Source organism: Kitasatospora sp. NPDC017646 (genome assembly GCF_044329365.1).
Taxonomy (GTDB): domain Bacteria; phylum Actinomycetota; class Actinomycetes; order Streptomycetales; family Streptomycetaceae; genus Kitasatospora.
Genome location: NZ_JBIRJC010000006.1, coordinates 114,833 through 170,705 on the forward strand (window position 1 = coordinate 114,833; position 55,873 = coordinate 170,705).

General features: G+C 72.8%; 48 protein-coding genes and 2 pseudogenes (2 of these 50 cut by a window edge). 28 read left to right on the top strand and 22 right to left on the bottom strand.

Annotated elements, in window-relative coordinates; genetic code table 11:
• From ACH4J0_RS12635 to ACH4J0_RS12650, 4 genes are all read right to left on the bottom strand, one after another.
• Positions 1 to 48, bottom strand: the beginning of a protein-coding gene (locus ACH4J0_RS12635; protein WP_396239141.1) for a hypothetical protein. The gene continues 360 nt to the left of window position 1, outside the view; only the first 48 of its 408 coding nucleotides appear in the window; its start codon is at positions 46 to 48; its stop codon lies beyond the left edge, outside the window.
• Between the two features lie 158 nt (positions 49 to 206).
• Complete coding sequence (locus ACH4J0_RS12640) at positions 207 to 734, bottom strand: hypothetical protein (protein ID WP_396239143.1); 528 nt, start codon at positions 732 to 734, stop codon at positions 207 to 209.
• 1 nt (position 735) lies between these two features.
• Positions 736 to 2,442 carry an alpha/beta hydrolase gene (locus ACH4J0_RS12645; protein WP_396239145.1) on the bottom strand — a complete coding sequence of 569 codons (1,707 nt, stop codon included), beginning with the start codon at positions 2,440 to 2,442 and terminating at the stop codon, positions 736 to 738.
• A 3-nt stretch (positions 2,443 to 2,445) separates the two neighbouring features.
• Positions 2,446 to 2,853 carry a hypothetical protein gene (locus tag ACH4J0_RS12650; RefSeq protein ID WP_396239147.1) on the bottom strand — a complete coding sequence of 136 codons (408 nt, stop codon included), beginning with the start codon at positions 2,851 to 2,853 and terminating at the stop codon, positions 2,446 to 2,448.
• A gap of 260 nt (positions 2,854 to 3,113) precedes the next feature.
• Here ACH4J0_RS12650 and ACH4J0_RS12655 point away from each other — a divergent pair, with 260 nt between their 5' ends.
• From ACH4J0_RS12655 to ACH4J0_RS12665, 3 genes are all read left to right on the top strand, one after another.
• Positions 3,114 to 3,524, top strand: a complete 411-nt coding sequence (locus tag ACH4J0_RS12655; RefSeq protein ID WP_396239149.1) for a hypothetical protein — start codon at positions 3,114 to 3,116, stop codon at positions 3,522 to 3,524.
• A gap of 87 nt (positions 3,525 to 3,611) precedes the next feature.
• Positions 3,612 to 5,201, top strand: a complete 1,590-nt coding sequence (locus tag ACH4J0_RS12660) for a multicopper oxidase family protein (protein WP_396239151.1) — start codon at positions 3,612 to 3,614, stop codon at positions 5,199 to 5,201.
• Positions 5,202 to 5,495: 294 nt separating this feature from the next.
• On the top strand, positions 5,496 to 7,436 hold the full coding sequence (locus ACH4J0_RS12665) for an amino acid transporter (protein ID WP_396239153.1): 1,941 nt from the start codon (positions 5,496 to 5,498) through the stop codon (positions 7,434 to 7,436).
• Positions 7,437 to 7,521: 85 nt separating this feature from the next.
• On the opposite strand, the gene ACH4J0_RS12670 is transcribed toward ACH4J0_RS12665, so the two are convergent.
• Entirely contained in the window at positions 7,522 to 8,190 is a 669-nt protein-coding gene (locus tag ACH4J0_RS12670; RefSeq protein WP_396239156.1) for a transglycosylase family protein, read from the bottom strand.
• Between the two features lie 223 nt (positions 8,191 to 8,413).
• Between ACH4J0_RS12670 and ACH4J0_RS12675 the strand changes: the two genes are divergently transcribed.
• Positions 8,414 to 9,268, top strand: a complete 855-nt coding sequence (locus ACH4J0_RS12675) for an S-methyl-5'-thioadenosine phosphorylase (RefSeq protein WP_396239158.1) — start codon at positions 8,414 to 8,416, stop codon at positions 9,266 to 9,268.
• 210 nt (positions 9,269 to 9,478) lie between these two features.
• On the opposite strand, the gene ACH4J0_RS12680 is transcribed toward ACH4J0_RS12675, so the two are convergent.
• Positions 9,479 to 9,898: a hypothetical protein gene (locus tag ACH4J0_RS12680; RefSeq protein ID WP_396239160.1), complete on the bottom strand. Its 420-nt coding sequence runs from the start codon at positions 9,896 to 9,898 to the stop codon at positions 9,479 to 9,481.
• A 344-nt stretch (positions 9,899 to 10,242) separates the two neighbouring features.
• Here ACH4J0_RS12680 and ACH4J0_RS12685 point away from each other — a divergent pair, with 344 nt between their 5' ends.
• Entirely contained in the window at positions 10,243 to 10,440 is a 198-nt protein-coding gene (locus tag ACH4J0_RS12685) for a DUF397 domain-containing protein (protein ID WP_396239162.1), read from the top strand.
• Here the strand turns inward: ACH4J0_RS12685 and ACH4J0_RS12690 are convergent.
• Entirely contained in the window at positions 10,372 to 11,640 is a 1,269-nt protein-coding gene (locus ACH4J0_RS12690) for an MFS transporter (RefSeq protein WP_396239487.1), read from the bottom strand. The genes ACH4J0_RS12685 and ACH4J0_RS12690 overlap by 69 nt on opposite strands.
• A 29-nt stretch (positions 11,641 to 11,669) precedes the next feature.
• Here ACH4J0_RS12690 and ACH4J0_RS12695 point away from each other — a divergent pair, with 29 nt between their 5' ends.
• Complete coding sequence (locus ACH4J0_RS12695) at positions 11,670 to 12,581, top strand: phosphorothioated DNA-binding restriction endonuclease (RefSeq protein WP_396239164.1); 912 nt, start codon at positions 11,670 to 11,672, stop codon at positions 12,579 to 12,581.
• Between the two features lie 672 nt (positions 12,582 to 13,253).
• On the opposite strand, the gene ACH4J0_RS12700 is transcribed toward ACH4J0_RS12695, so the two are convergent.
• The gene (locus ACH4J0_RS12700; protein WP_396239166.1) at positions 13,254 to 13,478 is read right to left on the bottom strand and encodes a hypothetical protein; all 225 of its coding nucleotides are present in this window, start codon (positions 13,476 to 13,478) and stop codon (positions 13,254 to 13,256) included.
• A gap of 52 nt (positions 13,479 to 13,530) precedes the next feature.
• Complete coding sequence (locus ACH4J0_RS12705) at positions 13,531 to 14,295, bottom strand: MerR family transcriptional regulator (RefSeq protein ID WP_396239168.1); 765 nt, start codon at positions 14,293 to 14,295, stop codon at positions 13,531 to 13,533.
• A 125-nt stretch (positions 14,296 to 14,420) separates the two neighbouring features.
• Between ACH4J0_RS12705 and ACH4J0_RS12710 the strand changes: the two are divergent.
• Positions 14,421 to 14,732, top strand: a pseudogene (locus ACH4J0_RS12710) (nuclear transport factor 2 family protein); the annotation flags it as partial.
• A gap of 21 nt (positions 14,733 to 14,753) precedes the next feature.
• Here the strand turns inward: ACH4J0_RS12710 and ACH4J0_RS12715 are convergent.
• The gene (locus tag ACH4J0_RS12715) at positions 14,754 to 15,056 is read right to left on the bottom strand and encodes a hypothetical protein (RefSeq protein WP_396239170.1); all 303 of its coding nucleotides are present in this window, start codon (positions 15,054 to 15,056) and stop codon (positions 14,754 to 14,756) included.
• Entirely contained in the window at positions 15,053 to 15,199 is a 147-nt protein-coding gene (locus ACH4J0_RS12720) for a hypothetical protein (RefSeq protein ID WP_396239172.1), read from the bottom strand. Before ACH4J0_RS12720 ends, ACH4J0_RS12715 begins: the two co-directional genes overlap by 4 nt.
• 282 nt (positions 15,200 to 15,481) lie before the next feature.
• Here ACH4J0_RS12720 and ACH4J0_RS12725 point away from each other — a divergent pair, with 282 nt between their 5' ends.
• Complete coding sequence (locus ACH4J0_RS12725; protein WP_396239174.1) at positions 15,482 to 16,114, top strand: ATP-dependent Clp protease proteolytic subunit; 633 nt, start codon at positions 15,482 to 15,484, stop codon at positions 16,112 to 16,114.
• A gap of 1 nt (position 16,115) precedes the next feature.
• A complete protein-coding gene (locus ACH4J0_RS12730) occupies positions 16,116 to 16,718 on the top strand; it encodes a ClpP family protease (RefSeq protein ID WP_396239176.1) in 603 nt (200 codons plus the stop codon).
• 58 nt (positions 16,719 to 16,776) lie between these two features.
• Here ACH4J0_RS12730 and ACH4J0_RS12735 read toward each other — a convergent pair whose 3' ends face one another.
• The 3 genes from ACH4J0_RS12735 to ACH4J0_RS12745 form a co-directional block, all read right to left on the bottom strand.
• Positions 16,777 to 17,190, bottom strand: coding sequence for a helix-turn-helix domain-containing protein (locus ACH4J0_RS12735; RefSeq protein ID WP_396239178.1), 414 nt, complete (start codon positions 17,188 to 17,190; stop codon positions 16,777 to 16,779).
• Between the two features lie 91 nt (positions 17,191 to 17,281).
• Entirely contained in the window at positions 17,282 to 18,109 is an 828-nt protein-coding gene (locus tag ACH4J0_RS12740; protein ID WP_396239180.1) for a hypothetical protein, read from the bottom strand.
• Positions 18,110 to 18,189: 80 nt separating this feature from the next.
• Positions 18,190 to 20,445, bottom strand: a complete 2,256-nt coding sequence (locus ACH4J0_RS12745) for an MMPL family transporter (protein WP_396239182.1) — start codon at positions 20,443 to 20,445, stop codon at positions 18,190 to 18,192.
• Positions 20,446 to 20,575: 130 nt separating this feature from the next.
• On the opposite strand from ACH4J0_RS12745, the gene ACH4J0_RS12750 reads away from it, so the two are divergent.
• Complete coding sequence (locus ACH4J0_RS12750; RefSeq protein ID WP_396239185.1) at positions 20,576 to 21,217, top strand: TetR/AcrR family transcriptional regulator; 642 nt, start codon at positions 20,576 to 20,578, stop codon at positions 21,215 to 21,217.
• 162 nt (positions 21,218 to 21,379) lie between these two features.
• Here ACH4J0_RS12750 and ACH4J0_RS12755 read toward each other — a convergent pair whose 3' ends face one another.
• The gene (locus tag ACH4J0_RS12755) at positions 21,380 to 21,982 is read right to left on the bottom strand and encodes a TetR/AcrR family transcriptional regulator (RefSeq protein WP_396239187.1); all 603 of its coding nucleotides are present in this window, start codon (positions 21,980 to 21,982) and stop codon (positions 21,380 to 21,382) included.
• Positions 21,983 to 22,038: 56 nt separating this feature from the next.
• Between ACH4J0_RS12755 and ACH4J0_RS12760 the strand changes: the two genes are divergently transcribed.
• Both ACH4J0_RS12760 and ACH4J0_RS12765 read left to right on the top strand, forming a co-directional pair.
• Positions 22,039 to 22,956 (top strand): alpha/beta fold hydrolase, encoded by a 918-nt coding sequence (locus ACH4J0_RS12760; RefSeq protein WP_396239189.1) that lies wholly within the window; start codon positions 22,039 to 22,041, stop codon positions 22,954 to 22,956.
• A 140-nt stretch (positions 22,957 to 23,096) separates the two neighbouring features.
• Entirely contained in the window at positions 23,097 to 25,163 is a 2,067-nt protein-coding gene (locus ACH4J0_RS12765) for a phosphocholine-specific phospholipase C (protein WP_396239191.1), read from the top strand.
• A 96-nt stretch (positions 25,164 to 25,259) separates the two neighbouring features.
• Here ACH4J0_RS12765 and ACH4J0_RS12770 read toward each other — a convergent pair whose 3' ends face one another.
• The 3 genes from ACH4J0_RS12770 to ACH4J0_RS12780 form a co-directional block, all read right to left on the bottom strand.
• Complete coding sequence (locus tag ACH4J0_RS12770; protein WP_396239193.1) at positions 25,260 to 25,733, bottom strand: SLATT domain-containing protein; 474 nt, start codon at positions 25,731 to 25,733, stop codon at positions 25,260 to 25,262.
• A gap of 97 nt (positions 25,734 to 25,830) precedes the next feature.
• Positions 25,831 to 26,535 (bottom strand): sirohydrochlorin chelatase, encoded by a 705-nt coding sequence (locus ACH4J0_RS12775; protein WP_396239195.1) that lies wholly within the window; start codon positions 26,533 to 26,535, stop codon positions 25,831 to 25,833.
• Positions 26,535 to 27,659, bottom strand: coding sequence for a uroporphyrinogen-III synthase (locus ACH4J0_RS12780; protein WP_396239197.1), 1,125 nt, complete (start codon positions 27,657 to 27,659; stop codon positions 26,535 to 26,537). Before ACH4J0_RS12780 ends, ACH4J0_RS12775 begins: the two co-directional genes overlap by 1 nt.
• A gap of 192 nt (positions 27,660 to 27,851) precedes the next feature.
• Here ACH4J0_RS12780 and ACH4J0_RS12785 point away from each other — a divergent pair, with 192 nt between their 5' ends.
• The 8 genes from ACH4J0_RS12785 (at position 27,852) to ACH4J0_RS12820 (ending at position 42,322) form a co-directional block, all read left to right on the top strand.
• Positions 27,852 to 30,029: a molybdopterin oxidoreductase family protein gene (locus tag ACH4J0_RS12785; RefSeq protein WP_396239489.1), complete on the top strand. Its 2,178-nt coding sequence runs from the start codon at positions 27,852 to 27,854 to the stop codon at positions 30,027 to 30,029.
• Positions 30,026 to 31,228 carry an NAD(P)/FAD-dependent oxidoreductase gene (locus tag ACH4J0_RS12790; protein WP_396239199.1) on the top strand — a complete coding sequence of 401 codons (1,203 nt, stop codon included), beginning with the start codon at positions 30,026 to 30,028 and terminating at the stop codon, positions 31,226 to 31,228. The genes ACH4J0_RS12785 and ACH4J0_RS12790 overlap by 4 nt, the downstream gene beginning before the upstream one ends.
• Entirely contained in the window at positions 31,225 to 33,834 is a 2,610-nt protein-coding gene (nirB, locus tag ACH4J0_RS12795) for a nitrite reductase large subunit NirB (RefSeq protein WP_396239201.1), read from the top strand. Before ACH4J0_RS12790 ends, nirB begins: the two co-directional genes overlap by 4 nt.
• The gene (gene nirD, locus ACH4J0_RS12800) at positions 33,831 to 34,190 is read left to right on the top strand and encodes a nitrite reductase small subunit NirD (RefSeq protein ID WP_396239203.1); all 360 of its coding nucleotides are present in this window, start codon (positions 33,831 to 33,833) and stop codon (positions 34,188 to 34,190) included. The genes nirB and nirD overlap by 4 nt, the downstream gene beginning before the upstream one ends.
• The gene (locus ACH4J0_RS12805) at positions 34,187 to 35,518 is read left to right on the top strand and encodes a nitrate/nitrite transporter (protein ID WP_396239205.1); all 1,332 of its coding nucleotides are present in this window, start codon (positions 34,187 to 34,189) and stop codon (positions 35,516 to 35,518) included. The genes nirD and ACH4J0_RS12805 overlap by 4 nt, the downstream gene beginning before the upstream one ends.
• A 109-nt stretch (positions 35,519 to 35,627) precedes the next feature.
• Positions 35,628 to 39,383, top strand: coding sequence for an ATP-binding protein (locus tag ACH4J0_RS12810; protein ID WP_396239207.1), 3,756 nt, complete (start codon positions 35,628 to 35,630; stop codon positions 39,381 to 39,383).
• Positions 39,384 to 39,484: 101 nt separating this feature from the next.
• The gene (locus tag ACH4J0_RS12815; RefSeq protein WP_396239209.1) at positions 39,485 to 40,099 is read left to right on the top strand and encodes a hypothetical protein; all 615 of its coding nucleotides are present in this window, start codon (positions 39,485 to 39,487) and stop codon (positions 40,097 to 40,099) included.
• Positions 40,100 to 40,336: 237 nt separating this feature from the next.
• A complete protein-coding gene (locus ACH4J0_RS12820) occupies positions 40,337 to 42,322 on the top strand; it encodes a putative Ig domain-containing protein (protein ID WP_396239211.1) in 1,986 nt (661 codons plus the stop codon).
• Positions 42,323 to 42,418: 96 nt separating this feature from the next.
• Here ACH4J0_RS12820 and ACH4J0_RS12825 read toward each other — a convergent pair whose 3' ends face one another.
• Entirely contained in the window at positions 42,419 to 42,877 is a 459-nt protein-coding gene (locus ACH4J0_RS12825) for a hypothetical protein (protein ID WP_396239213.1), read from the bottom strand.
• Positions 42,878 to 43,193: 316 nt separating this feature from the next.
• On the opposite strand from ACH4J0_RS12825, the pseudogene ACH4J0_RS12830 reads away from it, so the two are divergent.
• Together ACH4J0_RS12830 and ACH4J0_RS12835 are read left to right on the top strand one after the other, a co-directional pair.
• Positions 43,194 to 43,415, top strand: a pseudogene (locus ACH4J0_RS12830) (hypoxanthine oxidase); the annotation flags it as partial.
• A 308-nt stretch (positions 43,416 to 43,723) separates the two neighbouring features.
• Positions 43,724 to 44,905, top strand: coding sequence for an alpha/beta hydrolase (locus ACH4J0_RS12835; RefSeq protein ID WP_396239215.1), 1,182 nt, complete (start codon positions 43,724 to 43,726; stop codon positions 44,903 to 44,905).
• A gap of 20 nt (positions 44,906 to 44,925) precedes the next feature.
• On the opposite strand, the gene ACH4J0_RS12840 is transcribed toward ACH4J0_RS12835, so the two are convergent.
• Positions 44,926 to 45,447, bottom strand: coding sequence for a universal stress protein (locus ACH4J0_RS12840; protein WP_396239217.1), 522 nt, complete (start codon positions 45,445 to 45,447; stop codon positions 44,926 to 44,928).
• A gap of 591 nt (positions 45,448 to 46,038) precedes the next feature.
• On the opposite strand from ACH4J0_RS12840, the gene lysA reads away from it, so the two are divergent.
• Positions 46,039 to 47,382 carry a diaminopimelate decarboxylase gene (gene lysA / locus ACH4J0_RS12845; protein ID WP_396239219.1) on the top strand — a complete coding sequence of 448 codons (1,344 nt, stop codon included), beginning with the start codon at positions 46,039 to 46,041 and terminating at the stop codon, positions 47,380 to 47,382.
• A 231-nt stretch (positions 47,383 to 47,613) separates the two neighbouring features.
• On the opposite strand, the gene ACH4J0_RS12850 is transcribed toward lysA, so the two are convergent.
• On the bottom strand, positions 47,614 to 49,113 hold the full coding sequence (locus ACH4J0_RS12850; RefSeq protein ID WP_396239221.1) for a protease: 1,500 nt from the start codon (positions 49,111 to 49,113) through the stop codon (positions 47,614 to 47,616).
• Between the two features lie 488 nt (positions 49,114 to 49,601).
• On the opposite strand from ACH4J0_RS12850, the gene ACH4J0_RS12855 reads away from it, so the two are divergent.
• From ACH4J0_RS12855 to ACH4J0_RS12875, 5 genes are read left to right on the top strand one after another with little or no spacing between them, the layout of a single operon-like run.
• On the top strand, positions 49,602 to 50,948 hold the full coding sequence (locus tag ACH4J0_RS12855) for an ABC transporter substrate-binding protein (RefSeq protein WP_396239223.1): 1,347 nt from the start codon (positions 49,602 to 49,604) through the stop codon (positions 50,946 to 50,948).
• Positions 50,945 to 51,880 (top strand): carbohydrate ABC transporter permease, encoded by a 936-nt coding sequence (locus tag ACH4J0_RS12860; RefSeq protein ID WP_396239225.1) that lies wholly within the window; start codon positions 50,945 to 50,947, stop codon positions 51,878 to 51,880. Before ACH4J0_RS12855 ends, ACH4J0_RS12860 begins: the two co-directional genes overlap by 4 nt.
• Positions 51,877 to 52,704, top strand: a complete 828-nt coding sequence (locus ACH4J0_RS12865; protein WP_396239227.1) for a carbohydrate ABC transporter permease — start codon at positions 51,877 to 51,879, stop codon at positions 52,702 to 52,704. The genes ACH4J0_RS12860 and ACH4J0_RS12865 overlap by 4 nt, the downstream gene beginning before the upstream one ends.
• A gap of 5 nt (positions 52,705 to 52,709) precedes the next feature.
• Positions 52,710 to 54,422, top strand: coding sequence for a glycoside hydrolase family 36 protein (locus tag ACH4J0_RS12870; RefSeq protein WP_396239229.1), 1,713 nt, complete (start codon positions 52,710 to 52,712; stop codon positions 54,420 to 54,422).
• A 42-nt stretch (positions 54,423 to 54,464) separates the two neighbouring features.
• Positions 54,465 to 55,502 carry a LacI family DNA-binding transcriptional regulator gene (locus ACH4J0_RS12875; RefSeq protein ID WP_396239231.1) on the top strand — a complete coding sequence of 346 codons (1,038 nt, stop codon included), beginning with the start codon at positions 54,465 to 54,467 and terminating at the stop codon, positions 55,500 to 55,502.
• Positions 55,503 to 55,648: 146 nt separating this feature from the next.
• Here the strand turns inward: ACH4J0_RS12875 and ACH4J0_RS12880 are convergent, their stop codons facing one another.
• Positions 55,649 to 55,873, bottom strand: partial view of an NADPH-dependent F420 reductase gene (locus ACH4J0_RS12880; RefSeq protein WP_396239233.1) — the 3' end only. The gene runs 438 nt beyond the window's last position; 225 of the gene's 663 nt are visible here — the last part of the coding sequence; the start codon falls outside the window, past its right edge — the gene reads right to left on this strand; its stop codon occupies positions 55,649 to 55,651.

A 55,873-nucleotide genomic window follows, 5' to 3' on the forward strand; every position in this document is an offset into this window, starting at 1 on the left:
CTCGTCCGGCTTGACCTTGAAGTCCAAGGGCGCGTCAGGGTCTGCCATGTGTCCCCCCGTCAGTGACGGGCCGGTTGCTGGGGCGGCCCGTGCGGTAACCGACGTCGCATGCTAGCGGATCGGGAAGGCCGGGCAAGGGGGATTGCGGGGTGCGCATGCGAAGGGGCCGCACCTTCGCAAAGGTGCGGCCCCGAACGGGAGTTGGGCTAGGCCGGTGGAGTGCCGTCCGGCCAGACGCAGGGCGAGCTGACCTGGAGGGTGAGGTCGTGACTGGAGTCGGCGGTACCGTCCAGGACGGCCAGGAAGTCGTTCTGGGCGTTCTTCAGTTTGACCCAGTCGCGGTGGAAGCCGGGCGGGTCCTGAACGGGCTGGAACCCCTGCCCGGCCAGGTAGGTTCGGTAGTCGGTCACCGCCTGTGCCTTGATGTCTGACGACACGTCACCGAAGTCGTAGCCCCGGCTGGTCTGCTTGCGGCCGTGCGGGCCGACGTCGTTGGCGTCGCATTCCAGGTCGCTGAACGCGGCTGGCGTGGAGACGGGTTGGACTGGCAGCTTGGCCAGGATGCCGGCGAGGTATCCGTCGATCCGCGTCTTGGCCTGCTCCAGGCTGATCGTGGGCTTCGCCCGCTCGTGCAGGGTGGACGCGCCGCAGCCGCTGGCGGCCAGGGCGGTGACCGCCAGCACGGCGGCGGCGGTGACCCGCCGGATCGGGGAGGGGCGCTCGGTGGAGCTCATCTCAGTACTTCCCGGCCATGATCTGGCCCATGGAGACCAGGGTGGGCGAATCGGCGTTCCAGTAGTCGGAGTGCCCGGCGTTGGGGTCGACGGGCAGGACGTTCGCGCCGAACTGGGGGGCGGTGGTCTGGCGGCCGTACATCAGGTGGTGGTCGCCGTCGCCGAAACCGAAGTCGGTCTTGAGGTTGTCCCAGAGGTTGTCCCCGAGCCCGCTGGGGTCGGTGGCGGCGGCCCAGCCGATCGCGTCGGCCGGGCTCTGCGCCGCGTACACGTGGTTCGGGTCGATGCGCAGGTCCTTGGCGTTGTCGACACCGGCGCCGGGGCTGGCGATGAGGACGGCGTTGTCGACCGGGAGGCCGTGGTCGCGCATGGCGTATCCCACCGTCGTGGTGCCGTAGCTGTGGGCGAGGATGGTGTTGTTGCCGATCTTCCCGTCGTGGGTGGCGTGCAGGCCGTTCTCGAAGCTGACCAGCTTGTCCTCCGCGTTCTTCGCGTACGTGTCGTCCGCGGCCTCCGGGATGATGTTCTGCGGGGCGTCGTAGCCGACCCAGGTGATGGACGAGGTGGTGCTCTTGTCCCCCGCCTGCTTGTTGGCGTTGTTGGCCGAGGCGACCATGACGTCCGAGCGGTTGATGTCGCTGCCGATGCTGCCGAGGCGTGCGCCGGTGCCGGGGACGTAGGTCGACACGTTGTTCGCGGTGTCGGGGTTGTTCACGGCGACGATGGCGTGCCCGTGGCCGTTGGTGTCGAAGCCCAGCAGGAAGGTCGGCGGGTGGGTGGCGTCGACCTTGGTGTTCAGCCGGGCCTCGATGGCCTTGATGCCGTTCATCTTGTCGGTGAGGTCGTCGTGCTTCTGCTTCCACGTCGTGTAGTCGGGGTTCTCGACCGGGAAGCCGTTGCTGTCGGCGACGTTCAGGAACTGGTTGGGCTCGGGGCCGAGGCCGTCCAGCTGGTGCTGGATGTCCTGGTGGGCGCGCTGGAGGTTGATCTGGTTCGCCTGGTTGCGGTCGACGGCGGGGATGCCGTCCATGTTGCCGATCTGGTCGGGGTGGTTGAGGATCATCCGGCGCTGCTGCTCGTCGGTCAGGCCGTTCCACCAGGCCTTGACGCTGTTCGGGTCGGTGCCGGCGGCGGGTACCTGTTCGAGCGCGTTGGCGGCGTCGGTGTCGGCCTTGGCGGTCGCGGAGTCGAGGCCGGTGCCGTTGCCGGCGTTGGTGGCGAGGTGGCCGAGCCGGCTGTTGATGGTCTGGTCGGCGTGGTCGGCCTCGTTGAGGGCGGCGGTGATCCGGGCCTGGATCTGCTGGGCCTGGGTCTCCGCGTCCTTGCCGGCGAAGTTGGGGGAGTTGGGGTCCTTGTCCCAGGTGATCCCGCCGTCGTCGGCGACGGTGAGCTTCTGGTTCTTGGCGTCGTCGAGGGCGCTGATCAGGTGGGCCTGGGCGGCGGCGAAGCCGTCGTAGGCGTCCTGGAGGGCGCGGCTGACCAGGCCCAGTTCCTGCTTGGCGGACTGGAGTTCGGTGCCCAGGGTCGAGATCCGGGTGTTGGCGTGGCCGGCGGCCGTGCCGGTCCACTCGGAGTGGCTCAGCCGGTCGACGACGTCGTGCTGCCAGGACTCGATGTGCTGGCCGAAGGCGGTGGCCAGGGTGTCGAAGGCGCTCTTCGCGGTGGAGATGCTGATGACGTCGGCATCGTGGAGGGTCTTGATGTCCAACGCCTACTCGCCCGCCTTCGCGCTGCGGGGCTTCACCGGGCCGGGCGTGAAGTTGGTGTCGAAGGGATCCGGCTCCGGCCCGTTCGAGGCGGGCGCGTTCGGGTTCCGCATGCTGTTGTGGGCGTTCTGCTCGGCCTGCCGGTAGTAGGTGGCCGAGGTGCCGAGCTTGGTGCCCACGTCGCCCATGTCGGTTCCGAGCTTGTCCAGCAGGGTCTTCCAGTTGGTCCCGCAGTTCTGGATGGCGCCGGCCGTGAGCCAGCCCTTCAGCCCTCCGGCGGCCTGGTTGCACGGGTCGGTGATCTTCGAGGTCTCGCCCGGTATCAGACCGCCTATGTGCTGGGCGCTCTGCCCGCAGCCGTCCAGCTCGGCCGGCTTGACCTTGAACTCCAAGCCCGCGTCAGGATCTGCCATTTTCTTTCGTTCCCCCGTCAGTTCCGGCCGGAGTGTCCTCCGTGTCCGGGATCGTGCGTGACTGCCGGGCATGTTAACGGATCTTGTACGGGGAGCAGTCGCCGGATACGTGAGGGCGCGGTACGGATCCCCACCATCTCTACCGTGCTCTGTCCCACCGTGGGCGGCCGGGGTGAGGTCGGCCCCGGCTCGGTGGCGGGTCGAGGTTCGGGATACCCTAAGGGGGTAACTGGAGGCGGAGACGGCCGGGAGGGCGGACCATGGCGCAGCAGCGGCCGTGTGGTTCGTCGGTGTCGCGGCTGCTGCTGCTCGCGGCCCTGTTGTTCGGGATCCTGACCATGCACACGCTCGGCCATCCGAGCGGTGGGCACGGCGGTCACGGCCCGCGGCTGACGGCCGCGCAGCCGACGGCGGAGCACCATGCGGTGGCTGCCGGGTCGACCCACGTGACCGCGGACCTCGCCACTGCCGACGGCATGGATCCGATGGCGGTGTGCCTCGCCGTGCTGGCCGGCTGGACGTTGCTGCTCCTGGTGGTCGGCCCCCTGCTGCGCCGCAGTGGGGACGCCGCCGCCGAGGTGCGGGCCCGGCTGCTGCGGGCCGTCCGTGCGCTGCCGCCGCCCGGGGGCGGGCGGACACTCCTCAGCAGACTCGCGGTGCTGCGTCAGTAGGCGCGCGCCCGCCGTCCCGTGCCCGGGTACGGAACGGCCGACGCGACGTCCTGCACGCCCACACCACCGCACGAGGTGCACTCCGTCATGCGCACACCCACCCGTCGTACCGTCCTGGCCTCCGCGCTCGCCGCCGCCGGGACCGGACTGCTCGCCGCCTGCTCCTCCGGCTCGGACTCGATGAACGGCATGGACCACTCGGCCATGAACCACGGGCCGACCAACCCGGCCGCCGCGCCCGCCGGCTTCGTCGCCCCGAACGGCCCCGAGGTCGCCGCCGCCGAGGCGAAGCGCAAGCCCGGCCCCGAGCGCAAGGTCGCGCTCACCGCCACCGAGACCACCCTGGACCTCGGCGGACGCACCGTCCGCAGCTGGGCGTACGGCGACCGCCTGCCCGGCCAGGAGGTCCGCGCCACCCTCGGCGACACGCTCGCCGTCACCCTCGCCAACCACCTGCCGCAGCCCACCTCGTTGCACTGGCACGGCCTCGCCCTGCGCAACGACATGGACGGCGTGCCGGGCGTGACCCAGGAGGCGGTCAGGGCCGGCGCCTCCTTCGACTACCGCTTCGCGCTCTCCCGCCCGGGCACCTACTGGTTCCACCCGCACTCCGGCGTTCAGCAGGACCGGGGCCTGTACGCGCCGCTGATCGTCGAGGACCCGGAGGAGCCGCTGCGCTACGACAAGGAGTGGGTCGTCGTCCTGGACGACTGGGTGGACGGGGTCGACGGCAGCACCCCCGACGCCGTCCTCGCCGAACTCGCCAAGGGCATGGGCGGGATGGACCACTCGTCGCACGGTATGCCCGGGATGGACACGGGCGGCGGCACGGCCAGCCGGGACGCCGGCCCTTCCAGGATGCTGATGGGCGCCACGAGCCCGCTGCTCGGCGGCGACGCGGGCGACGTCGCCCACCCCTTCCACCTGGTCAACGGCCGCCTGCCGAGTGCCCCCGAGACCTTCGCCGCCAAGCCCGGCGACCGGATCCGGATCCGGCTGATCAACGCGGGCGGCGACACCGCCTACCGGGTCGCCCTCGGCGGCCACGAGCTGACCGTCACCCACGCCGACGGCTTCCCGGTCGAACAGGCCACCGCCCAGGCGCTGTTGCTCGGCATGGGGGAGCGCTACGACGTGCTGGTGACCGTCAAGGACGGCGTCTTCCCGCTGACCGCCCTCGCCGAGGGCAAGAACGCCACCGCGCTGGCCGTGCTGCGCACCGGCGGCGGCGCCGCGCCCGACGCCTCGGTGCGCCCGGCCGAGCTGGACGGCCGGCTGCTCACCGCAGGGCAGTTGAGGGCCGACGCTAGCGTCCGGCTGCCCGCAAAGGCGCCGGACCGCACCGTCAGGCTGGAGCTCACCGGCGGCATGGCGAAGGCCGACTGGGCGTTCAACGGCCGCCCGTACGACCCGGCGCAGCGCTACCCGGTGGCGGCGGGCGAGCGGGTGCGGCTGGAGTTCCGCAACAGCACGAGCATGTGGCACCCGGTCCACCTGCACGGGCACAGCTTCGCGCTGGGCGCCGACGGCCCGCGCAAGGACACCGCGATCGTGCTGCCGGGCGCGACCCTGGCGGTCGACTTCGACGCCGACAACCCGGGGCTGTGGATGGTGCACTGCCACAACGTGTACCACTCCGAGACCGGCATGATGACCGTCCTCGGTTACCAGGCGTAACCCCGTCCAGGATCCGAGACGCCGGGGCGGCGGACTTCCTCCCCCGCCCCGGCCCCGGGCCCGCCGCACCACGCCACCCTTCCCCACCTGCGGATCCATGACGCTTTCTTAACGCGGGCCGATGACGTCTCCTTAACGACCGTCGCATAGCCTGGCGCACTGCCGTCGCCCGACGGCGCTTTTACGGGGTCTTTAAACAAGAGGTGCAAGGTGGTTTCGTCGGGTTCGACGGAGACGACGACGGAGGACCCGTCGTCGGCGCGAATACGGCTCCGCAGCTGGCTCCTGGAGGACATGTCCCCGGAGAAGGCCGCAGCCAAGAAGGCCGAGGCGGAGCGGGCGCAGCAGGGCGGTGAGGAGCCGGGGGACTCCGCCGCCGACGGCGGTCACGCTGCGCACACGGGCCAGCCGTGGTGGCGCGTGATGTGCCTGACCGGCCTGGACTACTTCTCGACGCTCGGCTACCAGCCGGGCATCGCCGCCCTCGCGGCCGGCCTGCTGTCGCCGATCGCCACGATCGTGCTGGTGCTCGTCACCCTGCTGGGCGCGCTGCCGGTCTACCGGCGGGTGGCCCAGGAGAGCCCGCGCGGCGAGGGCTCGATCGCGATGCTGGAGCGGCTGTTGTCGTTCTGGAAGGGCAAGCTGTTCGTCCTCGCCCTGCTCGGCTTCGCGGCGACGGACTTCATCATCACGATCACGCTCTCGGCCGCCGACGCCAGCGCCCACCTGGTCGAGAACCCGCACCTGACCAGCGTCCTCGGCGGCAAGCAGATGCTGATCACGCTGATCCTGGTCGCCCTGCTCGGCGCGGTCTTCCTCAAGGGCTTCAGCGAGGCGATCGGTCTGGCCGTGGGGCTGGTCGGGGTCTACCTGGCGCTCAACGTGGTGGTCGTCGTGGTCGGTATCTGGAAGATCATCCAGGCGCCGCACGTCGTCACCGACTGGTCCAACGCCCTGACCGCCCAGCACGGCAACATCTTCGTGATGATCGGCGTCTCGCTCGTCGTCTTCCCCAAGCTCGCGCTCGGCATGTCCGGCTTCGAGACCGGCGTCGCCGTGATGCCGCACATCAAGGGCGACGCCGACGACACCGAGGCGAACCCGGTCGGCCGGATCCGCGGCACTCGCAAGCTGCTCACCACCGCCGCCGTGATCATGAGCACCTTCCTGATCGCGACCAGCTTCATCTGCACCCTGCTCATCCCGGCCAAGGAGTTCGAGAGCGGTGGCCAGGCCAACGGCCGCGCCCTGGCCTACCTGGCGCACGAGTACCTGGGCGGCGGCTTCGGCAGCGTCTACGACCTGTCGACCATCGCCATCCTGTGGTTCGCCGGCGCCTCCGCCATGGCGGGCATGCTCAACCTGCTGCCCCGCTACCTGCCCCGCTACGGCATGGCCCCGCACTGGGCCCGCGCCGTGCGCCCGATGGTGATCGTCCTGACCGTCGTCGGCTTCCTGATCACCTGGCTGTTCGACGCCAACGTCGACGCCCAGGGCGGGGCCTACGCCACCGGCGTACTGGTCCTGATCAGCTCGGCGGCCATCGCCGTCACCATCGCCGCCTACAAGAAGCGCCAGCGCGGCTGGACCATCGGCTTCGGGGTCATCGCGGCGGTCTTCCTCTACACCACCGTGGTGAACACCATGGAGCGCCCGGACGGCGTCAAGATCGGTGCCTGCTTCATCGCCGGCATCATCCTGGTCTCGCTGCTCTCCCGCCTGAAGCGCGCCTTCGAGCTGCGCGTCACGGACGTCGTGCTGGACGAGACGGCCGAGCGCTTCATCCGCGACTACGCCCACCGGCCGCTGCGCCTGATCGCCAACGAGCCGACCAACCGGGACGTCGCCGAGTACCGCGACAAGATCCGGCAGATCCGCGCCGACAACGACATCCCGGGCGAGGACGACCTGGTCTTCGTCGAGGTGACGGTCCGCGACGCGTCGGACTTCGAGTCCGAGCTGACCGTGCGCGGCGAGGTGCTGCACGGCCGGTACCGGGTGCTCACCCTGGAGAGCTCCAGCATCCCGAACGCGATCGCCGCGCTGGCGCTCACCGTCCGGGACCGCACCGGGCAGCGGCCGCACCTGTACTTCGAGTGGACCGAGGGCAACCCCTTCGCCCAGTTCCTGCGGTTCTTCCTGTTCGGCCAGGGCGAGGTCGCCCCGGTCACCCGCGAGGTGCTCCGCGAGGCCGAGCCGGACCGCACCAAGCGCCCGCGCGTCCACGTCGGCTGATCCGCGCGTCCGTCCGACGCCGACGGCCCGCCGCGTCCTGACGGACGGGGCGGGCCGTCGGCGTTCGTGGGGCGCGGCCGGATCGTCAGGACGGCAGGCGCAGGACCAGGCCGGGCCGGATGAGGTCCGGGTCGTCGCCGACGGCGGAGCGGTTGAGGGCGTAGAGCGCGGGCCAGCCGCCGGGGACGTCGAGGGCGGCGGCGAGCCCGTCCAGGGTGTCGTCCTCGCGGACGGTCCACTGGCCGTCCTCGCCCGACGGGGCGGCGGGGGAGGGCGGGGGCAGGGCGCTGTCCCGCTCCTGGCCGGGGGCGCTCGGCCGGCCGTTGGCGGGCCGGTGGCCGTGGCCGTGGCCGTGGCCGTCGACGGCGCGGGAGCCGCAGACCGGCCAGGGGGAGAGGCCGCGGCGGTCGGCCAGGTGCTGGGCGACGGTGATCTGCTGCTCGCGGCTGGCGAGGTCGGGGCGCGGGGCGTAGGCGAGGCCGCCGTTCTCCCGCCAGGTGGGCTGGTCGAACTGGAGACCGCCGTAGTAGCCGTTGCCGGAGTTGATGTGCCAGTCGCCGCTGCTCTCGCACGCCGCCACGCGCTCCCAGTCGTACCGGCCGCCGTCCGGCCTCCTGCCGTCCGGCCTCCCGCCGGGGTCGGTCCCGGAGTCGCCGCCCGGTGGTGCGGCGTGGGCCGCGGGTGCGGAGAGGGCGACGGCGAGGGCGCAGAGCGCGGTCGGGACGAAGCGGCGGAGACGGGCGGTGGAAGGCATGGGCGGCTCTCAGGTCCGGGGACAGGGCGTGCGCCGTCCGGAGACGGCGCTTTCCAACCGACGCACGCTGAGTGGGGCGCGTGGCCGCCGACACGTCGGAGAGGTCACCCGGCCGGCCGTCATGGACCACCCCGGTGGCCCGCGGCCATCCGGCCGTCACCCCCTCGACGGTCGGCTCCTAGAGTGGCCGGGACCGCCTCTCGACGAAGGGTGTGAACATACGATGACGATCGATCAGGGAAGGGCCCGGGCCGAACTGGGAGTGATCGGCGGCTCGGGGCTGTACGCGCTGCTGGACGAGGTGACCGAGCTGCGGGTCGACACGCCGTACGGGCCGCCCAGCGACGCGCTGTTCCTCGGCGAGGTGGTCGGCCGCCGGGTCGCCTTCCTGCCCCGGCACGGCCGTGGCCACGGACTGCCGCCGCACCGCATCAACTACCGGGCCAACCTGTGGGCGCTGCACTCCCTCGGCGTGCGGCAGGTGCTGGGCCCGTGCGCCGTGGGCGGGCTTCGGGAGGAGTACGGGCCCGGCACGCTGCTGGTGCCCGACCAGTTCGTGGACCGCACCTCGGACCGGGTGCAGACCTACTACGACGGGCAGCCGCTGCCGGACGGCTCGGTGCCCGGGGTGGTGCACGTGCCGATGGCCGACCCGTACTGCCCGGCCGGACGGCGGGCCGTGCTGGAGGCGGCGCGCGCGTCGGCCTGGGAGCCGGTGGACGGCGGGACGCTCGTGGTGATCGAGGGCCCGCGCTTCTCCACCCGGGCCGAGTCCCGCTGGTTCACCGCCAACGGCTGGTCGGCGGTCGGCATGACCGGGCACCCGGAAGCCGTGCTGGCACGCGAACTCGGGCTCTGCTACGCCTCGGTGGCACTCGTGACCGACCACGACGCCGGTGTGGAGGCCGGGGACGGAGTGACCCACGCGGAGGTGCTGGAGGTCTTCGCGGGCAACGTCGACCGGCTGCGCACGGTGCTGTTCAAGGCGCTGGAGCGGCTGCCCGCCGAGCGGGACTGCGTCTGCTCGCACGCGCTGGACGGGGTGGCCACCGGGCTGCCGGGAGTGGTCGCGGACTGACACCCGGTCCCGTGGCCGCCTCCGCCGTGCGCATCCGCATCGCCGACGAGGCGGCCGACACCGATGACCTCTTGGTCGCCGCCCGTTTGCCCGGCATGCGCTTCGGCCGCGTCATCGCCGCCGACGGCAACCGGCGCTTCGTCGCCGTTCAGGTTTTCCGCGCTGGAAGTCGGCCGGACCCACTTCCAGCGCGGAGGACCGGGCGCCCTTTCATGTGCCGGTGGCCCGGACGTAGACATCGCCCGCGCCCTCCGAATCGGAAGGCCGGATCACCACGAAGGTCTGCCGCCCGGCCTGCCCATCCGGTAGCAGCAGGCCCTCGGCCGGCTCGTCGCCGGGTAGCGCCGACCGCAGGTCCTGCGGCAGCGGGGCGACGGAGCCGGCCTTCGGCACGTTGTAGGTGTGGAGGAAGTCGTCGACGTCGGCATAGTCGCCGCCGGCCATTCCGTAGTGCAGGTAGGCGACCGGCGACCCGTCGGCTGCCCGGGACAGCGTGGCGGCCGTTGGGATGTAATACCGCCCCTTGCCGGGGTGCTGCTTGTCGTGCAGGCCCGCCAGCCGCTCCGCGCGGTCGTAGTCGGTCTCAGGCGGATCGAACGACCGGCGCATTTCGGCCGCGCCCCACCACACGCACCCCACCACACGCACCCCACCGTGACCAGCACGCAGGCCGTGAGGAAGACACCCAGGAGCCAGCGCGTCCACGTCCTGCCACCGGAAGTGCCGGGCGCCACGTCGGAGCTTCCTGGGCCTGGTCTTGCCGGCGCCCCCCATGTCGAACTCCCGGGCCGCCGAGGTACCCCGGTTGGACAGCGTGCAGGTAGACGGGGACCGATTCGAGTTCATTGACACCGAGCCGCAGCTGATCAAGTATCGAGCCGTGTTGGATCGGGTGGAGGCGAGCGCACTCACGCCTGACGCATCCCGTGACCTCATCCACCGTATCGCCCAAAGCATTTGAGACGGGAACAATCGTGGCCGATCAGAGTCGGCAGAAGTCGTCATTCAGCGGCGACACCGCTAACTGTGTCCATCTCGCCATAGCACCCGACCGCGGCGTCAAGCTGCGCGAGAGCGATGAGCCCGAGGTCGTCATCAGCACCTCACCCGACGTGCTCCGTGCCCTCCTGCTCGGCGTCAAGGCAGGGGAGTTCGACCACCTGACGACGTAGGCGTGCCCGCTCGGCCCAGGCGGCCACCGAGGGGCCGGCTGCGCCCACGGCTGCGAAGAGGGCGCCGAGGAGGAACCAGCCGGTGTGTCCCAGAATGAGGACCGCTCCGGTGAGGATCACCGGCGCGAGGGCCTGGCCCGCGTCGAAGCCGATGCCGAGGAGGCCCTGGTACTGGCCCTGGGCGTGGTCGGGGGCGAGTCCGTACCCGAGCGCGTAGCCGCCGGAGGACTCCCACACCTCTCCCACGCTGTGGATGCACACCGCCAGTACCGTGAGGACCGGCGCCACCCACGCCGGAACGTCCGCCGTCAGCGCCATCAGCGGGCAGCTGAGCAGGAACAGGAGCCCCGCGAGGCGGAACGCACGGCCGCCCTGCTGCGGGGTCTCCACCTTCGACCCGAGCCGGCTCTGCAACACCACGCACACGCCACTGTTGATCGCGTACACCGCCGCGACGGTCCAGCGGGGTGCGTCGGTGTGCGTGCTGAGCCAGATCGGCAGCAGCAGCGAGACGACCTGGTACTGCAGACCCATCGCGCTGTAGAGCGCGACGAAGGACACGTACGGCCGGTCGCCCAGGACCGACCACTGGCGGTGTTCCGTCGGCCGGAGAAGGGGCCGGTAGTTGGGGACTCCCGCGAACGCGATCAGTGCGGCCCCGGCGAAGCTGGCGGCGTTGGCGAGGATCAGCCCGGTGTAGGCGGGGCGGGTGTTGATCTGGAGGGCTACGGCCGCGCCCAGGGTCCCCACGACCACGCCGAGGTTGACGAAGGTGCGCAGCCGGGCCCGGAAGGCGGCCGGGTGTTCGTCGCCGACCCTGGCGATGAGCGCACCGCCCGCCGCACCGGCGGCGGTGGCGGCGAGCCGGTCCAGGGTGGCGACGAGGGTGAACGCGAGCCAGCTGTCGATGAGGACGAAGGCCGCCATGGTGGCCGCCTGCACGACGAGGGCCGACAGCCAGACCGTGCGCGGCCCGTACCGGTCGGCCAGGTTCCCCGCCGGTATGCCGGCTGCCAGGCCGCAGAGGCCGGCGATGGTCAGGCCCGCTCCCACCTGGGTGGCGGGCAGGTGCACGACCAGCGTGAAGTAGAGGACGGCCGCGCTGTTGAAGAGGCCGTTGCCGATCCTGCTGACGAAACTGGCGGCGATCAGCGCCAGTTGGGGACGGGAATCCGGACTTCTCCTCAACATGTCGATCAGGCTAACAAGCCGCTAATACCCTGGCGGGCATGGATTGGCTGGATCGGGTGGCAGGGCTGAGGCGTTGGACGAACAAGGACGTCCGCGCGCCGCACAAGCCGCTGTTGCTGCTGTACGCCCTGGGCAGCTACCAGCGGGACGCGGACGGGGAGTTGCGCTACAGCGCGGTCGAGGCGGAGCTGAAGCGGCTGCTCGTCGAGTACGGGCCGTCGCACGCGACCACACCCGCGTACCCGTTCCACCACCTGGTCAGCGACGGCCTCTGGGAGGTCCGCACCGACCGGGGACCGGGGAGTCCGGGCAGTGGGATCGGGGTGCTGCGGTCGAGCGGGGCCACCGGGCGGCTCGCGGCCGAACTGCGGGCAGCGCTCGGCCGGGAACCGGCGCTGCTGGGCCGGATGGCCCGGGTGCTGCTGGACGCCCACTTCCCGCACTCCCTGCACGAGGACCTCTGCGAGGCCGTCGGGCTCGACCTGGAGGAGGCCGGGACCGGAATCGTGCGTGGTGCGGCCCGGCGGCAGCGGGACCGGCGGATGCGTGAACTGATACTCACCGCCTACGAGTTCCAGTGCGCGTTCTGCGGCTACGACGGCGCCCTCGGCGCGAGCGCGGTCGGTTTGGAGGCCGCGCACGTGCGCTGGTGGTCGCACGACGGGCCGGACGCCGTCGACAACGGGCTGTGCCTGTGCTCGCTGCACCACAAGCTCTTCGACAAGGGCGTCCTGGGGGTGGGGGAGGGGCACCGGATCCTGGTCTCCCAGCGGTTCGTCGGCCGCAGCGAGGCCAGCCGCCAGCACGTGCTCGCGCTCGCCGGACGACCCGTCATCGGCCCGCAACCGGGCAATCCGCCGGTCGCGGACCGGCACCGGGAGTGGCATGTGCGGCAGGTGTTTCACGGTGTCCCGCGTGAATCAGTGCAGTGCCGGGCGACGGTCGGTTAGTACTCCAGTGCGACTTCGTGATCTATCCCGAGGAGGGCGCGAGGAGCCGCCGCCGGTAGTGACAGCGGCGGGCGATGGCTTGGTGGAGTCTGCGCCAGTTCGACCAGTGCAGCAGCCCGTTTGGCGATGCGTTCGGCGGGTTCAGCAGTGCCCCGAGCAGGTGGCGGATCTCCGGGACGGTCAGGTCTATCGGGTCGGTGCTGCGTGCTGGGCGGTTTCGGCTGGGCGGATCTCGCCGGTGTGGCGTCGGCAGCGAGAGCGGCCAGGAAGGCCAGCGCGAGCATGGCCAGGGTGATGTGCCGGTGCCAGGCGGTCCAGTGGCGGACCTGGTACTGGTCCAGGCCGACCTGGCCCTTCGCGGCCCGGAAACACTCCTCGACGCACCACCTGGTCCCGGCCACCCGCACCAGCTCGGACAACGGCACCCGTGGGGACCAGCACAGGTAGAAGGCGAGTTCGCCGCTGCTCGGGTTGCGACGGATCAGCAGGTGCCGGTGGGCGTCGGCGCCGGTCTCAATCCAGGCCCAGTCGTAGTAGCGAGGCCCCTTCGCCCCGGCTCCGGCGCTCTGCCGGTGCCAGGCCGAGGCGGGCAGCCGGTCGGCGACACCAGGAGTGTTCGGGCAGGTAGAGCCGGCGGTCGATCAGTGCCCGTCCTCTGCCGAAAGATCGAGGTTAGACAGGGTTCGCCCCGTCGTCCTGCCGCACCGCACCATCCGTGATACGTCCGAGCCGGACGAACGTGACGAACGCCTGGACGGCGAGTGCCAGAAGCACGGCGGGGAGAACGGTCCACGGCACTACCCCGCCGATCGCCAGAGCCGTGAAGACGACCAGAGCTGTGATGAGGGTGGGCAGGGCGGCGGACACGGAGATACCGATTCGAAGGTGGCGGGTCACGAGCACTCCTCTGGGAACGGCCGAACGGGGCAAGGACTACCGGAATGAACGGTCATGCGGTGGAGCGGGCGCGGTCGAGGTAGGCGGTCACGTCGTGCCAGGCGTCGGCCGGGGCCGTCGGGTCGCCGGACATCGCGGCCGGCTCGTGGTGCCAGGCGGACCGCACCGCGGCCGAGACGTCGCTGTCACCCCCGGTGAACAGCGAGCTCAGTTCATCCATGCGTGCCACCAGCTTCCTCACCTGGGGCGCTGCTGGCTCTACCCCGGCGGTCCGCATCGCCTCGGCCCTGCGGTACAGCTCCGGCCACTCGACCTCCAGCAGGTAGTAGGCGGCAGGACCCAGCACTGACGCCCGGTCACGCAGAGTCTGTATCTGATCGTTGTCGAGGTGGCGCCGCAGCGCCTGCCCGCTCTCCGGTCCCGCGCCGCCCATCGTCTGGAGCGCGCCGATCAAGGCGGAGACCTCCGGTGCTTGGCCGCAGGCCAACTCGCCGCGGATGTGGGCCAGCCGTTGCCGCAGGGCCTCCAGGGAGGCGATGGAGGCTTCGACGCCGGCCAGGTGCTCGCTCACCAGCCGGACCGGGTCGACTCCGACATCCAGGCACGTGGCGATGGTCTCCAGCCCCAGCCCGAGACGACGCAGCGCGAGTACCTGGTACAGGCGGATCACATCCTGCTCGGTGTACTCGCGGTGTCCTGCGGCCGTACGCCTGGACGGACTGAGGAGCCCGATCTGGTCCCAGTGATGCAAGGTGCGAACAGTCAGCCCACTCGCCTCAGCGAGTGTTCCGACCTTCCATGTCTGGTCGATGCTCATGCGTCAACGATGCTCCCTGACGTCGCGTGAGGTGCAAGCAAGCCCGCCGGGCGCTGTCGCCCGGCGCCGCAGGTGCCGACCAACGTGGCGTGATGCGGAACGAGATCACGGAGTCACACTGGAGTATGCGTCAAGCAGATGCTCTGCCCTATGGCGGCACTTGGCGTGGCCACAAGGGCATGACGCAGTTCTTCCTCATGATGAGAGAGGTGTGGGAGTCGTTCGACATGGTGGAGCAGGAGTTTCTTGCCACCGGTGAGACTGCGGTCGTGCTCACACAGGTCCGTGCTCGCGCTCGTGCGACCGGCCGTGAAATCAGCTTCCCGATTCTGCAAGCGATCACGGTCAAGGACGGGCGGATCACCGAGGTTCGTCCGTTCTACTGGGACACGCGGGCTGTCGCCGATGCCTGCGCCGTGCCCACACCATCAGACTGAGGTCGACGACAAACCCGTTGGTCACAGCCGCTCGTTGAGGACTGCCACCAGCACGGTCGCCTCGTAGCGGACGGCAAGCTTGTCGTAGCCGTCGAGCTGCTTCTTCAGGGCGTCGTGCTTGGCCTTCCATTCCTCGTACTCGGGGTTCGTGACGGGCTCGCCCTTGACGTACCCCAGGTACTGCTTCGGCTCCGGGCCGAGGCCGTTGAGCTGTCGCCGGCGGTCCCGGACCAGGTTCTTCAGGTCGGTCCGGTTGGCCTGGTCCCGGGCGGCGGCGGGGATGCCGTCGAGGTTGCCGATCTGGTCGGGGTGGTTGAGGATCATCCGGTGCTGTGGCTCAGCCGGTCGACGACATCGTGCTGCCAGGACTCGACGTGCTGGCCGAACGCGGCGGCCAGGATGTCGAAGGCGCTCTTCGCGGTGGAGATGCTGATGACGTCGGCATCGTGGAGGGTCTTGACGTCCATCGCCTACTCGGCCCCCTGCTTGCACCGCTCGATCTTCGCTGACGCCGCACAAGCGTTCGCCGCGTTCATTCGTCCCGCGTGGTTCGGCCCCGGTGCACTGCCCGGTTCCGTGAATGTTCGTCCGCAGATAGTAATGGATCATGAATTGGGGTCGGACGGCTCTGCCCTGTCGGACGGCTCTGCCCTCGGCGAATCTGCGGCGGGCAGAGAAATCGGCCCGCAAGTGCGATCGGGGGTGAGAGTGGGGGTCGACGGCATCTTCGCCTGGACGAGGAGAACCAGATGATTCCATTCGACGCGCCCCGCGCGGAGCAGGGCGACACACGGCCCAGCGCGTTCGACGACCACCTCGCCGCGCAGCTGCTCGCGCAGCGGATCGTGTTGCTCGGCACGCAGGTCGACGACGTGTCGGCGAACCGGGTGTGCGCGCAGCTGTTGCTGCTGTCGGCGGAGGACCCGCGCAGTGACATCAGCCTGTACATCAACAGCCCGGGCGGGTCCGTCAGTTCGGGCCTGGCGATCTACGACACCATGCGGCTGATCCCGAACGACGTGTCCACGCTGGCGATGGGGTTCGCGGCCAGCATGGGGCAGTTCCTGCTCACGGTGGGGGCGCGCGGCAAGCGGTTCGCGCTGCCCAACGCGCGGATCATGATGCACCAGCCCTCGGCGGGCATCGGCGGGACGGCCGCGGACATCGAGATCCAGGCGGAGAACCTGGAGTTCACCAAGCGGTCCATCGAGCGGATCACCGCGGAGCACACCGGGCAGAGTGAGGAGACGATCGCGCGGGACGGCGACCGGGACCGCTGGTTCACGGCGGAGCAGGCCAGGGAGTACGGGATCGTGGACCGGGTGGTGGAGTCGGTGGCCGACATCCGCCCGGCCTCGTCCCGCCGACGGATGGGGCTGTGACATGGGGTCGTACACGGTTCCGTACGTCATCGAGCGGACCGCGCACGGAGAGCGGTCCTACGACGTCTTCAGCCGGCTGCTGAACGAGCGGATCATCTTCCTCGGCACCGAGATCGACGACGGGGTCGCCAACGTGGTCATCGCGCAGCTGCTCCACCTGGAGTCGGAGAACCCGGAGCGGGAGATCTCGATCTACCTCAACTCGCCCGGTGGATCGTTCACTTCGCTGATGGCGATCTACGACACCATGAGCTTCGTGCAGGCGCCGATCTCCACCTTCTGCGTCGGCCAGGCGGCGTCGACGGCGGCGGTGCTGCTGGCGGGCGGCGATCCCGGGCGGCGGTTCGTGCTCCAGCACGCGCGGGTGCTGCTCGGGCAACCGGCCAGCGGCGGGCGGCAGGGGATGGTCTCCGACCTCAGCCTCGCGGCCAAGGAGATGGTCCGGATCCGCTCGCAGGTGGAGGAGGTGCTGTCCCGGCACACCGGACACGACGTGGCGACGCTGCGCGCCGACATGGACCGGGAGAAGGTGCTCACCGCCGAGGAGGCGGTCGCGTACGGGCTCGCGGACGAGGTGCTGAGCAGGCGGCTCGCGCTCGCCTGATCCGGTGGGGGCGTGGCCGGCGGCCGGTACGACGGGGGTGTACCGGCCGCCGGCCCGCTCAGGCGGCCAGGCAGAGGCCGTTGGCCCGCGCCGACGGCACCGTGCGGCGGTGGGTCGGCCGACTACCTGTGCCGTGCCGGACCAGCTCGTCCTGGGCGAGCGAGAGCAGGTCGCCGAGGCCGAGTCCGAGGGCCTTGGCGGCGGCCGCGAGCACCTCGGAGGAGGCCTCCTTGCGACCCCGCTCCAGCTCGGACAGGTACGGCATCGAGATCCGGGCCTCCTCCGCGACATCCTTCAACGTGCGTTCCTGGGCGAGCCGTTCGCGCCGCAGGACGTCGCCGATGAGGTCCCGCCAGAGGGGTTCCTTCGGCGCGGGTGCCTGGGGCGTGCCGTTCGTCCCACCGGAACCGGGCGGCGAGGTCTGCGGACGCAGCGGAATGACGCGGGCTTCGTTCGGCGCTTGAGTGCTCACCCCCTCAGCGTAGGGATTCGGGGCGCCGCGGGAAGGGCGCGGCGTTCTGCCCTGGGAGAAGCCGCGCGGGCGGGCCGGAGTTGTCGTGCCGTCAGCGTCGCCGGCCGAGGCGCAACGCCGCGCCGCCGGCGGCGATCAGCGCTGCCGCGGCGACCCCGGCGGCGGTCAGGAGGCCGTCGTCGCTGCCCGTGGCGGCCAGCGTCGGAGCGGCGGTGGCCGGCGTCGTCGCGGCCGGGGTCCGCGGGGTGGCCCGCGGTGAGGCGGTCGGTGCGCCCGGGACCGGCGTCGGGGACGGGGCGGAGGTGACCGGTGCGGTGGTGGGCGTCGCGGCGGACGTCGGCGTGGACGTCGGCGTGGACGTCGGCGTGGGTGTCGGGGCGGGGGCCGTGGGGCTGGCGGTCGGCGTCGGGGCGCAGGCGGTGCCGCCGTTCCAGGAGGCGATCATCAGACCGGAGAACGGCTCGTCCGGGTAGTGCGGCAGCGGGTGGTCGCTGTCGCTCCCGTCGTACTTCTCGCCGACCGCGTACAGGGCCAGTTCGCCGTAGCAGCGCGGCAGGTGGCCGGTGACGTCCAGGGTGTCCCGGTAGTGCTCGCGGGAGAGGGTCGTGGTCGCCCAGCCGAGGAAGGTCTGCTGACCCGAGGTGGCCCAGGTCCCGCCCTGGGTCGCGTAGGAGCCGAGCGAGACGTGGTAGTCGCAGCCGGCGGTGGGTTCGCCGGCCAGCCGGACCTGGACGCTGCCGCTCTCGGCGAGCATGGTCGCGCCGGCCGTCCAGTGGGCGCCGCCGTCGACGGAGTACTGGAGCGGGGCGCGCCCGCAGTCGGGGCCGGCGTGGGCGGCGGGCGCCGCGAGGGCCGTGGCCCCGACGGTGAGGCCGAGGGCCGTGAGCACCGGAAGGCCGCGGCGGAGGTGGGTGTGCATGGGGACGTGCTCCTGGTCGGGGGTTCGGGTTCGGGTTCGGGTGGGGCTTCGGGGCGGGCGGCGTTCGGGAGCCGCCGGGTTCACCGGGTCTCGATCACGGGAACCGGGACGCCCGAGTCGTCGGGCTGCGGGGTGTGGCCGTCGCCCTCGATGTCGACGTGCGGGAGCAGGCGGTCGAGCCAGCGGGGAAGCCACCAGTTGCCGTCACCGAGCAGGACCATGGTGGCGGGAACGAGCAGGCCGCGGACGACGGTCGCGTCCAGGGCGACGGCGCTCGCCAGGCCGATGCCGAACATCTTGACGACGGGGTCGTCGGAGAGCAGGTAGCTGAGGAAGACCGCGACCATGATCAGGGCTGCTGAGCTGATGATCCGCCCGGTGCTGCTGAGGCCCGCGACCACGGCGCGGCGGTTGTCCCGTTCCCGCAGGTAGCCCTCGCGCACGGCGCTGAGCAGGAAGACCTCGTAGTCCATGGACAGGCCGAAGAGCACGGCGAACATCAGCAGGGGCACGTACCCGGGGATCGGGACGGCGCCCTCCAGGCCGATCAGCCGGGCGCCCAGACCGTGCTGGAAGACCGCGGTGAGCACGCCGTACGCGGCGCCGACCGACACCAGGTTCATCACGGCGGCCTTCACGGCGACGACGGGCGAGCGGAAGGCCAGCAGCAGGAGCAGTCCGGCGACGGTCAGGACGAAGCCGACGACGATCGGCATGCGCTGCGCGATCCGCGCGTTGAGGTCCGCCTGGGCGGCGGGGGTGCCGCCGACGTGCAGCTGCTGGCCGCTCCCGGCGGTGGCACCGGGCAGGACGTCCGCGCGCAGGCGGTGGACGAGTGCCGTGGTGGCGGGGTCGGACGGGGCGGTGGTCGGGGTGACCTGCCAGCGGACGGTGCGGCCGTCGGCGGCGACCGCGGGCGGGCTGACGGAGGCGACGCCCTCGGTTCCGCGCAGTGCGGTGGTCACGGCCGCCAGGCGGGGGTCGGCGCCTCCCGCCGTCGTCTGGGCGGTGCTCCCCGCGGCCGTCTGGGTGGTGCTCCCCGCCGTCGTCCGGACCGGGGAGGGCAGGACGTCGACGACCTGGAGCATGCCGTTGGAACCCGGCCCGAAGGCCGCGGCCATCCGGTCGTACGAGGTGCGGCTCATGGTGCCGGAAGCCTTGCTGCCGGCGTCCAGCTGCCCGAGGCGGAGGTGGGCCGCGGGAGCGGCGAGGGAACCGAGCAGGGCGAGGCCGGCCAGCAGCAGGGGCCAGGGCCTGGCCGCGACCAGGGCGGCGATCCGTCCCCAGCCGCGCGGGTGCCCGGCCGGGGCGGGGGCGGCGGGCGACTTGGGCGTCAGCCGCCCGCCCAGCAGCACCAGGGCCGCGGGCAGGAGCGTGAGGTTCACGCCCAGCGCCGTCACCACGGCGATCGCCGGCGCGAGGGCCAGCGCGTACAGCAGGGGAAGCCCGCCCAGGGCCAGCCCGGTGAGGGCCGCGACGACGGCGCTGCCGGCGAAGGCGACGGACTTGCCGGAGCCTGCGGTGGTGCGCACGGCCGCTTCCTCGATCCCGACCCCGGCGGCTCGCAGTTCCCGGAAGCGGGTGAGGCCGAAGAGGGTGTAGTCGATGCCGACGCCCAGCCCGATCATGGCGGCGATGGTCTCGCCGGCCTCGGGCACGTCCATCAGGTGGCCGACGAGGCCGAGGACGGGCAGGGCGATGCCGAGGCCGATCACCCCGGCGAGCAGCGGCAGTCCGGCGGCGAGGAGGCTGCCGAGGGAGAGGGTGAGGATCACCAGGGCGGTGCCGAGTCCGATGGCCTCGCTGCGGCCGGTGCTGCCCCGGTCGACCGCGGCGGCCAGGGAGCCGCCCGGGGTCACCTCGATGCCGGCGGACGTGGCCGGCGCCGCTGCGGCGAGCACGGCGTCCGTCATGCCGGGTGTCACGTCCCGCCCCGAGACGTCGAGTTCGACCGAGAGGTACGCGGTGTGGCCGTCGCTGCTCATGGCCGTGGCGCCGGCCGGGTCGTAGGGCGTGGTGACGGCGACCACGTGCGGCACCGCGGCGATGGCCGCCGCCGCGCCGCGGACCGCCGCGGCGGTGTCGGAGGCGGTCAGCGGTGCCGCGCCGGCCGGGGTGTGCAGCAGGACGGGCTGCTTGCCGGAGGCGGAGCCGGGAAACGCGCGGTCGGCGATGTCCCGTGCGGCCTGGCTGTCACTGCCGGGGATGGAGACGGCCTCGCTGGTGACGCGCCCGAACGTCGCGACGGCGCTGAGCGCGGTGGCCGCCAGCAGCAGCCAGGCGGCGACGATCCGCTTGGGTCTGCGGGCGCACCAGCGCCCCACAGTGGTGAACATCGGCGGCGGACAGCCCTTCCTCGCGCGGCGGACAGCATGCGGCCCCGCCGAAACTAGTTGCACTCACCGTGCAATGCGTACACTTGCACTCGCGGTGCAAGAATGTCAACGAGAGGGCGGAGGAGCCCACGTGAAGCGGACCGAAGCCGCCGCGCCCGTCACCGACGGGCGGACGGAACGCGGGCGGCAGACCCGCGAGAAGATCGCCGACGCGATGCTGTCGCTGATCGACGAGAACCAGGCGCACTTCCCCGCCGACAAGGTGGCCGAGCGGGCGGGGGTGTCGCGCCGGCTGGTGTTCCACCACTTCGCGGACATGGCCGAGCTGGCCGAAGTCGCCGTCAATCGCCGTCTGGAGCAGCTCGCGGCCCAGATCAGGCCGCTTCCCACCGAAGGGCCGCGCGAGCTGCGGGTGGCCGCCCTCACGGAACAGCGGGCGCGCATCCTGGAGGGTGTCACCCCGGCCAGGCTGGCCGTGATGCGACTGGAGAACCCGTCCCCGCGGATCCAGGAGGCCGTGCAGCAGATGCTGGACTTCGCCCGCCTGCGGCTCACCCAGGTCTTCGCCCCGGAACTCGACACGCTGCCCGGGCCTGCCCGTACGGACCTGCTCCACGGGCTGGACGCGGTGACCACGTGGAGCGCCTGGTACCACTGGCGCAGCAGCGGGCTGGGCACCGAGCAGGCGCGCCGCACCATGGCGGCGACCGTGAACGCGCTCCTGGCCGGAGCAGGTGCTGGGGCGGGGGCCGAGGCGGGGGCCGGGGACTGAACGGACGCCAGGACCTGTGAGTGAGCGGCCCCGGCGCCCGTGGTTGCGCTGTCCGCGGGGCACGGCCAGGAGCTGATGGTCGGAAGGTGTCGGGGCGGGGGGCATGCCGCAACGGGCTCCGCCGTTCTCCGTCCGCCGTTCTCCTCGGGAGCCGAGTCGCCGTCAGCGGGGGAGGATCCGGCCGAGGTGGTAGTGGAGGACGGCGGTGGCCTCGTCCGCCGTGCGCTGGCGGAGCAGGACGCTCAGCCCGAGGCCGGCGGAGACGGCGAGGAGGACGACGGCCTCCTGGCGGGCGTCCAGTCGGGGGTCGGCGGTGCCGGCCCACTGGGCGGCCGTCAGCTGGGCGACCAGGAAGGCTTCCATCTCGTCGGGGGCGGCGAGGAAGGCCTGTCCGGCGAGCGCGGGGTCGGTGACGGAGAGTACGGCGTACTCGGTGTAGATGAGGTGGAAGGCCCGGCTCTCCTCGTCGGTGGGGACGGCTTCGAGCAGGACGGCCTCGACGATGCCGCGCGGGTCGGCGGCCGCGCCGGTGGCGCGGACGCGGCGCCGGACCCGCTCTCCCATGCGAGTGGCGAGGCGGGTCATGGCTGCGAGGAGCAGCTGCTCCTTGGTGTCGAAGTAGTACTGGACCAGCCGCACCGAGACGCCCGCCTCGACCGCCACCGAGCGCATGGTGACGGAGTGCAGGCCGCTGCTCGCCGCCGAGCGGAGCAGGGCGTCGATGATGTGGGCCCGCCGCGCCTCGTGATCCACCAGCTTCGGCATCGGGTTCCTTTCGGATGTTTTTGTGGTACAACCATACCATCAAACCGGGAGGGATCATGACCAGGACCAGCGTCGGACACTTCACCAGCGAGGCGGCGAGGACGAAGTTCCTCGACGCGTACGACCGGGCGATGGAGCTGTGGCCGAGCCCGCGCCGGGAACTCGACGTCGAGACCGGCTACGGCACCGTCCACGTCCACCGCTACGGCGCGACGACCGGCGAGCCGATCGTGCTGCTGCACGGTCACGCCGGGCACCCGTCCAACTGGTACCCGCAGATCGCGGCGCTCGGCGAACACCACCCCGTGTACGCGATCGACACGCTCGACGACCCCGGCCGCAGTGTGCAGCGGACCGTCGCGGCCGGGTCGGCGGAGAACGCGGCCTGGCTCGGGGAGGTCCTCGTCGGCCTCGGGCTGGACCGGGTCCACCTGGTCGGCGTCTCCTACGGCGGCTGGCTGGCGCTCAACCAGGCCGTCCACGGGCCCGAACGGCTCGCCTCCGTCACTTCGCTGGACCCCGGCGGGATCGAGAAGGTGCCCATGCGGTTCTACGTCCACATGGTCGCCGGCCTGTTCGGCATGCTCGCCCCGCCGCCGCTGCGCCCGGCGGTCGGCCGGCTGCTGGCCAATCCGGCGCTCAGCGCGCCGCGCGCGATGATCGCGCCGATGATGCTCGCGATGCGCGGCTACAAGCCGAGCAGCCGCCCGCCGGCCCGGCCTTTCACGGACGAGGAGTTGGCGTCCGTCCGGCTGCCCGCGCTGGTGCTGGTGGGCAGGCGCAGCGCGCTGCTGCGCCCGCGCCGGGTGGTGGAGCGGGTGAGGGCGCTGATCCCGGACGTGCGGGCGGAGATCGTGGACCGGGCCGGCCACGGGCTGAACCTGGAGCGGCCCGAGCTGGTGAACGAGCGGCTGCTGGGCTTCATCGACGCAGTCGGGCGGGAGCCACGGGCGGCACGGGCCGGGGGTCGGTGACCGGGCGGGCAGGGGGCGCGGGGCACCGCCCACGGCCCGTCAGGTATAACTTCTCCGCCACCCCGGCTACCGGGCGGTAGTCGTCCGGCTACCGAACGGTCGCGGGCGCCGGAGCTGTCCACACTTCTCGGAGGCCTCACGTGTCACCCGTCACCCGTCGTACCTTCCTGGGCTCGGCCGCCGCCCTCGGCGCAGCCATCGGGCTGGACACAGCCCTGCCCGGAGCGCTGTCCAGCGCGTCCGCCACCACGACGGGGACGATCCGCGACGTCAAGCACGTCGTGGTGCTCATGCAGGAGAACCGCAGCTTCGACCACTACTTCGGCACGCTGAAGGGCGTGCGCGGATTCGGTGACCGCACCGCCGTCCGGATCGCGGGCGGCACCAGCGTGTTCGAGCAGCCGAACGGCAGCGGGCGGCAGTACCCCTGGCAGCTGAGCAAGACCAAGACCTGGTGGTGGGGCGTCAGCGCCGAGCAGCTGGCGCAGTGCGACGGCTCGCTCGACCACTCGTGGTCCACCCAGCACAAGGCGTGGAACAACGGGAGGATGGACTCCTGGATCGCGGCCAAGGGCTCGGACCGCACCATGGGCTTCATGGCCCGCGAGGACATACCGTTCCACTACGCGCTGGCCGACGCCTACACCATCTGCGACGCGTACCACTGCTCGATCCTCTCGGCCACCGGCCCCAACCGCACCTACCTGTGGTCCGGCACGATCGACCCGGGCGCCACCGCGGGCGGTCCGGCCTACGACGGGGGCTCCGAGTCGGGCCTGCACTGGCAGACCTATGCGGAGACCCTGCAGAACGCGGGCGTCAGCTGGAAGGTCTACCAGAACGCCCACGACAACTTCGGTGACAACGGCCTCGCCTACTTCAACCAGTTCACCGGCGCGCCGAGTTCGAGCCCGCTCGTCCAGCGCGGCATGGGCTCGGTGCCGAGCACCGGCTCGACCCCGGACGACATCGCCGCCGCGATCAGGGCCGACGCGCTCGCGGGCACGCTGCCCCAGGTCTCCTGGGTGGTGGCCAGCCAGCTGTTCTCCGAGCACCCGGACGGCCCGCCGGAGAACGGCGCCCACTTCGTCAACCTGGTGATCCAGGCGCTGGCGGCCGACCCGGAGGTCTTCGACTCGACCGTCCTGTTCCTCAACTACGACGAGAACGACGGCTTCTTCGACCACGTGCCCCCGCCGGTGGCGCCGGCCGGCACCGCCGGCGAGTTCTACCAGGGCACCAACATCGGCCTCGGCTTCCGCGTCCCGATGATCGTGGTCTCGCCGTGGACGCGCGGCGGCTGGGTCGACTCCCAGGTCTACGACCACACCAGCGTCATCCGCTTCCTGGAGACCTGGACGGCCGCCCTGGGCACCCCCGCCGTCTGCCCCAACATCAGCGCCTGGCGCCGGCAGGTCTGCGGCGACCTCACCGGCGCCTTCGACTTCACCAACCCCGTCCACGGCCTGCCCGCGCTGCCCGACACCAGCGCCACCCTCAGCCAGGCCGCCGCCAACGTGCAGATCAACCCGAGCCCCGGCACCAACGCCATGCCCACCCAGGAGCCCGGCACCAAGCCCGCCCGCGCCCTGCCCTACCAGCCCAACGCCTGGGTCGACCGGATCGAGACCGGCGCCGACGGCCGGATACGGCTCTGGATCGAGCTGGCCAACCAGGGTCCGCAGGCCACCGCCTGGGCGCACTACTCGGTCTACGCCGACGCCTACCGCAGCGGCGGCCCCTGGCAGTACACCGTCGCCCCGTACGACGCCGCCACCGGCACCGACGGCAGCGCCCGCGACGCGTTCGACATCGGCGCCGGCTACGGCAACGGACAGTACGACCTCACCGTGCTCGGCCCCAACCGCGCCCTGCGCCGCTTCGCGGGCAACGTGACCACCGGGGGCGGGACGGTGGAGGCCACCACCTCCTACGCGGCGGCGCCGGACACCGGCGACCCGGCGGTCTGGTTCACCATGACCAACACCGGGACCAGCGCCGTCACCTTCACCATCACCGCGGGCAACTACCGCACCGGCACCTGGACCTACCAGGTCGCCCCCGGCGCGACCGTCAAGGACTACTTCAACGCCGTCACCATCGCGCAGGGCTGGTACGACTTCACCGTCACCGTCAGCAGCGACCCCAGCTGGATCCGCCGTGCCGCCGGACACATCGAGACCGGGGCCGCCAGCGTCACCGGCTGAACCGGCACCCACGGGCGGCTGGACGCGAGGCCCCCGGTCCACCGGGCCGGGGGCCTCGTCGCTGCTTCCCGGACGTGGGGGCCGGGGCGGTGCGGGTCACGCGCTCGACGACGGCACGGCTTCACGGCGCTGCTCCAGCCACGTGCGGCTCAGGTCCTCCCAGACCGCCTGGTACCGGTCGAAGACGGCGTCGAGCCGGTGACGTGCCAGGTCCTCGGGGGCCGTCGACGCCACCAGGTACTCCAGGTCGTCGGCGAGCCGCCGGAAGCGGTACTGCGCCTCCTCCATCAGCACCCACCGCGAGCGCCAGTTGAAGAACGGCTCGGCGGCTGCCAGGGCCGTCACCAGGGCCACCAGTGCGAAGGCCAGGTCCGTCCATTGGTGCAGGCCCAGCAGGATGGTGGAGGCGGCGGACAGCGCCAGCGTCAGTAGCTTGATCACGGACGCGCGCCGACGGAAACGCTCCTTCTTCCCGCGGGCGTAGTCGTGACCCTGCCGGATCTTGCCCAGCAGGAGAGCGGCCGTCTCCGCCGGGGTGAGCCCCACGCCCGGTCCGTCGTTCTGATCCACCGTGCCCCCTCATCGTCTACCCGCGGTGCGGCTTGAGCCGCCTACGGGATCAGGCAGACGGTAGCCGAGGTGGGGCTCCGGCGGTTCGGCGGACCGGTCAGGCGGCGGCGGGGAGTTCGGCCGCCGTGCGGGCCCGGTCGTAGCGGTGGAGGACCAGGCGGGCGACGGCGGGGTGGGCGGCCAGGGGTGCGCCGGTCCACCGGGCGGGGGCCGCGGCGGCGCGGCGGGCGAAGAAGCCGGGGCAGAGGAGGTAGGTGGCCAGGGCGACGGCGGGGTGGCCGGTGGCCCGGAGGGCGGCCACCGCCTGGTGGGGGGTGGGGGTGGCCGCCGAGAGGTGGGCGGGGGTGACGGGGTGGCCGAGGCGGGTGGCGAGGAGGTCGGCCATCCGGTCGGTGTCGGCGAGGGCGGTGGGGTCGGAGGAACCGGCACCGGCCAGCACCACGGGTGCGTCGGCGGGGGCGCCGGCCTCGGTGAGGCGGTCGGCGAGGGCCTCGGCGAGCAGCGGGTGGGGGCCGAGCGCGGGGGCGAGGTGGGTGAGCGGCAGTCCGGCGGTGGCGAGGGCGGCGGGCAGGTCGACCCGCAGGTGGTAGCCGGTGCCGAGGAGGAGGGGGACCAGGATCGGCCGCTGATCGGAGAGCTGGGCCAGGGCCTGGCCGAGCGTGGGTCGGGCGAGGTCCAGGAAGCAGCAGCGGACGCTCAGTTCGGGTCGGAGCGAACGAACCAGCCGGAACAGGGCGCGGGTCGAGGTGACCGCCGCCGGGTCGCGGCTGCCGTGGGCGACGGCGAGCAGCACCGGTGCCATCAGCCTGCAGCCAGTCGGTAGCCGCGTTTGGGCACGGTGCGGATCAGCGTGGCGTGCGGCCCGAGAGCCGCGCGGAGCCGGCCGACCGCCGCTTCGACCGCGTGTTCGTCGGCCGTCGCGTCCGGCCAGGCCGCGCGCAGCAGGTCGGCGCGGCTGAGCACCCGGCCGGGGCGTTCGGCGAGGGCCCGCAGCACCGCCGCGCCGCGCGGGCTGAGCCAGTGGCTCTCGCCGTCGACCAGGGCGGCGTTCCCCTGGAGGGTCAACACCTGCCCGGCGATGTCGACTTCGCGGCGGGCCCGGCCGGGCAGGGTGTCCGCGAGCAGCCGGACCAGTGCGCCGAGGCGGCCGCGTTCGGGGTGGACGGCGGGCAGGCCTAGGTCGGTGAGCGGCCGGGCGCACAGGGCGCCGACGCAGACCGGCAGCACGTCCTCGCGCAGCGCGTCGAGCAGTGCCTCGTACAGCCCGTCGGCCCGTGCGACGGCGAGCAGGGCGGTGATCGCGGGTGCGCTGGTGAAGGTGAGCGCGTGCACCTGGCGGCGGACGGTCTGGTCGAGGAGCCTGCGCACCGCGCCCGGGTCCTCCGGCGGCGCCCAGCGGTAGACGGGGACGGAGATCACCTCGGCACCCCGTTCGCGCAGCGCAGTCGCGAAGGAGTCCAGGCGGACGCCGTGCTCCTGGACGGCGATCCGGCACCCGGCCAGCGGGCGGGCGAGCAGCCAGGTGAGCAGTTCGTCGGTGGCTTCGGTGGCGGGGGAGTAGCGCTCGTCCAGTCCGCTGGCCCGCACCGCCCCGGTGGCCTTGGGGCCGCGGCTGAGGACCACCGCGCCGCGGCAGGACTCGGCGAGGGCGGCGCCCCGGCCCCAGCCCTCGGCTGCGCTCATCCAGCCGCGCCAGCCGACGCCGGTGGTGGCGACCACGTAGTCGAGCGGGGCGGTGAGGCAGCGTTCGGTGGCCTCGCGCAGGGCGAGGTCGTCGGCGAGCGGCAGGATGCGCAGCACCGGTGCCTCGACCACCTGGGCGCCGCGCCGGGCGAGCAGGGCGGTGAGCTCCTCGCGGCGGCGTGCGGCGGTGACGCCGACGATGAAGCCGGTGAGCGGTCCTGGCGGGGTGAGGGTCGGTGCCATGCGGGCCAGCCTCCGCCGCGCGTGTTACGGGGGCATTGCCCGGCCGTCACCTGCCGGTAAGCGAAGATGCCTCTGCGGTTACGTCAGATGTCGGGGCGTGCACCCTGGCGGCCGGGCGGCGTGAGCGAGGTGTACCGCGGCCGCAACACGGTCGAAGCGGTCGTGAAACAGCGGGCGGCGACCTTTCTCGGCATGACGCCGACCAGCCCCGCCGCCCTCGCCGCGGCCACCGACACCCACTGCCCGTACTGCTCGTTGCAGTGCGGCATGCGGCTGTCGCCGGGCCCGAGTGCGCTGCGCCCGAGTGCGCCGGGCCCTGATGCGGTGGGCCCGAACGCGCCGGGCGCGGACACGGTGGTCGAGGTGCTGGAGCGCCCGGAGTTCCCGGTGAACCGGGGCGCGCTGTGCGCCAAGGGCCGGACGGCGCCCGCGTTGCTGGCCCGGGGCGCCCGGCTGACCGGTCCGCTGCTGCGCGACCGGCCCGGCGCACCGCTGCGCTCGGCTAGCTGGCCGGAGGCGCTGGACCGGGTGGCCGCCGGGCTGGCCCGGACCCGGGCCGAGCACGGTGCGGACGCGGTGGGCGTGTTCGGCGGTGGCGGGCTGACCAACGAGAAGGCGTACCTGCTGGGCAAGTTCGCCCGGGTCGTGCTGGGCACCGCCAACATCGACTACAACGGCCGGTTCTGCATGTCCTCGGCCGCCGCCGCGCACCGCCGGGCCTTCGGACTGGACCGCGGCCTGCCGTTCCCGCTGGCCGACGTCCCCCACACCGGCTGCCTGATCCTGGTCGGCGGCAACCCGGCCGAGACGATGCCGCCGGCCGTTCGCTACTTGCGCGAACTGCGCGAGAACGGCGGAAAGCTGATCGTCGTCGACCCGCGGCGCACCCGGACGGCGGAGCTGGCCGACCTGCACCTCCAGCCCCGTCCGGGCGGCGACCTGGCGCTCGCCCTCGGCCTGCTCCACCTGGTGATCGCGGACGGCCTGGTGGACCGCGGGTTCATCGACCGGCGGACGACCGGCTTCGACGCGGCCCGCGAGTCGGCGATGGCCCACTGGCCGGACCGGGTGGAGCGGATCACCGGCGTCCCCGTCCACCAACTCCGCGCGGCGGCGCGGACGTTCGGCGGGGCCGCCACCGGCATGGTGCTCACCGCGCGCGGCCCGGAGCAGCAGAGCAAGGGCACCGACACCGTCGGCGCCTGGATCAACCTGTGCCTGGCCACCGGCAACGCGGGCCGCCCGTACGCCGGTTACGGCTGCCTGACCGGCCAGGGCAACGGCCAGGGCGGGCGCGAGCACGGCCAGAAGGCCGACCAGCTGCCCGGCTACCGCTCGATCGAGGACCCGGCGGCGCGCGAACACGTCGCCGCCGTCTGGGGGGTGGACCCCGCGTCGATCCCCGGCCCGGGCCGGTCCGCGTACGAGCTGCTGGACGGCCTCGGGCAGCCCGGCGGCGTCCGGGCGCTGCTGCTGGCCGGCTCCAACCCGGCGGTCTCCGCGCCCAACGCCGGGCACGTCACCGAACGGCTGCGCGCGCTGGACCTGTTGGTGGTCGCCGACCTCGTCCTCTCCGAGACCGCCCGGCTCGCCGACGTCGTGCTGCCGGTCACCCAGTGGGCCGAGGAGGACGGCACCACCACCAACCTGGAGGGCCGGGTGACCCTGCGCCGCCGCGCCCTCGACCCGCCGGAGGGGGTGCGCAGCGAGCTGTGGCTGCTGCGCGAACTGGCCGCCCGGCTGGGCGTGCCGGAGGGCTTCCCGGTCGAGGCCGAGCAGGCCTTCGCCGAGCTGCGCCGTGCCTCGGCCGGCGGCGACGCCGACTACGCAGGCATCAGCTACCAGCGGATCGCCGCCGAGGACGGGGTGTTCTGGCCCTGCCCGTCCGAGGAGCACCCGGGCACCCCGCGGCTGTTCCTGGACCGCTTCGCCACCCCGGACGGCCGGGCCCGCTTCGTCCAGGTCACCCACCGCCCGGCCGCCGAGGAGCCGGACGCGGCGTACCCGCTGTACCTGACCACCGGCCGGGTGCTCGCCCAGTACCAGAGCGGCGCGCAGACCCGCCGGGTCGCCGAGCTCAACCGGGCCGCGCCCGGCCCGTACGTCGAGCTGCACCCGCGGCTGGCCGAGCGGCTCGGGGTCGCGGACGGCGAGCCGGTCGCGGTCACCAGCCGGCGCGGGCGGGCCGTCGCCCCGGCGCGGATCACCGACGCCATCCGGCCGGACACCGTGTTCATGCCCTTCCACTGGGCCGGCGCGGGCCGCGCCAACAGCCTCACCAATCCGGCGCTCGACCCGGTCTCCCGGATGCCGGAGTTCAAGCTCTGCGCCGTCCGGGTCGAGCGCGCCCACCTGGAGGTGACGACATGAGGATCGCCGTGGTCGGAGGCGGCATGGCGGCCGCCCGCTTCGCCGAACGGTACGCCGCCCTCGGCGGGGCCGGCGCGGTGACCGTCTACGGCGCGGAGCCGCGAGCCCCGTACAACCGGGTGCTGCTCGCCGAGGTGCTGATCGGTCGTTACGACGCCGAGTCGATCGCGCTGCCGCTCGGCGGGGCCTCGGTCCGGCCCGGCTGCGAGGTCGTCGCCCTCGACCTGGGGGCCCGCACCCTGGGGCTGGCCGACGGCACCGTGGAACCCTGGGACGAACTGGTGCTCGCCACCGGCGCCAACCCGGCGCTCCCGCCGGTGCGCGGGCTGCGCCGGACCGACGGGTACGGGCTGGCCGAGGGCGTGCACACGCTGCGCACCCTGGAGGACTGCGCCCGGCTCGCCGAGGAGGCCGTCGGGGCGAAGCGGGCGGTGGTGATCGGGGGCGGGGTGCTCGGCGTGAGCGCAGCCCGGGCGCTGGCCGCGCTCGGCGTCCGTACCGAGATCGTCCACCAGGCACCGCACCTGATCGAGCGCCAGCTCGATCCGGAGGCCGCCGCCGTGCTGCGCGAACGCCTCCAGGCGCTCGGTGTCGACTGCTACACCGGCAACCGCGCCCGGGCCGTCCACGGCGGCGAGCGCGCCGGATCGGTGGAGCTGGCCAGCGGCTACCGGCTGGACTGCGACCTGGTCGTGCTCGCCTGCGGTACCCGCCCGCGCACGGCGCTCGCCCACGCCGCCGGGCTGCCCGTCGCCACGGGCGTCCTGGTGGACGACCGGCTGGCCGCCGCCCCGCACGTGTCCGCGATCGGCGACTGCGCCGAGCACCGCGGCACCGTCCACGGACTCGCGGGCCCCGCCTGGGAACAGGCCGACGTGCTGGCCCGCCGCCTCTCCGGCGCCGAGCCCGACGCGCGCTACTCCGGCACCAGCCCGCGCGCCCGGCTCAGCACCGGTGACCTGGAGTACGCGGCCTTCGGCGCCGTCGACGAGACCCTCGACCCCGGACTCGACGTGCTGCGGCTCACCGACGCCACTCGCGGCAGCTACAAGAAGCTCGTCCTGCGCGGCGACCGGCTGGTCGGCGCCATCCTGCTCGGCGACCTGGCCACCGTGGACGCGCTGGCCGGCGCCTTCGCCGACGGCGGAGCCCTCGCCGGCCACCCCCTGCACCTGCTCACCCAAGGAGTCCCTCGATGACCGGAAGTACTGGGATGACGGCGGACGACCGTACGGTCCGCGACCTCGTCCTGGTCGGCCACGGCATGGTCGGCCAGCGCTTCCTGGAGGCCTGGAGCGAGCAGCCGGCCGCCCGCGGGTGGCGGGTCACCGTGCTCGCCGAGGAGCCCCGGCCCGCCTACGACCGGGTCCACCTCAGCTCGCTGTTCTCCGGCAGCACGCCGGAGGACCTCGCGCTCTGCCCGTCCGGCTTCCTCGCCGAGCACGGCATCGACCTGCGCCTGGGCGACCCGGTCAGCACGATCGACCGGGCCGGGCGGACCGTCACCACCCGGTCCGGTACCGAAGTCCGGTACGACGTCCTGGTGCTGGCCACCGGCTCGGTGCCCTTCGTTCCGCCCGTGCCCGGCACGGACGCGCCCGGCTGCCACGTCTACCGCACCATCGAGGACGTCGACGCCATCCGCGCCGAGGCCGCCACCGCCCGCACCGGCGTGGTGGTCGGCGGTGGACTGCTCGGCCTGGAGGCGGCCGGCGCGCTGCGGGCCGGGGGCCTGGCCACCCACGTGGTCGAGTTCGCGCCCCGGCTGATGGCCGTCCAGGTGGACGACGGCGGCGGCGCCGCGCTGCGCCGCAAGATCGAGGAGCTGGGCGTCACCGTCCACACCAGCGCCGGTGCCAGCGGCGTGCTCACCGGCCCGGACGGCAGGGTCCGCGGCCTCGCCCTGTCCGACGGCCGGGAGCTGCCCGCCGACCTGGTGGTCTTCTCCGCCGGGGTGCGCGCCCGCGACCAGCTCGCCCGGGACTGCGGACTGCCGGTCGGCCGGCGCGGCGGCGTCGTGGTCGACGCCCACTGCCGCACCGAGGACCCTGCCGTCCTGGCCATCGGCGAGTGCGCCGAGGCCGTCGACGGGCGGGTCTACGGGCTGGTCGCCCCGGGCTACCAGATGGCCGAGACGGCGGCCCGCACCATCGCGGAGCAGCAGGGGACGGGCTTCACGGGTGCGGACACGTCCACCAAGCTCAAGCTGCTCGGCGTCGACGTCGCCAGCTTCGGCGACCCGCACGGCAGCGCCGAGGGCGCGCTCGACGTGCTGTACAGCGACAGCCGCAGCGGCGTCTACCGCAAGCTGGTGATCGGTGCCGACGGCGCGCTGCTCGGCGGCGTCCTGGTCGGCGACACCGAGGGCTACGGCGCCCTGCGCCCGCTGGCCGTCGCCGGGAAGCCGCTGACCGTCGCGCCCGAACAGCTGGTGCTGCCGGCCGGATTCGCGGGCTCCGCCGGGCCGGTCGCGCTGCCCGACGAGGCGGTGCTCTGCTCCTGCCACAACGTCACCCAGGGCGCGGTGCGGGCCGCCGTCCGCGAGCAGGGCGCCGACAGCGTCACCGCCGTCAAGAAGTGCACCCGGGCCGGCACCGGCTGCGGCAGCTGCCTCAAGCAGCTCGGCACCGTCGTCAAGGAGGAGCTGGAGGCCGCCGGGGTCTCCACCGTCCAGGGCCTGTGCGAGCACTTCGCCCACAGCCGCGCCGAGTTGTACGAGATCGTCCGGGTGACGGGGCTGACGAGCTTCTCCGAACTGCTCGCCGGGCACGGCGTCGGCGGCGAGGGCTGCGAGATCTGCAAGCCGACCGTCGCCTCCATCCTGGCCAGCCTCGGCAACGGCCACATCCTGGACGGCGAACAGGGCGCCCTCCAGGACTCCAACGACCACTTCCTGGCGAACCTCCAGCGCAACGGCTCCTACTCGGTGGTGCCCCGGGTGCCCGGCGGCGAGATCACCCCCGAGGGGCTGATCACCATCGGCGAGATCGCCCGCGACCACGGCCTCTACACCAAGATCACCGGTGGCCAGCGGATCGACATGTTCGGCGCCACCGTCGACCAACTCCCATTGATCTGGCGCAAGTTGGTCGACGCCGGGTTTGAGTCCGGGCATGCCTACGGAAAGTCGCTGCGCACCGTGAAGTCCTGCGTGGGCGAGACCTGGTGCCGCTTCGGCGTCCAGGACTCCACCACCCTCGCCATCGAACTCGAACTGCGCTACCGGGGGCTGCGCTCCCCGCACAAGCTCAAGGCCGCCGTCTCCGGCTGCGCCCGCGAGTGCGCCGAGGCGCAGAGCAAGGACTTCGGCATCATCGCCACCTCGGCCGGCTGGAACCTCTACGTCGGCGGCAACGGCGGCATGACCCCCCGGCACGCCGACCTGCTCGCCGCCGACCTCGACCGCGACACCCTCGTCCGCACCATCGACCGCTACCTGATGTTCTACATCCGCACCGCCGACCGGCTGGAACGCACCTCGGTCTGGCTGGAGCGACTGGAGGGCGGCCTCGACCACCTGAGGGCCGTCGTCCTCGACGACTCGCTCGGCATCGCCGCCGACCTCGACGAACTGATGGCACGTCACATCGACGGCTACCGCGACGAATGGGCCGAAACCCTGGCCGACCCCGACCGGATGCGCCGCTTCGCCTCCTTCGTCAACGCCCCCGGCACGCCCGACCCCGCCGTGACCTTCGTCCCCGAACGCGGCCAGATCCGCCCCGCCCGCCCCGGCGAGGCCGGCCACACCCTCGACGCCCCGGTGCTGGTCGCCGGGGCCCGACTGGAGGTGCTCACCCCGTGACCGTACAGATCCACGACGGCAACCGCTGGCAGACCGTCTGCACCCTCTCCGACCTCCAACCCGGCCGCGGCGTCGCGGTGCTGCTCCCGGAGGCCGGCCAGGTCGCGCTGTTCCGCGACAGCTCCGGGCAGCTGTACGCCGTCGACAACCTCGACCCCTTCAGCGGCGCCCCCGTCCTCTCCCGCGGCCTGCTCGGCAGCCGCGGCGACCGGCCGACCCTCATCTCGCCGATGTACAAGCAGGTGTACGACCTCACCGACGGGCGCTGCCTGGACGAGGACACCACCCCCGACGGCGCCCCCGCCGTACTGCGCCGCTGGCCGGTCCGGGCCCTGGACGCGGAGGCGGCGGCATGACCGCCGCCGTCGAGGCCAGAGCGGCCGCCCCGCTGACCGGCTGGGACCCGGAGGACGAGGAGTTCTGGGCGCGCGACGGCGCCCGGATCGCCCGGCGCAACCTGGTCCTGTCCGTCCTGTCCGAGCACATCGGCTTCTCGGTGTGGAGCCTGTGGTCGGTGCTGGTCCTCTTCCTCGGCCCCGAGTACCACATCGACACCGCGGGCAAGTTCACCCTCACCGCCCTGCCGACCGCGCTCGGCGCCCTGCTCCGGCTGCCGTACACCTTCGCCGTCGCCCGCTTCGGCGGCCGCACCTGGACGGTGGTCAGCGCCCTGCTGCTGCTCGTGCCCACGGCCCTCGCGGCGGTGGTGCTGGAGCCCGGCGTCCCGTACGGCACCCTCCTCGCGGTCGCCTGCGTGGCCGGGGTCGGCGGCGGCAACTTCGCCTCCTCGATGGCCAACATCAACGCCTTCTACCCGCACCGGCTCAAGGGCTGGGCCCTGGGCGTCAACGCGGGTGGCGGCAACCTCGGCGTCCCCGCCGTCCAACTCCTCGGCCTGCTGGTCCTGGCCACCGCCGGTGCCACCCACCCCCGGCTGCTGCCGCTGATCTACCTGCCGCTGATCGTGCTCGCGGCGGCCGGGGCCCGGTGGCGGATGGACAACCTTCCGGTGGCCCCCAGCGGCGAGGGCCGCGCGCTGCGCGAGGTCGCCCGGGACCCGTACGGCTGGGCCGTCTCCACCCTCTACGTCGGCACCTTCGGCTCCTTCATCGGCTTCGGCTTCGCCTTCGGACAGGTGCTCCAGGTGCAGTTCCACGACCGCTTCGACACCCCCGTCAAGGCCGCCGCCCTCACCTTCCTCGGCCCGCTCCTCGGATCGCTCCTGCGCCCGGTCGGCGGCCGCCTCGCCGACCGCCACGGCGGCGCCCGGGTGACGCTCGCGACCTTCGCCGCCATGGGCGCCGGCACGGCGGTGGTGCTCGCCGCCTCCCGGACGGGCTCGCTGCCGCTGTTCCTCGGCGGGTTCATCGCGCTCTTCGTGCTCAGCGGGATCGGCAACGGCTCGACCTACAAGATGATCCCGGCCCACTACCAGGCCCTCGCCCACGCGGCGATCGCCGCCGGAGCCGATCCGGCGGCCGCCGAGGCCGACTCCCGCCGCCGGGCGTCGGCCCTGATCGGCCTGGCGGGCGCGATCGGCGCCTTCGGCGGCGTCCTGGTGAACCTGGCCTTCCGTCAGTCCTTCCAGGCCAGCCACAACGGCGACACCGCCTACCTGGCCTTCCTGGCGGCCTACCTGCTGTGCTCGGCGCTGACCTGGACGGTCTGGCTCCGGCGGCGGTGAGATGGACTCCCTTCGCCGCGGTCCTGACGGCGGCGAAGGAGCGATTGCCTTACGCTCGTTGCCCTGCACATGGGGAGGGCAACGAGCGGTGAGCCAAACGTCGAACTCGATGAGCGGCGTTGTCTGCGGGGCGGCCGTGCAGGCCGGGACCATCGAGAACCTGCACCTCCACCAGGGCGAGCGGGCCCCTGGGCCCACGGATGACGATCCCTGGGCGCGGTGCGCGGCGGAGTCGCGCGCCTGGCGTCACGTCCGGGCGGACCGGGGGGTGGAGCCGTACCGGAGTGTGGCGCTCGCGGTGGTACGGCAGCTGGGCGGGCTGCGGGACGAGGTGGGGCCCGCAGAGGACCCGTGGCAGGATCCAGGGGTCGCCGTGCGCTTCGCCGAGCGGGTCGGCTGGCTGCTCGGGGACGATCCGCTGGACCTGTACCCGGCAGAGGCGGCGCTGCTGGTCGTGATGCCGTTCCTCTACCGGGTCCGCTCACTGCGCCTGGCGGCCGCGCGGGCTTTCGTCCGGCCGACCGACCTCCGGCCGAGTGCGGAGGCCGACGGCGACCGGGCGGCATACGAGCAGTTCATCGAGTCCTACGACCTGCTTGCGCATCGTGCCCGGACTCGGCCCGGCTCGGCGGCACCGCTGGGGTGGTGGCTCTTCCACCGCTGGCTCGCCCAGCACGAGGACCTCGCGGACCCGGACGGCGTCCGCGAGCTCCTCGACCAGCTGCCGGCGCTGGCCGAACTCGGCGAGACCTTCTTGCCGAAGCGCATCTGCGCCCTCCTGCACGGCCTGCGGCGAGGTCCGGATGTCGGCAACCGCGACTATCTCGCCGGTCTCAGCGCGGACGACCACCTGCGGGCCCCGGGCGAACAGCACGTCCGCGAGCCGCGGTTGGCCCTGCTGCTGGCCTTGGCCTACGGCACCGCCATCGAGATTACCGCCTTGCCGGAGATCGTCGTCGAACACCTCGGCATCCCGCACGAGGTCGACCTCGCCGAACTCCGGCGCACTTTGGAGGACGCCGCCTGGGGCGGCTCCTACGACCTGCCGGTGCTCCGTGCCGAATGCCATCACGAGGCCGTCGTCGAAGGACTGCGCGAGTACACCGCCCGGGCCGACGAACTCCTCCACGCTGTCCGCCGCGTCCTCACCGACCACCCGCTCCCCACCCGCCTCACCTCCGACAAGGCCGCCCCCGCCTCTGGCGCATTCACCGGCTGGGCCCGCTTCCGCCTGGACGAACGCCGCGTCCGCAGCCTCCTCATGGGCGTCGAGCTCTACCGCGACCGGGACCTCGCCGTCCGCGAGCTCTACCAGAACGCCCTCGATGCCTGCCGCTACCGCCGCGCCCGCACCCAGTATCTGGACCGCACGCACCCGCTGGCCAACTACGCCTACGAGGGCCGCATCGAGTTCCGCCAGGACGTGGACGAGAACGGCCGCGCCTACCTGGAATGCCAGGACAACGGCGTCGGCATGGGCGAGGCCGAGCTGCGCGGCGTCTTCTCCAACGCGGGAGCCCGCTTCGCCGAGCAACTCGACTTCAAACTCGAACGCGCCGAGTGGCGGAAGACGGACCCGCCGGTAGAGCTGTACCCCAACAGCCGCTTCGGCATCGGTGTGCTGAGCTACTTCATGCTCGCCGACGAGATTCAAGTCACCACCTGTCGCATGGACGCCACCGGCCAGCTGGGTCCGCAGCTCGAGGTCTCCATCTACGGCCCCAGCCACCTCTTCCGAATCGTCGAGCGGTCGGCGAAGGGGTGTGAACCCGGCACCACGGTCCGCCTGTACCTGCGGGATGACATCGAGCTGGGGGAGTCTTGGTCCGTCCTGGACGTCCTCGAACGCCTCCTGGGCATAGCGGAGTTCGACACGACGGTTGTCCACGGCGAGCGGACGGCCGGGTGGCAGGCGCAGGAGCTGAGGCCGCGGGAGGCCCCGCACGACGAGTCATTCGGGTTCAACGCGGGTGGCCGGTTCGTCCCCTGGGCGGCTGCTCCGGACGGTGCGCAGGTGGTGTGGTGCGAGCGGGGCGGAGCACTGCTGGTCGACGGCCTGGTGGTCGAGCCGGAGCTCGTCCGAGGCGTCTTCTCCCGGGGACGCGCCGGGCTGACCGGGGCGGTGGTGAACCTGAACGGGGACCTGGCGCCCGGAAAGCTGTCGGTCGATCGCCGACGCGTGATCAGTGATCTCGCGCCGACGGTGCGGGCTCTGCTGGAGGCAGCGGTGGGCGAACTCGTGCTCAATGACTCGGAACTGCTGAGCATGGAGTGGATCCAGCGATTGGCGAAGGACAGCCTCTGCCTGGCGGATCTGGTGGCCGCCGCACTCGTGCGGAACGGGAGGGTGCTCGTGCATGGCGGGGTGTCGTTCGACACCAGCCGGACGGGCGTCTTCCTCCCGGATGCCGAGATCCTCACGGAGTCTGAAGAGGACGACCTGGTTCGGCGGAAGGTCTACGGCGGCGTTCCAGATCACGTCCTGCTCTGGCGGCTGATGGCTCACGGAGGTGAGCGGGTACCGGCGGAGGTCGTCAGCCTGTGTCCGGAGATAACAGTGGCCCGGGTCCGTGCTGCTATGCCGTCCGACCTCGCTGTACTGGCACCACGTAACCGCGACGGCGACTCCAGATCCTGGCGCGCCACGACGTGGGGAGACGACTGGATCCCGGACCTCATGACGGAGCTCGAGATCTCGCAGGAGGAGGCGCGTGCCAGGGCTGCGGGCCTCGGAGTCCTCGCACGCAGGACGGTGAACCGGCGGACGGCGCCGCGTGAGCTCCGGGCGACCGTCAACGATCTCCTGGTCCTGGCCGACATCAAGGACATCTCTGTTGCAGACGCGGCAGACGCCAAGGTGCGTGCTGGGTGGACCGTTGAGCGTGATGCCCTGGATCTTGCGATCGCCGTGGACTCGGACTCCGTGTTCCTCTGGATGCGAACAGGAGGAGGAAAGCTCTGGAGCGGCCCTCAGCCGGGAGGATCGGTCGAGCCCGGGCACATTGCCAAGGCGGCTCGGCTGCTTGGCATGTCGACCGATCAGGTTTGCACGACGATCCGGCAGTACGGGGTCGGGGCGGAGGGCTTGGGCCTGCCGCAGAACCCGTCGGACGAGCTCATCGAGCTGCTCAGCCGAAACCTTGATGGTGAGGGCCCGTGGCTCAGCCGTGCTGTGGATGTGCCCGCGAGGCATCTCCTCCGGGCAGCCGCGAAGCTGGGCATCGAGCCAGCGAGGATCGCTGAGATGCTGACGGAGTGCGGATTTCGGCTGTGCACCATCCCGGCGGATGCGAGCGTCGTGGATCTGGATCTCTTCGGGAGCTCGCGGCTGACCTACGATCGGCTGTTTGACGTGGCCCGGGCCCGCAAGACCACGTTGGCTGCGGTGGTCGACAGGTACCGGGTGTTCGGCATCGACCTTTTGATGACGCTACCGAAGACCTTCACCCGCTTGGATACAGAGCTGTTCTCGGCCGACAGCGCGATGAACTGGAACGGCCTGCGGGTGACGGAGACCATTCCGTTCGCGCGGGTGATCCTGGCGGCGAAAGCTCTCCACCGAAACCCGAGATCACTCGTACGGCACCTGAACTCGCGCGGTCTCGCGGTGTCCTGTGACGATCTGCCTGCCGGACTGACTCTGGACGAAGCGGTGGAGCTCTTCAGAAGTCCGGGAACGAGGTCCTTCGTGGTGAGCCGAGTCCAGAATGCCCAATTGGTCCGGCTGCTGGAGCTGTCGAGGCGAACCGGTCATTCGATGTCCCAGATCGCCGCCTGGTTGCGGGAGTGGGGTATCCCCACACCCGACCCCGCTGAGACCATTCGTGCCGCCCTGACCCGGGTGCCGATGGCCGAGCCCTCCTGAGCGTCGAAATCCACCTCTGAACAGGGCTACTCCGTCATAACCCCGTGTTCTACAGTTCTGTAGAATTAAGGGTTGGCGCAACCGCACAACGGGGGAACAGCATGGACAGACCGCTTCGACTGCCGCAGCAGGACCGGGCCGACTTCGAGACCGAACTCGGCAGGGCGCTGGCCGCGCCGCAGGTGGTGGCGGCGCTGCGGGACAGCGGGGACGAGGCGCGGGGGGTGGAGCGGCTGCGGCGGACGGCGCGGGACAATGCCGAGTACGTGCTGGCCGCGGCGGCGCCGGAGTACGAGCGGTACGCGCTGTTGCGGGCGGATGCCGATGCGGAGGCGCGGCTGCCGGTGGCCGCGCCGGCGGGGGAGCGGGCGTCGGGGTGGTGGGGGGTGCTGGGGGTGATCGTGCCGATCGTCGCGGTGGCGGCCGCGGTGGTGTTCCTGCTGCTCGGGTACGTGCTGGGGCTGGCCGAGGACACGGAGGTGCTGGGGCACGCGCTGCTGGGGGCCGGCTGGGTGGCCGCCGGGGTGGCGGCGGTGTCACTGCTGGTGGGCGGGCTGGGGCTGCTGGGGGCGGCCTCGCGGGCGAAGGCGGCGCCGGAGGAGGTGAGCGGACCAGGGGAGTTGGTGCAGGCCCGGGATGCCTGGCGGTCGGCGCTGGCGGAGCGCGGGTTGGTGCCGTTCCTGGTGGCGCAGGCGAACGCGGGTCGGCGGGCCTGACGGCGGGACCGCCAAGACCGGGTCGAGTCGGGTAAGGGGCAGTTAAAATCCCTGCCCCCGTGCGGGCTTGGGCCTTGTGTGCGCCGGTCAGTGAAATATCATATGGCGCATTGCACAGCGGTCCGGGCGAGATCCGGTTTCCATCCCCGCCGCATCCGGTTGACGAGCTGTCAGCTCCGTACGCGTACCGCAGACCGTGCACCCTTCCCCCATGTCACGAGAGACGGAACCCGACCCGTGTTCAGATTCCGATCCCGCACCTCCCGACGCGCCCCGCGCACCGCCCTGGTGGCGCTCGCGGCGGCCCTGGCCGGTGCCGCGCTCAGCAGCCCGCTGTCCGCGATGGCCGACTCCCACCCGACGCAGGCCGCCACCGTCGCCGTCCAGCCCGGCACCCCGAAGACCGCCGCCGCCCCGCAGAAGTCCGGGCCGCGCCGGGCCAAGGCGGCCAGGACCGGTCCGGTCGCCGCCGCGAACACCGGCGGCAAGAAGACACCGCAGCTGGTGGACGGCGCCGACCCGGGCACCGGTGGCAAGGACGGCGACGGCAACGTCGCGAACCAGTACGACCTCCAGGTCACCTACAAGGGCGGCCAGGAGTCGACCGGCGTGGTGATCGGCGCGCCCAAGGTCTACCTGGTGCTCTGGGGCTCCCAGTGGGGGACCGCGTCCACCAACGCGTCCGGCGACACCGTCGCGAGCGGTGACCCGGACCAGGCCGCCCCGTACCAGCAGGACTTCTTCAAGGGCCTCGGCAGCTCCGGCGACGGCTGGAGCGCCGTCCTGACCCAGTACTGCGAGGGCATCGCCACCGGTTCCGTGCAGTGCCCGGCCGGGTCCGCGCACATCCCCTACCCGCAGCAGGGCAGCGTGCTCGCGGGCGTCTGGGTGGACAACGGCGCCCCCGCGCCGCAGGCCGCGACCGAGCCGCAGCTCGGCGCCGAGGCGCTGGCCGCCGCCAAGCACTTCGGCAACCTGACCGAGGCCCAGAACCGCAACGTCCAGTACGTGATCGACTCGCCGCAGGGCACGGACCCGGACAAGTGGAAGGAGCTCGGCTACTGCGCCTGGCACGACTTCCAGCGCTCGCCGTACGGCCAGCTCGCCTACACCAACATGCCGTACCTGACGGACGTGGCCGGGTGCGGCACCAACTGGTTCGGCGAGAACACCCCGAGGGGCCGGCTGGACGGTTACGGGATCATCGGCGGCCACGAGTACGCGGAGACGGTCAGCGACCCGAACACCCCGGGTGGCTGGACGGACGCCACCGGCCAGGAGATCGGCGACAAGTGCGCCTGGATCCCCAAGGGTTCCAACGGCGGGCTGTTCTTCGAGGACCTGGCGACGGGCAGCTTCCCGTTGCAGACCCTGTGGTCCAACGCCGACCACCTGTGCATGGCCTCGGACCCGGTGGTGGCCAGCCCGCCGGTGTCGGTGAGCACGATGTGCGACCGGACCGACAAGGCCGGGCAGCCGTTGTCGATCCCGGCGGTGGGCGTGTCCAGCACCGGTTCGGCCCTCACCTACAGCGCCACCGGGCTGCCGCAGGGCCTGGCGATCGACGCGAGGAGCGGGGTCATCTCCGGCACCGCCGCCGCGACCAACGGCTACCAGCGGATCAACGTGACGGCGACGGACCCGGCGGGCAAGACCGCCTCCACCGGCTTCTGGGAGAGCGTCAGCGCGGGCGGTGGAACGGGCTGCGGCGGGATCGAGCAGCTCATCGACCCGGGCTTCGAGAACGGCTCGGCGGACGTCAACCACACGGTGATGACGGACTCCTGGGGCCCGTCGGGGTACAACATCATCACCCCGTCCAGCCTGCACGCGCCGCACGCGGGCTCGTGGTACGCCTGGCTCGGCCAGAACACCGGGACGGACGACTCCATCACCACCTACCTCAACACCTACCCGGGCTACGGGCAGGCGACCTTCTCCTTCTGGCTCGACACCGAGTCGACCAACACCTCCGGCTCCGCGCCCGACACGCTGTCGCTGGTGGCGATCGACCAGTACACCGGTCAGCCGCTCGGCACGGTGAGGACCTGGACCAGCCAGAACGCGACCGGTGGCTACCAGTACCAGTCGGTGGACCTCTCCCCGTTCATCGGGCAGGTCGGCTGGGGGACGACCATCGGCCTCAAGCTGGTCTCCCACGAGACCGGCGCGACCCCGGGTACCGCGTTCCTGATCGACGACGCCTCGGCCCGCGAGAGCTGACCGGGCATCCGGACTCCGGCCCCGGCACCGCGAGTTGCGGTGCCGGGGCCGGCGCGCCGTTCCCGGGGCCGCAGCCGTCCGGCGCCGTCGCACCGGCTACGGGGTGTCCGCGTTCGAGCGGGCGGCGTCGACCAGCAGATGGACGGCGTCGAGCGGCAGGTCCAGCCGGCGGGCGATCCACGGGGCCGGGCGGCCCGTCCTGGCGAGCATCCAGGCCGAGTACAACTGGCCCAGCTGCGGCGCGTGTTCGGCGAGCAGCAAGGGGCGGACGGCCTCCATCGGAAAGCCCTCCAGCGCGCGGGCGCTGTACTCCCGCCCATTGGGGCCCTGCGGGGGGAGCGGGAGCGGGCGGCGGGCGTCGAGCCAGCGGCTGAACAGGACCGCGGCGACGACCAGCAGGCCGGAACAGGAGACGCCGATCAGGGCGCCGCCGATGACCGGGCGGTCCTCCTCCTCGGCCAGGCCGAGGGCGACCTCCCCCAGGACGAGCAGGCCGAGGGCGGCGAGCAGGACCGCCGCATGGCGGGGGCGCGGGAGGAGTCGGGACGTCGTCATGGGAAACCTCTTCCTCGGCGGGGGTGCCGGGGGGTGGGAGCGGGCGCGGCGACTCACCTTCCGTACAACGGCGGCGGGCGGACAGGGGCACGCTGGGACGGGCCGGACGGTGAAGGCTCTTGCACCGGGTTGACGGACCGTCAAAGACTCAACCAAGTGCGGGAGTTCTGTTAACGGGGGCCAAATTCCACCTTCGGACCTGTCGACAGCATAGCCCGGCCATGTCAACTTCGACACCCTTGTCGAAGTTCGCCCGCGGAGCGGTCGGTTCCGCGGCACCCCCTGGAGGATCAACCAGCGCCGAGCGGGTGCGAATGTGCTGCGCTCCCCGCACCCGCACGCCCGGATCCTCGCCATCGACACCACGGCCGCCCTGCGCGTCCCCGGCGTGCACGCCGTGCTCACCCACCGCGACGCGCCCGAGCGGTTCTACTCCTCCGCCCGGCACGAGCACCCCACCGAGGACCCGGACGACACCCGGGTGCTGGACGACGTCGTCCGCTTCGTCGGACAGCGGGTCGCCGACGCGCTGGCCGAGCGGCTGGCCCCCTTCGCCGCCGACCACGCCCGCAGCACGCGCGCCCTGGTCCGGCTCGGAGCGGAGACGGTGGAGTGCGAGGGGCGCACCGTCCCGTTCAAGGAGCTGTACGAGGCCGCGCGCGACCGCGGGATGGAACTCTCCGCCGCCGGGCACTGGGGCGGCTCGCCGCGCTCGGTGGCCTTCAACTCCCAGTGGTTCCGGATCGCCGTCGACCCCGACACCGGGGAGAGAGGCCCCGGCTGCCGTGAGCGGGGCGAGCGGACTCCCCGGCCGGTGGTCCACAGTGGTAGGGGAGGCCGGGACCGATGGGACTCACCAGTCACAAGCTGCTGGCGCTGGCGGCGCTGCTGGCGGTGTTCACGGTGCTCGGCGTGCTCTGGGTCTGGCCGAGGCTCGCCGTCCGCAGCTGGCCGGCGGTGTTCCTGCGGCTCGGCACCATCGCCGTCACCCAGCTGTCGCTGCTCGTCGTGCTCGGGCTCGCCGTCAACGACTACTTCGTCTTCTACAGCAGTTGGTCGGACCTGCTCGGGCACGAGCACGGCGCCGGGGTCGTCCAGGGCACCGGCGGGACTCCGGGGAGTGGCGCGGCTCCGGGGACCGGCGGGAGCCCGGGAACCGCCCCGGGCGGCGGAGCGGCCAGGGTGCAGGTGCTCGGCACGGCCAAGATCACCGGCGTCGGGGCGGCCGGCCGGGACCCGGCCCTGATCGGCCGGCTCGACAGGGTCCGGCTGCCCGGAGGCACCACCGGCCTGAGCACCGACGGATACGTCTACCTGCCGCCGCAGTACTTCCAGCCCGGCGACGAGGGCATGCACTTCCCCGCCGTCCTGGTGATGACCGGCTTCCCCGGGGACGCCACCAACCTGGTCACCAAGCTGCGCTACCCGGCCACCGAACTCGAGCTGCTGGGCAAGGGCGCGATGAAACCGACCGTCCTGGTCCTGGTGCGGCCCTCGCCCGGCATGCCCCGGGACAGTGAGTGCGAGGACGTCCCGCACGGCCCGCAGGCGCAGAGCTACTTCACCACCGACGTGCCCGCCGACCTGCGCGCCACCTACCGGGTGCTCGGCGGACCGGGCAGCCTCGGCGTGATGGGCGACTCCACCGGCGGCTACTGCGCCGTCAAGCTCGGCATGGTGCACCCGGGCACCTTCCCGGTCGCGGTCTCGCTCTCCGGCTACTTCAAGGCGGCGGAGGACGTGACCACCGGCGACCTCTTCGGCGGCAGCCGGCAGCGCCGGAACGAGGCCGACCTCGACTGGCGCCTCGCCCACCTGCCGATGCCCGCGCTCACCGTGCTGCTCGCCGACAGCAGACAGGACGGCAGCACGTACGCCGACTCCACCGCCTTCGCGGCGAAGGCCCGGCCGCCGCTGGTGGTGGCCCAGGCGACGGTGGACACCGGCGGCCACAACTTCACGACCTGGGACCGGCTGGTCCCGCCCTCGCTCGGCTGGCTCAGCGCGCACCTGCCGGACCCGTCGTGACCCCTGTCCGCGACCTCCGCCTACCGGGCGAGCAGCGGCAGCGGCGCCCCCGTACGGGCGGGCAGCTCCAGCCGGGTCAGCAGCGCCGACGGGGAGACCTCGACCACCCGGCAGCCCGCGCGGTGGCGGCAGTACCGGGCCACCGACGGGCCGCGCAACCGGTCGAAGCGGCGCCGGGTGGCGGCACCGAGGACGAGCAGGTCGTCCGGGCCGGTGACGGCGGCGACCAGGGCGGGCCCCGGCTCGGCGTTCACCACCATCGGGCGGATGACCAGGCCGGACGGATAGCCGCCGTAGGCCTGCTCGAACGCGACGTCCAGGCGCCGCCGGGCGGCGTGCTCCAGCTCGGACGGCGGGTGTGGACCGTCCTTGTCGCCCGCCGCCCAGGCGGCGACGGGCACCAGCACGGCCGCGTGCCGGGCCGCCTCGCCGACGGAGTGGTAGAGGGCGGCCAGACTGCTCAGTGATCCGCTCAGGCCGACGACCACCCGGATGGTTCCGCTGGTGGTCCCGGTCGTGTTCGCGGTGGTGGTCCCGGTCATGGCCGTTGTCCTCCGTCTCTCCGGTGGCCCGCACCGGTCGAGTTCTGCTGGTCGGGTGCTCCTTGCTCCGGATGCCTCCAGTGAATCCCGGAACCACGTCGTCCGGACCGGCGCTGACACCACCATGACGCCGGTCACACGCTTCTTGACGCCCTGCTGACAGCCCCCGGTCCACCCGGGGCAACCCGGCTTCGGCGTGAAGCCGGTCAGCGGGTCGATCGCCCTGATGCCGGGGAACGGCCCTTCCGAGGCCGTGTCAGGAGGGCGTCAAGGACGGTCGTCGGGGCGTACGGCCCGCGTCAAGGGCGGGTGCGGTCGGTGTGCGGAGGGTTTCCACTGGAGGTGTCCGGGCCGAGCGGCCCACCGTCCGAAGGGGACATTCGCAGTGAACGACACCGCCCTCGCCGTCGAACCTCCGCCACGCCGGACGGTCCGGCTCGTCGATCGTCCGGCCGAGCAGCCGGAACCTGCCGTACGGGCCCCGGAACCTGCCGTACGGGCCCCGGAGCCGGACAGCGGCCACGACCGCAGCCGCCCGACGCACTGCCGCATCGCGATGCGGTTCGAAGACTGACCCGGAGGAGTGCCACCATGACCCAGCTCGCCGTCCCTGCTGTTCCCTCCGCCCCCGCCGACGCGCTCGGCGACCCCTGGCCGGCCTCGGCGCGGCCCGGCCCGGGAGCCGACCTGCTGGTCGGCGGGGTGGGGCTGGCCGAGGCGGCCGAGCGGTTCGGCACGCCGCTGTACGTGCTGGACGAGGGCGAGGTGCGCAGCCGCGCGCGGGCCTACCGGCGGGCGCTGCCGCACGCCGAGGTGCTGTACGCGGCCAAGGCCTTCCTGTGCAGCGCGATGGCCGACTGGGTGGGGGAGGAGGGGCTGGGGCTGGACGTCTGCTCGTCCGGCGAACTGTGGCTGGCCGTCTCGGCGGGTTTCCCGGCGCAGCGGATCCTGCTGCACGGCAACGCCAAGTCGCCGGAGGACCTGCGGCTGGCGCGGCGGCTGCGGGTCGGGCGGATCGTGATCAACGGCCCGGCGGAGATCGCCCGGCTGGCGGCGCTGGTGGCTGCGGACACTCCGCAGAAGGTGCTGGTGAGGGTGGTTCCCGGGATCGCGGCGGGGCACCACGCGGCGGTGCGGACCGGCGGCGGCGGGCAGAAGTTCGGTTTCCCGGTCGAGGGCGGCGACGCCGCGGACGCGATCGCCCGGGTGCTCGACCAGCCGGGGCTGGAACTGGCGGGGCTGCACTGCCACCTGGGGTCGCAGATCACCGAGGTGGAGCCGTACCTGCGGGCGGTGGACGCGTTGGTGCGGCTGCTCGCCGAGGTGCGGGAGCGGCACGGGGTGGAGCTGCCGGAGCTGGATCTCGGCGGCGGGCACGGGATCACGTACCTGCCGGGCGACGCGGAGTTCGACCTCGCCGAGTTCGCGGTCCGGGTGACCGACCGGCTGGCCGTGCGCTGCGCGGAGGCCGGGCTCGAAGTGCCGCACCTGATCGTCGAACCCGGCCGCGCGATCGCCGGACCGGCGGCCGTCGCGGTCTACCGGGTGCTGTCGGTGAAGCACGCGGCGGACGGCCGCACCTTCGTGGCCGTGGACGGCGGGATGAGCGACAACCCGCGCCCGGCTCTGTACGGATCGGAGTACAGCGTGCGACTGGTGGGCCGCAGGTCCGACGCGGGCGCGGCGCGGGTGGACGTGGTCGGCCGCCACTGCGAGGCGGGGGACGTGCTGGTGCGGGACGCGGCGCTGCCTGCGGACGTGCGCCCGGGAGACCTGCTCGCGGTGCCCGCGGCCGGGGCGTACCAGCTGTCCATGGCGTCCGGCTACAACCTGGTGGGCCGCCCGGCCGTGGCGGCGGTCCGCAACGGCCGCGCCCGCCTGCTGATCCGGAGGGAGACGGTCGAGGACTTCCGCCTGCGGGAGGTCGGCCGCTGAGCCGACGGCCTGGCACCCTCCCGCGGGCGCTGTCCACGGGCCGGCCCGCCGGTCCGCCGACGGTCGGGCGAGAAGTCGGCCGGGCCGACTTCTCGCGCAGCGCCGGTCAGCCGGTGCGGGCGTTCACGCCGGGCAGCGTGGCATGCGCCGCCCCGCCACCGTCGCGCGCGGGGCGTCGCCCCGCCGAGTCGGCGAGCGGCTCGACGGGGCGACGTCCTCAGGAGTCCGGGCTCAGCCCGCGTGGGCGGCGCTGACCAGGTCGGGCAGCAGCTTCGCCGCGTCGGGCGTGCCGAGGCCGGTGACCGGGTCCCAGCCGGTGGTGGCGGAGTAGCCGGGCACCGTGGGGTCGGTGGTGTTGTTGCCGAGGGTCACGTCGTTGAAGTCGGCCGCGTACGCGGCCGGGTCGGCGGCCAGCTTGTACAGGGCCGGGTTGATCTGGCCGAGGCCGCCGCCGTTGATCTGGTCCGCGATCGAGACCAGGCCGGCCCACTGCGGACAGGACAGCGAGGTTCCGCCGATGTCGTACCAGCCCGTGCTGCACGGCGTGCCACCGCACTTGAGACCGGAGCTGCCGTCCGGCGGCAGCGACAGGTAGACCAGCGCGCCCGTGCCGGGGGCGGCCTGGAGGGCGACGTCCGGCGTGGCGCGCTTGGTGCCGATCGCGGTGGAGCCGGCGGGCAGCGCCGACTGGTAGGCGGGCCTGTCGAAGACCTGGCTGAACCCGCCGCCCGAACCGCTCCAACCCACCTCGGCCGCACCGGCGTTGGTCCGGCAGGCGGCCGGGTTGTCGGTGCTGTCCACGGTCCGGCCGCCGGTCGCGCCGGGGTCGGTGCACAGGAACGTGCCGCCCACGGCGGTCACCAGCGGGTCGGAGGCCGGCCATTCCACGGACGGGTACGGGAGGGTCGAGCCGCCCGACTTCACCGGGGTCTTCACGGAGCCGGTCGTGCCGTCGTCGCCGGTGGAGCCGAGCACCGTGACGCCGTTCAGGGCCGCCGACTTGAAGGCGTGCCGCAGCGGCTCGATCGACTGGCTGCCGGCGAACGCGCCCTCGGCGGAGGCGAAGGACTGCGAGATGACGTTCGCCAGGTGGTGGTCGACCACGTACTGCTCGGCGTTCATCAGGGTGGGCAGGCCCTGGACGCCGAGCGTCTCGGCGGTGGGGGTGCTGACCAGCAGGATGTTGGCCCCGGGGGCCATCGCGTGCGCGGTCTCGACGTCGAGCGCGACCTCCAGCGCCCAGGCGGCCTTGCTCTCCTGGCCGGTGCCCTGGCTGGTGGACGGCGGCGCGGTGGTGCCCGGCGCGCCCTGGACGTGCAACTCGCTGAAGGTCGGCATGCCCGGCTGGCAGGTCACGGCCTCCTCGCCGCACATCGCGGTGACGCCGAAGGCCTGGTCGAAGACGTGCAGGTCGTGCGCCATGGTGTCGCTGCCGTACGAGTCGAGGATCGCGATCGTCTGGCCGCGGCCGTCGAAGCCGCCGGCGTAGAGCGGGCCCAGATTGTAGGCGGCCCGGATGCCCTGCGGGCTGAAGCAGCGGCGGCCCGCCGACGCGCACTGGGCGGGGGTGGGGGGAGTGGTGCCGGCCGACACCTGGGTGTAGTCGGCCACCGCGGGGTGCACCGTCGGGTAGCCGACGGCGGCCTCCGCACTGGTGACCGTCGGCACGGCGAGCGCGCCGGAGGCCGCGAGGGCCAGGCTGCTCACCCCTGCCAGGAGTATTCGGCGCATGCTGGGAGCCTTCAACTGGTCCTCCACGAGGGTGGGTTGGGGGACAACGGCCGGTACCCGGGCCGGATCGTGCGACGCCGGGTACGCGAGGGGGCTCCGGGACACAAGGTCACGGCCGGGCGAGTGTAGGCGTGGGGACAGCCCGGCCTCAATGGGCTCGTCGGAATTCAGAACGACCTCTGACCTACCCCCGGGAAGAGCGCCATCCGTCGAATGCCCAGCCCGGGTGGGAGGCGGCGAGGAACGGCAGGTGAGCGTCCCGGTCCGCGGCCGGGCCCGCTGTTCGGTCATAACGGAACGGTTGCGGAGCCCGCCCTCGGGAGCGCAGGGGTTGACGGAGTGGGGAGGGCGGGCGTTTGCTGTGTCCGCTCGTGCGAACCTGTTGGGTTGTGGTTCTTTTTGTGGGTTTGAACGTTCAAACCGGCGAACGCCTCGAGCGCACTCCCCCTTTTCCTTCCGTCCGGCGCCATCCCCTCAGGAGGAATGCAATGTCACACCTTTCTCGTCGCGGCCTGATCCGCGCCTCCGGGGCCGGTCTGCTCGCCCTGGCCGCCGGCGGTGCCCTCGCGGCCTGTGGTGGCGGCTCTGATCCGGGCGGAGGCTCGGGTGGGGACGCCGAGACCGGGACCGTCACGGTCTGGTCCTGGGCCACGGCCGCCGCCGCGCTGCGCGCGGTCGTCCCGGCGTTCGAGAAGGACAATCCCGGCATCAAGGTCGACGTCCAGGACATCGGCAACCCGGCCATCTGGGACAAGATCACCGTCGGGCTCGCGGCCGGCGGGCAGGGGCTCGGCGACGTGCTGCACATCGGCTGCGACTACCTGCCCGGCTACCTGGACAAGTTCCCCGGCGGCCTGGCCGACCTCTCCGCGTTCGGCGCGGACACCCACAGGGACGCGTTCGCCAAGGGACTGTGGCCGGTCGTCACCGGCAAGGACGGCCACGTCTACGCGCTGCCCTGGGAGGTCAACCCACTCGGCTTCTTCTACCGCCAGGACTGCTTCGACAAGGCGGGCATCGACCCGACCACCCTTGCCACCTGGGACGACCTGATCGCCGTCGCCGACCGCTTCAAGGCCGCCAACCCGGGCATCTCCCTCATCGGCATCAACAAGGCCGCCAACCCCGACCCCGACCTCGACTTCCTGCAGTCCCTGATGCAGCTCCAGGGCGCGTTCTACTTCGACCTCCAGGGGAAGGTCACCCTCGGGTCCGAGCCGGACGTCCGCGCCCTCGCCACCGTCAAGCGCCTGGACGCGGCCGGGCTGGTCGCCGACGCCCCCGGCGACCAGGGCTGGGCGACCCTGATGAAGGCGGGCAAGCTCGCCGTCGCCCCGATGCCCGCCTGGGCCGCGCACTACCTGGAGGCCAAGTTCCCCGACCAGAGCGGCAACTGGCGCCTCGCCAAGCCCCCGGCCGTGACCCCCGGCGGCAGGCGCACGGCCCTGGTGAACTCCACCCACCTGGCCGTCGCGGCCTCCAGCCCGCGCCGCCGTGCCGCGTGGAAGTTCGTCGAGTACGCGCTCACCCGGCCGGCCTCGGTCAACGCCATGTTCGCCGCCGGCGGTGTCTTCCCCGCGCTCACCGCGGCCTACGCCGACCCGACGTACGCCGCGCCCCACCCGTACTTCGGCGGCCAGCCCGTCCTGAAGACCTTCGCGGACCTGGCCGTCGACGGCGGCGACCCCACCAACTACTCCGGCGACTACGCCCGCGCCCTCAAGCTCGCCGGCGACGCCCAGACGAAGGTCTTCCTCAAGTCCGGCGACCCGGCCGCCGTCCTCCAGGACGCCGCCAGGCAACTCGCCCAGCAGACCGGACGAACGATCGCATGACCGCCGCCGCACCGCCCGTGGCGCTCGCCGAGGCACCCGCCAGGAAGAGCGCACGGACCCGCCGCACCGCCCGCCTGCGCCGCGCCGCCGTGCCGTACCTGCTGCTCGCCCCCGCCCTGATCACCTTCGGCGTGTTCAAGGCCTACCCGGTCGTCGACTCCCTGCTGCTCTCCTTCACCACCGGCGCCGGTACCGCCACCCGCGCCGCCGGGCTCGCCAACTACCGCCGCCTGCTGGACGATCCGCTGTTCTGGACGGCCCTGCGCAACACCGCCGAGATCCTCGCCGTCCAGGTCCCGCTGATGCTGGCGCTCGCCCTGCTGACGGCCGTCGGCATCAACTCGGCCGTGGTGCGCTGGCGCGCGGTGTGGCGGCTCGGCGTCTTCATGCCGGCCGTCACCGGCCTGGTCGCCACCGGCGTGATGTTCGCCTTCCTGCTCAGGACCGACGACGGCGCGGTGAACCGGCTGCTGGAGGCCGTCGGCCTGCCCGCCGTCGACTGGCTCGGCCAGCCGTTCTGGGCCCGGATGGCGGTCGTCCTGGTGCTGACCTGGCACTACACCGGCTACAACGCCGTCATCTACCTGGCCGGCCTCCAGTCCATCCCCAAGGAGCTGTACGAGGCCGCGATGGTCGACGGCGCCGGTCCGGTCCGCCGCTTCACCGCGATCACCGTCCCCGCCCTGCGCCCGGTGCTGCTGTTCACCGTCGTGCTGTCGACCATCGGCACACTCCAACTCTTCGACGAGCCCTACGTGTTGACCGGCGGAGGCCCGGACAACGCCACCCTGACCGTCTCCATGTACCTGTACCAGAACGGCTTCCGCTACTTCGACTTCGGCTACGCCTCCGCCATCGCGTACGCCCTCACCCTGCTGGTGGCCGTGCTCGGCGCGGTCCAGATGCGCCTGATGGGAGAGAAGGAAGGATGAACCGCAGGAAACCCCGCGGCTGGCCGCTGACCTTCCTCCTCGCCGGCCTCACCGGCCTCTCCGTCGCCCCCTTCTACTGGCTGCTGGTCTCCACCACCCGCAAGGACACCGAGATCTTCGACTGGCCGCCGCACCTGCTGCCCGGCGGGGGTCTCGGCGACAACCTGCACCGGCTCGACCGGAGGATCGGCCTGCTCCGGGTGATCGGCAACTCCCTGCTGGTGGCCGGCATCCAGACCGTCGGCGCGCTGGTCGTCGCCCTGCTGGCCGGCTACGCCTTCGCCAAGTTCCGCTTCCGCGGCCGGACCCTGCTGTTCGCGCTGCTGCTCTCCACCCTCGTCGTGCCCGAACAGGTCATGCTGGTGCCGCTGTTCAAGATGATGAGGAACTTCGGCCTGCTCGACTCCTACCAGGCGATCGTCCTGCCCGGACTGTGCGTGCCCTTCGCCGTCTTCCTGATGCGCCAGTCGCTGACCAGCCTGCCGGACGAACTCCTGGACGCCGCGCGGGTCGACGGCGCGGGCGAGTTCCGAGTGCTGTGGAGCGTCGTCGTCCCGGTCATGCGGCCGGTGCTGGCCGCGCTCTCGATCTTCCTCTTCCTGGGCTCCTGGAACCAGTTCGTCTGGCCGCTGATCGCCCTGCGCAGCCCCGACATGCACACCCTGCCAGTCGCCCTCGCGACCCTGTACGGCAACAAGGCCACCACCGACTACGGCGCGATCCTTTCCGGCACCGCCCTGTCCACCCTGCCGATGATGGTCCTCTTCCTGGTCCTCCAGCGGCAGTTCATCTCCGGCCTGCTGGCCGGCGCCACGAAAGGCTGAGCACCATGACCGACATCTGGGAGCCGCACGCCCCCGCCGCCGTCGAGGCGCTGCGCCCGTTGGACGCCGAGGGGTTGGACCTCAGGGCGAGCGGAGCGGCCACCGCCCGGGCGGTCGCGGACGGCGTGGTCGAGGTGACCGCGCAGGACACGGGGCCGGTACGGATCGAGTGGCGGGTGCCCTGCGTGGACGCCACCGCCTTCTGGACGCCCGAACCGCGCGGCACCGGCTGGCTGCCCGCCTCCTGGAGCGCGCCGTGCCGCACCGGCCTCGCGGCCGGGGCCCCGATCGCCGCGCTGGTCGGCACCGGGGACGTCGCGCTGTGCGCCTTCGCCGCCGAGCGCCCCGACGTCCTGGCCGGGGCCGGAGTGGTCGAGGAGACCGGCGAGTTCCGCTTCTGGGCCCAGGCCGAAGGCGAGCTCACCGTCCGGATCGACACCTCGGGCCGGCACTTCGCCCGCTGCCTGGCCGACCTCGCCGCCTGGTGGGGGAGCGGCCGCACCGCCGACATCCCCGGCGCCGCCCGCCGGCCCGCCTACTCGACCTGGTACTCGATGCACCAGGACGTCACGCCCGAGGGCGTCGAGGCCCAGGCCGCACTCGGCAAGGGGCTCGGCCTGGACGTGATCATCGTGGACGACGGCTGGATGACCGCCGACCGCACCCGCGGCTACGCCCACTGCGGCGACTGGGAGCCGGTGTCGCTGCCCGACACCGCCGCGCACGTCGAGCGGGTGCACCGGCTCGGCGTGCGCTACCTGCTCTGGTACGCCCTGCCGTTCATCGGAAAGGACAGCGCCGCCTTCGGGAAGCTCGGCCGCCACGCCCTCGCCGACGCCGCCCACCTGGGCGCGGTCGTGGCCGACCCGCGCTACCCCGAGGTCCGCGACTTCCTCACCGACCGGCTCGCCCGCGCCGTCGAGGAGTGGGGCATGGACGGGCTCAAGGTCGACTTCGTCGACTGGTTCTCCCGCGGTCCGGTCCCGGAAGCGGGCCCCGAGGCGGACTGCGCGAGCGTGGACGAGGGCGTGGAGCGGCTGCTCGCCGCCATCCGTCGGCGGATCACCGCGGCGAACCCGGAGGCGATGGTCGAGTACCGCCAGCCGTACGTCAGCCCGGCCCTGTGGCCGTACGTCACCATGGTGCGCGCCACCGACTGCCCGCTCGGCCCGCAGGAGAACCGGCAGCGGACCGTCGACCTGCGGCTCGCCGCGGGGCCCGTCCCGGTCCACTCCGACATGCTGATGTGGCACCCGGCCGAGCCGCCGGAGCAGATCGCCTGCCACCTGATCAACGTGCTGTTCTCGGTGCCGCAGGTCTCCGTCGACCTCGCCGCGCAGAGCCCGGCCCAGCGCGAGGCGATCGCCTTCTGGCTCGGCGTCTTCCGCGAGCACCTGGACACCCTGCAGCTCGGCGAGCTCCGCCCGTCCCGCCCCGACCTCGGGTACCCGCTGGTGACGGCGCTGGGCGGGGACACCGTCGCGGTGGCCCGCTACGCCGCCCTGCCGGTGGACGCCTCCGGCGACGGCTGGCGGACCCTGCTGGTGGCCAACGCCGACGCCGACCCGGACGTCCGGCTGACCGGCGGCAGCGGGGCGGCGGTGGCGACCGTGCGGGACGCCCGGGGGCGTATCGTCCGCCGGGGCGAGGTCCGGCTCGGCCTCGCCGCGCCGATCCCCGTACCGCGCGGCGGGCTGCTGACCCTGTCCCGCGGCTGACCGTTCGACGGGCACCACCGAGCACCACGACTGGAGGACCGCATGCAGGGAGCACGCCGGCCGCGGCGCGGCGCCACCACCATCGAGGAGGTCGCCCGAGCGGCCGGAGTCTCCCGGCAGACCGTGTCCAACGCGCTCAACGCCCCGCACCGGGTCCGCCCGGAGACGCTGGAGCGGGTGACCACGACGATCCGCGAACTCGGCTACCAGCCCGACCAGTCGGCCCGTTCGCTGCGCAGCGGCGCCAGGCGCACCATCGGCTACCTCGCCCCGGTGGACGACCCCTACGACCCCAACCCGCTGATGGCCGGCTTCCTGGAGGCCCTGGTCGACGCGGCCGGGGAGCAGGGCTGGCGGGTGCTGCTGTTCCGCCCGCTCCGGGGCGCGGCGGACCCGGCGGCCGCCATCGACGAACTGGTGGCGGCCCGCCAGGTGGACGGGCTGGTGCTGGCGGACGTGCTCGCCGCGGACGCCCGGGTCGACCACGTCGCCCGGCTCGGCGTCCCGTTCGTCACCTTCGGCCGGACCGGGCCGGCGCAGCCGCAACACTGGGTGGACATCGCCAACGACGCGGCGATGGCCGCCGTGGTGCGCCACCTCGCGGCGCTCGGCCACCGGCGGATCGGGTACCTCGGGGCCTCCGAGGACTTGCCGTGGATGGCGGCGCGCCGGGCGGGCTTCCTGGCCGAGGCACGCCGGCTGGGACTGTCCGCCGGCAGCGTCACCGTCACCGCCGCCCGGCCGGAGGCGGCGGCCGTCCGGGAGTTGCTGCGCGGACCGGAGCGGCCGACGGCCGTCGCGGCGGGCAGCGACCTGCTGGCGCTGGACGTGTACGAGGCGGTGCGGGCGGAGGGCCTGGCGGTCGGGCCGGGCGGGGTCGTGGTCACCGGCTTCCACGACACGCCGCTCTGCCGCCATCTGCACCCGGCACTGACCTCGGTGCGGCTGCCGCTGGGGGCGATCGCCGCCGCGCTGGTCGGGCGGCTGCTCGACCAGGTGCGGGGAGCCACCCCGCCGCCGACGGGTGTGGAGCTGCTCACCGAGCTGGTGGTGCGGGGCAGCTCCGGAGCGGGACCCTAGGCCACGGCCGGTGCGGTGACCGGCCCGCGGACCGCGTCACCGCGGCCGTCACCGCAGCAGTCACCGTCGCCTCCCGTGCGGCCGGGTGCATCGTGCCGCGCGCCCTCACCGCCGTACCGGCCGGAGGGCGCGCCGGCTACGCCGGCTCAGGCCCGGTGGGCCGCCGGGCGCTCAGGGGACGCCTCCGCGAGCGCCCGCTCCACGGCCTCGACCCCGGCGCGCAGCCCGTACACCGGGGTGGCCGGCTGCTGGCGCCAGGAGTCGTCGATGCCGCCCGCGTCCACGGTGTCGAAGCCCAACTCGTCGACCAGCGCCCGCACGACCTGCTTAGCCGCCTCGTCGTCGGACGCGACCGGCACGGCCAGCCGCTC

What these genes read in the sequence shown, in the direction of transcription:
- ACH4J0_RS12640 (WP_396239143.1), bottom strand. Translation starts at nt 734, where the DNA reads ATGAGCTCCACCGAGCGCCCCTCCCCGATCCGGCGGGTCACCGCCGCC.
- ACH4J0_RS12650 (WP_396239147.1), bottom strand. Translation starts at nt 2,853, where the DNA reads ATGGCAGATCCTGACGCGGGCTTGGAGTTCAAGGTCAAGCCGGCCGAG.
- ACH4J0_RS12655 (WP_396239149.1), top strand. Translation starts at nt 3,114, where the DNA reads ATGGCGCAGCAGCGGCCGTGTGGTTCGTCGGTGTCGCGGCTGCTGCTG.
- ACH4J0_RS12660 (WP_396239151.1), top strand. Translation starts at nt 3,612, where the DNA reads ATGCGCACACCCACCCGTCGTACCGTCCTGGCCTCCGCGCTCGCCGCC.
- ACH4J0_RS12665 (WP_396239153.1), top strand. Translation starts at nt 5,496, where the DNA reads ATGTCCCCGGAGAAGGCCGCAGCCAAGAAGGCCGAGGCGGAGCGGGCG.
- ACH4J0_RS12670 (WP_396239156.1), bottom strand. Translation starts at nt 8,190, where the DNA reads ATGCCTTCCACCGCCCGTCTCCGCCGCTTCGTCCCGACCGCGCTCTGC.
- ACH4J0_RS12675 (WP_396239158.1), top strand. Translation starts at nt 8,414, where the DNA reads ATGACGATCGATCAGGGAAGGGCCCGGGCCGAACTGGGAGTGATCGGC.
- ACH4J0_RS12695 (WP_396239164.1), top strand. Translation starts at nt 11,670, where the DNA reads ATGGATTGGCTGGATCGGGTGGCAGGGCTGAGGCGTTGGACGAACAAG.
- ACH4J0_RS12705 (WP_396239168.1), bottom strand. Translation starts at nt 14,295, where the DNA reads ATGAGCATCGACCAGACATGGAAGGTCGGAACACTCGCTGAGGCGAGT.
- ACH4J0_RS12715 (WP_396239170.1), bottom strand. Translation starts at nt 15,056, where the DNA reads ATGATCCTCAACCACCCCGACCAGATCGGCAACCTCGACGGCATCCCC.
- ACH4J0_RS12720 (WP_396239172.1), bottom strand. Translation starts at nt 15,199, where the DNA reads ATGGACGTCAAGACCCTCCACGATGCCGACGTCATCAGCATCTCCACC.
- ACH4J0_RS12725 (WP_396239174.1), top strand. Translation starts at nt 15,482, where the DNA reads ATGATTCCATTCGACGCGCCCCGCGCGGAGCAGGGCGACACACGGCCC.
- ACH4J0_RS12730 (WP_396239176.1), top strand. Translation starts at nt 16,116, where the DNA reads ATGGGGTCGTACACGGTTCCGTACGTCATCGAGCGGACCGCGCACGGA.
- ACH4J0_RS12740 (WP_396239180.1), bottom strand. Translation starts at nt 18,109, where the DNA reads ATGCACACCCACCTCCGCCGCGGCCTTCCGGTGCTCACGGCCCTCGGC.
- ACH4J0_RS12745 (WP_396239182.1), bottom strand. Translation starts at nt 20,445, where the DNA reads ATGTTCACCACTGTGGGGCGCTGGTGCGCCCGCAGACCCAAGCGGATC.
- ACH4J0_RS12755 (WP_396239187.1), bottom strand. Translation starts at nt 21,982, where the DNA reads ATGCCGAAGCTGGTGGATCACGAGGCGCGGCGGGCCCACATCATCGAC.
- ACH4J0_RS12760 (WP_396239189.1), top strand. Translation starts at nt 22,039, where the DNA reads ATGACCAGGACCAGCGTCGGACACTTCACCAGCGAGGCGGCGAGGACG.
- ACH4J0_RS12775 (WP_396239195.1), bottom strand. Translation starts at nt 26,535, where the DNA reads ATGGCACCGGTGCTGCTCGCCGTCGCCCACGGCAGCCGCGACCCGGCG.
- ACH4J0_RS12780 (WP_396239197.1), bottom strand. Translation starts at nt 27,659, where the DNA reads ATGGCACCGACCCTCACCCCGCCAGGACCGCTCACCGGCTTCATCGTC.
- ACH4J0_RS12785 (WP_396239489.1), top strand. Translation starts at nt 27,852, where the DNA reads ATGACGCCGACCAGCCCCGCCGCCCTCGCCGCGGCCACCGACACCCAC.
- ACH4J0_RS12790 (WP_396239199.1), top strand. Translation starts at nt 30,026, where the DNA reads ATGAGGATCGCCGTGGTCGGAGGCGGCATGGCGGCCGCCCGCTTCGCC.
- nirB (WP_396239201.1), top strand. Translation starts at nt 31,225, where the DNA reads ATGACCGGAAGTACTGGGATGACGGCGGACGACCGTACGGTCCGCGAC.
- ACH4J0_RS12805 (WP_396239205.1), top strand. Translation starts at nt 34,187, where the DNA reads ATGACCGCCGCCGTCGAGGCCAGAGCGGCCGCCCCGCTGACCGGCTGG.
- ACH4J0_RS12810 (WP_396239207.1), top strand. Translation starts at nt 35,628, where the DNA reads ATGAGCGGCGTTGTCTGCGGGGCGGCCGTGCAGGCCGGGACCATCGAG.
- ACH4J0_RS12815 (WP_396239209.1), top strand. Translation starts at nt 39,485, where the DNA reads ATGGACAGACCGCTTCGACTGCCGCAGCAGGACCGGGCCGACTTCGAG.
- ACH4J0_RS12825 (WP_396239213.1), bottom strand. Translation starts at nt 42,877, where the DNA reads ATGACGACGTCCCGACTCCTCCCGCGCCCCCGCCATGCGGCGGTCCTG.
- ACH4J0_RS12835 (WP_396239215.1), top strand. Translation starts at nt 43,724, where the DNA reads ATGGGACTCACCAGTCACAAGCTGCTGGCGCTGGCGGCGCTGCTGGCG.
- ACH4J0_RS12840 (WP_396239217.1), bottom strand. Translation starts at nt 45,447, where the DNA reads ATGACCGGGACCACCACCGCGAACACGACCGGGACCACCAGCGGAACC.
- lysA (WP_396239219.1), top strand. Translation starts at nt 46,039, where the DNA reads ATGACCCAGCTCGCCGTCCCTGCTGTTCCCTCCGCCCCCGCCGACGCG.
- ACH4J0_RS12850 (WP_396239221.1), bottom strand. Translation starts at nt 49,113, where the DNA reads ATGCGCCGAATACTCCTGGCAGGGGTGAGCAGCCTGGCCCTCGCGGCC.
- ACH4J0_RS12855 (WP_396239223.1), top strand. Translation starts at nt 49,602, where the DNA reads ATGTCACACCTTTCTCGTCGCGGCCTGATCCGCGCCTCCGGGGCCGGT.
- ACH4J0_RS12860 (WP_396239225.1), top strand. Translation starts at nt 50,945, where the DNA reads ATGACCGCCGCCGCACCGCCCGTGGCGCTCGCCGAGGCACCCGCCAGG.
- ACH4J0_RS12865 (WP_396239227.1), top strand. Translation starts at nt 51,877, where the DNA reads ATGAACCGCAGGAAACCCCGCGGCTGGCCGCTGACCTTCCTCCTCGCC.
- ACH4J0_RS12870 (WP_396239229.1), top strand. Translation starts at nt 52,710, where the DNA reads ATGACCGACATCTGGGAGCCGCACGCCCCCGCCGCCGTCGAGGCGCTG.
- ACH4J0_RS12875 (WP_396239231.1), top strand. Translation starts at nt 54,465, where the DNA reads ATGCAGGGAGCACGCCGGCCGCGGCGCGGCGCCACCACCATCGAGGAG.